Source organism: Acetobacter senegalensis (assembly GCF_001580995.1).
GTDB lineage: Bacteria > Pseudomonadota > Alphaproteobacteria > Acetobacterales > Acetobacteraceae > Acetobacter > Acetobacter senegalensis.
In genome coordinates this window covers 1-57,671 of the sequence record NZ_LHZU01000127.1, presented here as the reverse complement: position 1 = coordinate 57,671, position 57,671 = coordinate 1, and the positions used below count along the sequence as shown (strand labels likewise).

Sequence of the window (57,671 nt, the reverse complement as noted above, 5' to 3'; positions counted from 1 at the left end):
GGATACACGTGTGACCTGGATGGGTTCAATCCCTCATTCACGTGACAGTCAGGTCGATGCATGGAACGGCGGTGGTCATGATCAGTGGATTGACGCCAAAAAGTCGCATCACAAGGGATATGACAAATATCCACTGACGATGGGGTATTACACACGCGAAGACCTTCCCTTCTACTATGCTCTGGCTGACGCCTTTACTGTATGTGACCAGAATTATTGTGGCGCAATGACCAGCACCACACCCAATCGTCTGTTGTTCATGACCGGAACGGTAAGGGATAAGCAGGACCCTTCATCAAAGGTGTATATGCGCAATGGTGAAATCCTTGAAGGAGGGATGACATGGACCACCTTTCCCGAACGGTTGGAACAGGCAGGTATTTCCTGGAAATATTATCAGAATGAACTGACGCAAACTGGCGGTATGAGTGAGTCAGAGCGCGCGTGGCTTGGTAATTTTGGCACCAACGTTTTGGAATGTTTCGATCAGTATTGTGTTTCTGCCAATCCGGGTTTTGGAGACTGGCTTGAGGCCCGGATCAGTGAGTGTCAAAATCATATCGAGCGTCTGGATAGCCGGGAGATGCTCGTGTCCGAGGCTCATAATGAACAGTTGGTCGAAGCGCGTGCCTTGCTTGATGTCCTTCTACGGAGGCGGTCCGTTGTTGGCCACACAAAAGAGAAACTGACACCTTCAGAGCAGGCTCTGTTCGAAAAAGCGTTCGTTATTAACAGCGGAGATAAAGATTACCGTAAACTTGAGAAGTTGGCCTTTCATGATGGAGAAAAATCTCTGCATATAGAAGCGCCGAAGGGCGATATTCTTCATCAATTCCGTCAGGACGTGAAAGCAGGAGATTTGCCAACGGTTTCCTGGCTCTCTGCGCCGGGGCATTTTTCCGATCACCCGACCTCTCCGTGGTACGGAGCGTGGTATGTGTCAGAAGTGATGGACATTCTGACTGAAAATCCGGAAGTCTGGAAGAAAACCATTTTTATCATCACTTACGATGAAAATGACGGGTATTTCGACCATTGTTGTTCGTACGTTGCATCTGATCCCAAACGCCCCGAAACAGGTCGCTCCTCGGAAAGCATCGGGCCGGATGGGCTCGAATATACCACTGCCAAGGACGAAATAGATTTGGGTGTGCCGGCTCATCTGGCGCGTAGCGGTCCGATTGGCCTAGGTTTTCGCGTGCCAATGATTGTCGCCTCGCCCTGGAGCCGCGGCGGGTGGGTGAATTCACAGCTTTTCGAACACACCTCAACACTGCGCTTTCTGGAAGCATTTGTTGAGGAAAAGTTTGGCAAGACGGTTAAGGAGACCAATATTTCGCCATGGCGGCGCGCGATCAGCGGTGACCTTACATCGTGTTTCCGCCCTTATGATGGGTCGATCCCGACCTTACCGTATCTGAACCGCGATGCTCATTTGCATATGATTGAAGAAGCGCGCGATCGACCTATGCCGGGTGGATTCCGCGCCCTTGCTGCTCCTGAGGTCTCCGCGCTGCGTGCCGCTCCCGCAGACGTTCGCAAGACTGTCCAGCAGGAGCCTGGCACCCGCCCCGCCAGCGCTTTGCCCTATGAGCCCTACTGTGATGGCGGGCTCGAACAAAGCGGAGACGTAATTGCTCTGCGTCTGCGTGCGGGGAAGGGCCTTCATGGAAGCCGTGCAGCAGGCCTGCCGTTCAATGTGTACTGTCATGACGTTAAGACTGCTTCCGGCATGCAAGCGGCTACGTATGCCGTCGCGGCGGGTGATACGTTGAATACGGCTTTCGACGCGTCCTCTTTCAAGAATGGATTGTATGATGTTTCAGTTCATGCACCGAATGGCTTTTACAGGGCTTACAAAGGCCGATTGAAAGGTCTTCAGCTTCATACGGAAGCCCATTACCTGCGTGCCAGAAAGAAGGACCTTATCCTGCGCCTGACTAATCGGGGGAGTAAGACGGCGAATATTGTCAGCGTGATGAAAGGGCAGGAAGAACCGAAAGCCATCACGCTGTCACCGGGGCAAAGCACCGAAGTTGCGTTCGATCTGGCAAAGTCCTCAATGTGGTATGATATTGTGTTGACCAGCCCAGATGATAGCGATTTCCGGTGGCAGTTTGCCGGTCGGGTTGAGACAGGGCATCCGGGACAAACCGATCCAGCAATGGGAGTGGTATAATCCGGTTGTTGAGTCAGCCATGTGCTGATTTGCCCTGAGAACTTATGGTCTGGCCGCTTCGTGCGGTCCAGCCCAAATGTGCAAAGCCATGGGATTTCTCAGGCACTCACCTTCCTTGTGAACCAGTTACCAGAATGCCTCCTTTGCTGGTTAAGCGCCCCTGCTATGATTGCTAAATGGTGCGGTTTATGGCATCGCGTTGAGAAATAATCTCAACTCTGCATCTGACCGGTGGCGATTGAAGCCTCTGGAGGGGGCCTTGCGTTGGACCGGAAGCGCACATCGCTGGAACTCTATCAGACACATAGGGCCAGCCTTCTCTCTTACGCAGCCCGTCTTTCAGGAGATAAGACGGCTGCTGAGGATATCGTTCAGGATGTGTGGCTATTGTTCAGCCGCCAGCAGATTGAGACAATCTCAGCACCCCTGAATTATCTTCGGACCATGGTCCGCAATCTGGTGATTACCCGCGTGCGCAGGCAGGGGTTGGAGGGCGCAGCCGGCACGGACTTTGAAGCCGTGACGGCAGAAATGGCTGACGGGCAGGTAACGCCAGAAGAAAACGTGGCCTCTCGTGAAGCCATGAAGCGCATTCTGGACGCGATTGCCAGCATGCCCGATCCGCGTCAGCGGCAGGCAATCTGTCTGTACCATTTTGAGGGGCTGAAACTACGGGAAATTGCCGCTCATCTTGGGTTGTCCGTAACGCGTGTCCATAGCCTTATTGAGGACGGCATGGTGATTTGTGATCGCGTCCGCAAAGAAGGGCTGTAGCGTCGCGTGAGATTTCGAAATCGACGGAAAAAACGTCTCCGCTGCGTGTCTGTAAGAATAGATGGCTCTTCGGCTTCCGCTCCATGCGCGAGATCAGGTCGGCTATCCTTGTGCGCCATGGGAGGCATTGCTCGTTATGACTGAACGGAAAACGCCAGCCCATGCCGCCGCTGCCTGGTATCTTTTTCTCCGCGAGGACCCGAATGACGAAGATCTGAAACGCCGTTTCAGAGAGTGGTTGGCAAGTGATCCGGCGCACGCACAGGCATGGGCCGACATGAACGAGACGGCTTCTGTCATGGCAGCGGTCGGGTCTCCCTCTCGTGCGCTGGCTCGCCCCCCTACGCCTCGTAGCTTTGCGAGGCAGAAGCGCGCACGTTTTGCTGCTAAAAAGCTTCTACCGGGTTGTGCGTTGGCGCTGGCGGCGGCTTTTGCCGCGCTGACATTCATCACGCCCGACATGATTGTGAGGCTCAGAGCAGACAGCTATGCGCCTGTTTCCGAGACACGTGACATTCATCTGGATGATGGGAGTGAGGTTATACTCGCTCCTCGTGCTGCCGTTTCAATCACGATGAACGCTTCTGAACGGCGTATTCGCCTGCTTCAAGGGGAAGCGTTGTTCCAGGTTCACCATGACGCAGCTCGCCCTTTTCGTGTAACGGCTGGCGACGTCACGGTGACGGATATTGGCACGGTTTTCGATGTCCAGACGAAGAGCAACACGACTACCGTAGCCGTGCAGGAGGGGAGGGTGCATGTGGCCTCCCGCCGATCCGGGGTTGTCGATCGGGATCTTTCTGCTGGAGAGTGGGAGCGGATAAGCATTGGCGATGTGACGAGAGGCATGGTTCCCAGCGCGGTCGTGGGAGCTTGGCGAGGCGGGACGTTGATTGCACGCAACGACACCATCGCCGATCTGGTTGCAGCTCTTCGACCATGGACAGCAACCAAGATAATCTTGGCCGACCATACCTTGTCGCAGAAGCGGGTGACTGGAACATATGATCTGCACCAGCCCGAAGCATCATTGCGTCTGATTGTCGATGCGTATGGCGGGAAAGTGTCATCGTTGATGTCTTGGGTCGATATTGTTACCGGCCCGTGAAGAGTTATTTTTACCTTTTTCTGCGGTGCCTGTGGCAAGAGCCTTAAAAGACGTCATTGATGATAGGTAATTTCTGTTTGGACTTCCTGCGTGGACTGGAAACAATTTTGTTGCCCACCGCGTTACGGTGTTGTCCACATCGGGGATGCAGGACAATTTCAAGTAACGTGTAATCCCGGAAACTGTCCTGTGATCAGGCAGGGCAGAGACCGTCACATTCCCTGAGGTCGATCTATTTCTGATCCGTTTGCAGGTTTCTGGTGTGAAGGCATTGGAGACGACGGACATCTTTTGCCCATGCTGCCTTTACGCCTGATCTATGCAGTGGCTACAGCAATCAAGAGAAACAATAAATTCCATAAATATATCAAATGGTTATGAATAAATCGGCCAACTTCTTCCAAAAAAATATCTTGGAAAAGGGAAAAAACGCATCGTTGCCATATCTATCTAAGTGAAAGCCAATAATGCAAATGACTTGCATTATGAAGACTGGCACGACCGCACAGGATGGAAGACGCCGCGACGATGAGACCTCTTGTTAACCCTCAGACGCTTTTTCCCGTAACGCGGGCAGCGGTATCCCGCATTCCCGGAAAAAGTCTCTTGATAAAACGGTCTTGGGCCAAGCAGCGTCAATGTGATGAGACTGTTTTCCTCGCTGAACGTCTCTCTGCTGACACCTTTCCTGCAGGCAGCGTGTCAGGGCGTGGCGTGTCTGCGGCTCTGTTGTTTCTGGCCGCCTGCACTGCCCTGACACCATTGATAACACGTAAGGCCTGTGCGCAAACGCTGATTTCCAGTAAGCCGGGTAGCGCGACGCCTTCCGCTGTGCCAGCAACGACCTTCAATATTCCTGCAGGTTCTCTGTCAGATGCACTTGTGGCTTTCAGCACGCAGGCCCATGCTCCTCTGACCTCACAGGCCCCGATGCTTGCAGGCAGGACAACCGGTGGCCTTCATGGACGCTTCGCTCCATCTGAAGCGCTTGCACGTCTTTTGAACGGAACCGGGCTGACATATCTGCCCGATGGAGCACATGCTTACAAGATTGTTCCTGCTTCTACCGCTATTATGCTTGGTCCGGTGCGCGTTGCAGGAAATATGCAAAGTCGTGTTCCTGCTACAGCCATGATTGGCAATCTGCCATCAGCCCTGCCGGGTGGCGAGATTGCGCGGGGCGGCCAGCTCGGGATGCTGGGCAACCGGGATGTGATGGATACGCCGTTCAATCAGACAAGCTATACGGAAGAATTTATCGAAAAGCGTCAGATCAGAAGCATTCGTGATGCATTGAAGGATGATCCCTCAGTGAGAGCCGGGTTCGCAACCGGCAGCGCCGGGGTGGAGCGGTTGCAGATACGCGGCTTCAATATTGATAACGTGGATATATCCTATGGTGGCCTTTACGGAATGATGCCTTTTGGTGGCATTACAGCCGAACTGGCTGAACGGGTGGAAGTGCTTCGCGGTCCTGCTGCGTTACTCAATGGTATGTCGCCTGGTGGTGCGGTTGGGGGTGTTGTCAACATTGTCCCCAAGCGTGCAGGGGATAAGCCACTTTCAAAAATTGAGGCGGATTATACATCCAATGCGCAATTTGGTGGCCATGCCGATGTTGGCCGGCGTTTTGGTAAAGAGAAGCAGCTTGGTGTTCGTGTGAATGGTATGATCCGTTCCGGACCCACCGCAATTCCCTATAACGCCATGAAGACGGCCTTGGTTGGAGCGGGAGTGGATCTGCGGCTTCACCGTCTTCGGTTGTCAACAGATTTTGGCTATCAGTATCGAGACATTGAGGGCGTTCTCCCATTTTTTCAACTTGCATCCGGCATTCCCGTTCCGGATGCCGCTCGGGCGAAAAGAAATTTTAATTTACCCGGCACTTATCTGCACGGAGAAGACATATTTGGTGTTTTCCGTGGAGAGTTTGATCTTTTCCGAAATTTTACAGCATATGGTAGCGTCGGTGTTCATGACTACTCCCTCAAAGGCGCGTATTTCCAGCAGATAGTCGTCAATGATCTACAAGGGGATTCAAGGGGGGCTACGCCCATCGGGGTCGGTCAACGTGCTCGTTACCTGACTGCGGAAGTGGGTGTGCGCGGCAAAGTTGTTAGCGGTCCCGTCACGCAGGACCTGGCATTCTCGGCTAATCGCCTTGATCTTGATTTCGGGCGTCTGTTTGGCGTCAATACGGGACTCCCAGCATATAATCTTAATATTTATAATGGGGCAGGGACGTTTTCTTCAGGAAACCAGATATCTGTTCCCAATCATGTCGGGACAACAAGTGTTTCCACATTATCAAGCCTCGCCTTTGTGGATACGATTTCGGCACTGGACAAACGTATCCAGGTAACGGCAGGTCTGCGGGTCCAGCGCGTTCAAAGTGCGAATACCGGTTCGGACCATGTCGGAACAAAAACCGGCGTCTATGACAGAACAGCGGTCAGCCCTTCTGTGCTTGCGGTCTTCAAGCCTCTGAAGAATGTCTCGATTTACGGTAACTGGATTCAGGGGCTCCAGCAGGGAACTGTTGTTGCCTCAACTTATGCCAATTCAGGACAGATTTTTGCACCCTATAAATCGACCCAGTATGAAGTTGGCGTAAAAGCGGATTTGAAAAAATTTATTGTAACTTTTGATGTGTTCCAGATATCGCAGCCAAGCACGGTTACGGATGTCAATACCAACACAATGTCTGTCAATGGGCGGCAGCGTAATCGGGGGCTGGAACTGAATATAGCTGGGGAAATTGTGCATGGATTGCGTGCCACGGGTGGCGTGATGCTTCTGGATCCAATCCTTACACATACCCAAGGTGGTGCCACGGATGGTCAGCGGGCTGCCAATGCATCGCCCCTTAATTTCAATATGGGTCTGGATTACGATCTACCGTTCGTCAGGGGTCTTTCAGTCACGGCCGATGTTATGTACACGCATTCGGAATATATCGAAACAGGAGCCAATCGTAGAAGTATACCCGGATGGGTAAGATTGGACATGGGTGCGCGTTATGCGATGAAGAACCCCGCGTCCAAAGACGGAAAACTCTCGTTTCTTCTCAATGTCGATAACATAACTAACGAACGTTACTGGAATTCAGGAGGGTATAATTATCTGTCCTTAAGCGCCCCCAGAACAGTCCGTTTTGCGGTCATGGCTGATTTCTGATGTCCAGCTCCTGGCTGAAAGTCGTGGCCCGGATCCTTCTTGCCGTGGGCGGAGGCTATTTTGCTTCCTCCGCGGTTATGGAAATTTTCTGTTTTCTTCTTGTGGCTTTGGGTATGTCGCGCTCAGATGCTGTCACATTGGGGATCATGTTCGTTTTTGTCCTTTATCTCTGCCTCTTGCTCTGGGTCTTCGCTGAAACGACCTTGTGGCGGTCTGCCGCAGTGTTCTTGCTGCTTATTGTCTGTGGTTATGGGTTTAGTTCCTTCGTTGCGCACGGACGCTAAGTGATGAAACAGGATTTCCGTCGTTCCATGGGCTGGTTGCACACATGGGCAGGTGTGGTTCTGGGAAGCATTCTTTTTGCAATTTTCTGGATGGGTACGCTTTCGGTCTTCGATAGTGAGATTGACCTTTGGATGAAACCGGCGACACGTGTAGCACCTGCCCACACTCTATTGCCGCTTGAGCGTTTCCGTTCGTCACTTGATGAAGCAATCGCGGCGAAAGCGTCGTTCTGGAACGTCACGCTCCCGAGTGATCGGGATGCAGTGTTTCACACGCGCTACGGCACCAGAAAAAAAATGATCAGTCGTGATATTGATCCCGTAACGGGACACATGTTGCCGGATTCTGGGACATTGGGGGCGACTGAATTTATTTTTCCATTTCATTACACTCTTAACATTGAGCTTATGAATTCGGGTGAATGGATAGTAGGGCTGGCTTCCATGGCAATGCTTGCCCTGTGCATTACCGGCGTAATCATTCATCGCAAGATATTTGTGGATTTCTTCACATTCCGGCCACATGCGAACCCCCGGCGGATGTTATTGGACCTTCATAATATTTCCGGTGTTCTCGGCTTACCCTTTCACGTTATTCTAACATTTTCCGGACTGGTTATTTTGGGGGCTACCTATTTTCCTGCCGGTGTGAACGCAGTGTATCCAAACACGCGCGCTTACTTCTTTGAGTCAAATGGTCTTTCATTTCTATCCGTAAAACATGGAAAACCCGGGGCGCCGGTGGTTTCGCTGGATGAGGCAGCCATGCGGGCCCGTTCTGTGTGGGGCGGGGATAATCCCCATCTGGTTCTGGTGGCCAATCCCGGAATGACGACAAGCCGGATTGCTTTTTTTCGCGGAAGTGAGAGGCAGGTCGTTGTTGATAGAGATGTCATAGCGTTCGATGGCCCCACAGGACAACTTATCTCAAGAGCATCCCGCCTGACACCGATCATGCGGGCACAGCGTTTTCTGAGCGGATTACATTTGATCGAGTTTCGTCAATGGGTGTTACGCTGGCTCTATTTTCTGCTGGGGCTGGGTAGCTGCGTTTTGATCGCGACCGGTTTCCTGTTCTGGCTGGAATCACGGCGAAAGAGGCAAGGGACACAGATCGGTTTCCGCTTGGTGGAGGGGATAGCCGCGGGTTCCATTACGGGGATTATCCTTGCGACACTGGCATTCTTTATTGCCAACCGCTTGTTGCCGGACGGAGCGCGCTTTTGTGGTTTGGAGCGTGCGTCTCTGGAAGTCAGCGCTTTCTATTTGGTCTGGCTTGCGGCGTGCGTGCATGGCTGGCTCCGGCCCCGGCAGGTCTGGATCGCGCAATGTGTCGCAATAGGCCTTCTGGCAAGTGCAGCAGCGGTGCTGAATTGGATCACCACAGGGGACCATCCGCTAAGAACATTCTTTGTGCGCTATCTGTGGCCTGTAGGCGGCATGGATGCGCTGTTACTGGTTGGGGCTGCGTTGTCTTTTCTGACGGCGCTTTACCTGTCTCGCCGCGTGCGACATAGAGCGGTCGTCATCCGTTCGGCTAGAGGGGAGGCTATCTGATGGTGGATTGCCTGTTTTCCTTCGGCCTTGGTCTGATGCTGTTTGTCGGCTTTGCGCTGTTGGTGCTGACGCAATTTGTGCACCGTCGCGCGACGGGCACTGCAGAACTGCCACCTCGCCGCGCGACGCAAGTGCGGTTGGTGGCGATACTGCTGCTGGTTCTTGCTCTGGTTATTGCTGTCCAGAATGAAGGGGGCGGGTTCGGATTTCTATTGTGGGCCAGCCTGATGTCGCTTACTGCCTGCGGTGTAGCGTTAATTTTGGGATATTGGCCCTACCTGCTGGCACCGGTAGCGAGAACATTGGAGAAGGATTTAATCCGTCAAACGCGACTATAAATTCGTCATCTGTTTGATCCAGTTTACTCTGTTACAATTTAAAGCATATCAGATAACAGGCGTTAGTTAGCGGACTGATAATAAGAAGGAAGAAAAAAGCCTTCGATTAGTCCCATTGTTTTTCTACATATTAACAAGAGGGTGTCTGCCGCTTTGATCTGTCCGGTCATGTCCCGTGAGGATTTTCGACAATTGGCCAGAGCGGCCGGGTGAGTTTTCTATAATTTGTCCGGCGTGCGTCTGACGGATAGTGCGTCCCGGCATCGACGTACAAGATCGCTGCCGCAACGGGCTCGAAGGCTGCGTAGAAGTGATTTGTCGATTTCACGACCAGAATTTTCTTCGTCGTGATATCAATCCCTATACCAGAGAAGATATCGGGATCGAATGTCTGTGTCCGGTTGGTATTCAGAATAATGTCGATATGCGTACCTTCAATCCGTACCACAGCGGAAGGCCCAAGTGGTACACGGCTTTTTCCAAAACTCTCCCAGGCTTCGGAAACAGCTTTCAGCACCGTTACAGTCGCATCAATCGGATCGCCAGCTCCAGGTCCGCTTTTGCCGCCAAACCGAAGCTGAATACGCGCACCTTCACCGGCCGCGTGACAAAAAGTCACGGCAATTGGGTCCCAGATGGTCGCAACGGCAATGTCGTCCATGCCTGCATCCAGCAGTGCCTTCAGAATGAGCGTGCCATCACCGGCCACTCCACCCCCTGGGTTGTCCCATGTATCCGCCAGAACGATGGCTTGGGTTACGTCGCCTGCAAGCAGATCACGCGCTGCTATGAGTGCATCAATGATGCTGTGCTGCGTCATCCGCGTTCTGCCACGTAGCGCGAAAAGTTCCATGCCTTTTTTATGCGCAAGTCTCTCGCCGAACTCAGCCGCATTATCGGTCACAATAACAATTCTTGCGCCCATTTCCGGCACATCTCCGGCCAGAAAACCATGAATCAGTGACGCGCTCAATATCGGAGACTGATGTTCCAGAGCTTTAAGGCTATCGACAAAACCCCGCATAGGTTGCTGACTGGTCGGAAGCACGTCAATCATCCGGCAGTCGAATACAGAAATAACCGGCCTAATCTCACCCCGTGCGGCCCGCAGGACGAGGTCTACCACTTGCTCAGCTCGTTCAACGAAATCAGTATGAGGAAATTCAAGGAAAGCATTAAGAATGTCGAGATTCTCGACACGTTTTGGGGTCAAATGACTGTGGGGATCGAAAGTCGCACCAATCACTGCGTTCCGGCCAGCGATCTGACGGACGCGATGAGCCAGATCGCCTTCGCAGTCGTCATAGCCCTGCGCCACCATCGCGCCATGCAGCCCGAGCACCACCGCGTCAACAGGCAAGGCAGCGCGTAACTGATCCAGAATTTCGTCGCGCAGGGACTCATAAGTTTGGCGTTGCACCAGTCCTCCTGGCTCTGCCCAGGTAGCGGTTCCTTCGATCAGTTCAAAGTCTTCCGCTAAGGCTCGGTCACGGAGGACAGTAAAAGCAGCCGAACACAGTGTTGGTGTTACCGGATGATGACCAGGCGCCGCGTAAAACGCTGTCTGGAAACTCGCGCGATCCGTAGGAACGGGCGAGAACGTATTGGTCTCCGTGGCGAGAGACGCGACAAATACCTTCATGGCGCAGGTCTCTGCTTTCGTTCAGAGTGGCTTATATGCGATGGCATCAATTTCGACAGTAATATCAACCATCAGGCCGGATTCGACTGTCGTGCGGGCGGGAGGCTCGCTCGGAAAATACGATGCATAGACAGTGTTAAAGACGGCAAAGTCCTTCTTATCGGTCAGTATCACAAAAGTTTTGATGACATCGGACATCGTGCATCCGGTCTCTTCAAGAAGAGCTTTGATATTATCGAGAACCACTGCCGTTTGCACCGAGACATCGCCCTCGACGATTTTACCGTCCTTCACAGGAACCTGACCAGAGACATACACAAAATCGCCAGCGCGGACGGCTGGAGACAGAGGAACATGCGATGTGCCGAAAACTTTCTTTGTCATAACGCTAGCCTTTCAAAAAAAATTATTTTTTGTAAACTTATAATGCACCAAAACAGGGTTTTGGCTCTTTACCTTGAAACTTGTAGAGAGACATAATCTTTCTGATCTTGGTAGATCAGACAACGCGCCCTCTAGCTACGACCGGGAGCGCATCGATGACACGCTCTCCGGACACCAGATAAACCGTATCGAACATGTTGCTCACGACGCAGGCATGATTCGGGACGATCCGAACCTGTTCACCAATTTCCGGAAGTCCGTTTTCCGAACGAAGAATCCCGCGTCAATAATTGCACGGTCGGACAAGGGTTTGCTCACGACCGTTGCCAGGATTGTCAGGGCACAGTCATCTGGTGTCGCTGCGCCGACAGCAACCTGTGAGCGATCCATATAAATGTAAGTCCCTGGCCGGTATTCGGTTACACCGGGAACCGTATGCGCCTTCCACAGATCGGGTGTACCGCCGGCTGAAACAGTCTTTACGTCAATGCTGGCTTTTTCAAAACTGGCCAGAATTTCAGCCAGTCGTTCAGCCATTTCTTTTGTTCCGCCTGCTGCAGGATATGTCATCAGCCCGGCAAACCGTGCTCCACCTTTCAGTGCCGAGGCCAGCGCAATGGCTTCATCCGGTGTCTGAACGCCGCAACGGCCTCCACCTGTATCGCACTCGATGAGCACATCGAATGTCACACCTGCGTTCCGTCTTGTTGGCCAGACGCCGCGTGATACGTCACTTGCCGATTTCATCCTGCCGCTTATTGGTGGTCGTGCTTCCATGGGGTCTACCGATGTCGGTGATGTCAGCTGGACCGTTCCCACTGTTCAGGCTCTTGGCGCTACCTGCGCTATCGGCACACAGCTTCACTCCTGGCAGATGACCGCCCAGGGAAAGTCGAAGATTGCCCATAAAGGCATGGTGCATGTTGCCAAAATCATGGCGGCTACTGCCACGGATATTATTCGCGACAAAGCGCTACTTGATGCCGCCAAAGCTGATCACGCAGAGCGGCTTAAAATCCAGCCCTACATCTGTCCAATTCCTGACGATGTCGGGCCGGATCTTCAGCCTGTCCCTGTTGCTGTCTGATCCGGGTTGGTGGCTTTGCCCGGGAGTATCTTTCGGGGAAAGCCCCGAAAGATACAAAGAGTAGAGCCTTTTTTGAGGCTGATCGCTCAGTACACAAGAGGCAAGGGGAACCTATGCCTTTTGTTTCTTACAGGCAGCCATTATCCGTTACGGAATGTGTAGCTGTATCCATTGATCGCGGGAGCTCCGCCAAGATGGGCATAGAGAACTTTAGAGCCCTTTGGAAAGAACCCCTTTTTCACAAGATCGATCAGCCCTTGGATCGATTTTCCTTCATAGACAGGGTCCGTGATCATCGCCTCTGTACGCGCAGCGATCCGCATAGCTTCGACTGTTTCTTTTGAAGGCACGCCATAGGCAGGATAAGCGTAATCTTCAATCAGAACGACATCATCACCGGCTATGGCAGGACCATCCACCAGTGCTGAGGTTTTCTGCGCAATATCGAGCACCTGCGCTTTCACCTGCTTCGGTGTAAATGAGCCATCAATGCCGATAACCTGTCGGGCGCGTCCATCATCGGCAAAACCCACGATCATGCCGGCATGTGTCGAACCGGTAACTGTGCAGACAATGATAAAATCGAACTTCACACCCATTTCGGCTTCCTGAGCCCGGACTTCCTCCGCGAAGCCTACATATCCCAGCCCGCCATACTTATGTACCGATGCACCCGCCGGAATGGCATAAGGTTTTCCGCCTTTTGCTTTGATCTCTTCCATGGCATTCAGCCAACTGTCCCGAATACCGACATCGAACCCTTCGTCGACGAGCTGAGACTCTGCTCCCATCAGACGGGTCATCAGAATATTACCGACACGGTCATAGACAGCATCGTCATGCGGAACCCAGCTTTCCTGAATGACGTGACATTTCATGCCAATTTTTGCTGCAACGGCCGCAACCAGTCGGGTGTGGTTGGACTGTACGCCACCGATGGAAACAAGGGTGTCGGCTCCGGAGGCAATCGCATCCGGTACGATATATTCCAGTTTGCGCAGTTTATTGCCGCCCATAGCCAGACCGGAATTACAGTCCTCGCGCTTGGCATAAATTTTGACATCCCCACCGAGGAAGTCTGTCAGGCGGGGCAGATATTCGATCGGGGTGGGACCAAATGTGAGCGGATAACGTTCGTAGCGGGCCAGGTTGAGCATGATCGCCTTCTCCAGATGGAAAACACGAAAAATATGTCACATTCGATATGAAATGTGCTTTCATAGTTTGATATAAGAATGATGTATGTTTTATATTTTATCGGTAATAAGGAAGAAAAAGTGAATCTTTATAATAAATATGGAATATTCTTTCATGCTTGAGGAGCTGGATCGGATCGACCGGCGTCTCCTGCGGCTGCTCCAGAAAGACGGCCGCATGGCAAATGCCGAAATGGCGCAAAGGGTTAACATCAGTGCAGCCACATGCCACCGGCGAGTGCAGCGACTAATCGCTGACGGCTACATCCGCAATATTCGTGCTCAGCTTGAACCGGCGCATCTCGAGTTGGCGACTTTGGTTATTGTCGGTGTTGTGCTGGACCGTTCGACCACGGACAGTTTCGAAACTTTTGAGCAGGCCGTGCGTGATATGCCCGCCGTTCTGGATTGCTATCTTGTTGCCGGAGATTTTGATTATTTTTTGAAGATACGCGTCAAAGATATGGCCGATTTCAATCGGTTCCATGCATCCCGGTTGCTCGCCCTGCCTGGTGTCCGCCAGACCCGAACTTTCTTCGTTATGAAAGAAGTTGTCGATGGGAGTCCGCTCGATATCTGATCGTGATAAAGCTGAGCTATGTTGAAAATGACCGTGTCGGTTAAGGCTGACGACTGTGGCCTGCTGATTGAGTAGAGTTCACGGTTTCGTGTTTCGTCTAGAGTTCAAGCAGAATGATCTGATAGTCCATGCTACTTCCTGAAAGGATTGGCTGGCACAATGCACGAACCTGAATGCGATCGTGCTGAGCGGATGTAGATGCCCTGCAGAGAACGGGTAGGAAGATCAGTTGGTTTAAATGGAAGATACTCCGCAAGAACCCCCGCTCTTAAGAGTTCGATGCCTACCATTTTCATTCAGATGACACTCTCCTCATGTGTCATATTTGCTGTCATGACACATGGAAATGGTAGAAAACAGATAACTCTCCTTTTTCGGTCAGTTCCGAATCATGACTCATTGAGAATGTTACTGACAGAAAAGTTCGGATTGAGGGGCGGAAGGTTTGATTTAGGGCAACCTTAAGAAGTAGGCCGTCCTCAGGGGTTTGTCTGTTCCCTCTTATTTGTCGTAACGAGAAAACGGATTTGTAGTCTCGAAGCAGTTCGCCCATGTCGTATAACACACTTGCGAGACGAGAACGTCTCGTATATTTTCTGTGTTAACATGCATTGGGGAAAATTCATGCCGGACAGAGACAAAAAGAAGAAAGTTTCAGGGCGGCCTGATAGCCGGGTCTCCGAGGAGCTGGATCTTCTCATCCTGAAGACTGCTAGCCGACTGTTTGGAGAACAGGGCTATGCCGCCACCTCCGTCGAACAGATTGCAGCGGTGGCTCAGGTGGGAAAGCAGACCATCTATCGTCGGCATCCCTCCAAAGAGAGTCTCTTCAAGACAGTCATTTCGGAGCTGGGCAAAAGTTTCCTCGTGGCGGCAGCGCCGTTGGACTCCGTGGTTTCCAGCGATCCACTCCTGACATTGCGCAAGACGATGCGGATGCTTCTTGATCTGGTTCTAAGCCCCGAGACACTCTCTCTCAGTCGAACTTTTATCGCGGAAGGGTGGCGTTTTCCTGATCTGGTGAATCATGCCGGGGCGCATATTTTTGACCCACTTGAAGACCTGACCTGCAGGCTCCTGACGGCTGTCTCAGATGCCGGCCTTTTGAAGGAATCTTGTGATCTAAAGGAAACAAGTCGATTGTTTTCAGGGCTTTGTCTGGGCCTCCCTCATCAGCAGCTGCTGTTTGGACGTGATATTCTGACAACCGCCAAGGAACGGGATGACTATCTCGATCATGCCTGGGCGGCCTTCATGACGGGAATATTGCGCCCGCCCGTTTCCAAACCCACCAGAGTGAGGACGGCATGAACAAGCAAACCTTTCTATATAGGACAGGCCTTTGCACTTTTTTGCTCCTCACGCTGCCTGCGTGTCACAAGAAAGCGCCTCCACCTGAAATCAGGCCAGTCCGTTCTGTCGTGGTCCAACCGAGTGCGGATGGAAATGCCGAGTTCCTGACAGGACAGATTGCCCCGCACCGCATTGTCACTCTGTCTTTCCGTCTGCCGGGCAAGATTGTGGAGCGCGCGGTGGCGACGGGGGATCAGGTGCATGCAGGGCAGGTGCTGGCGCGTCTGGACGATACCGAGGCCCGCCAGACGCTGCGTGCTGCCGGTGCGGACGCGCAGGCCGCCAAAGCGTCCCTTGCGCAAGCGACACCGTTGCAAAAGCGCGCGACGGCTCTTCTGCCCGATCAGGCCATTTCACGTAATGATTACGATGAGGCGATCCTGCGATACCGTACGTCCCAGCAAGCTGTGCAATCGACGGAGGCACGCGAGCGGATTGCACGGGAGGAACTGGACCACACCCGTCTGGTTGCCAACGCCGATGGTGTCATTACGGACCGTCTGGCAGAGGTTGGCGAAGTGGTTGCTGCCGGCCAACCTGTCCTGCGTCTGGCTGAGGCAACTGGACGTGACGCCCAGTTTGATGTCTCCGGCGATCTTCTGCGCGCCGGTCTTGCAACAGGGGCGACGATCACCGTCTGCCTCGATGCGAACCGCCATATCTGCGCGGATGGGACGCTTTACGAACTGGCACCGGATGCGGATGCACTGACCCGCACCTATCGCGCGAAGGTCCTTCTTCAGGCACCGCCTGCCGCCATGACGTTAGGTGCCGTGGCGGTCGGACGGCTTGACGCCAGGAACGCTTCCGACATCCATCTTCCGCCATCGGCTCTGACCGCGCAGGATGGAAAGCCTGCTGTATGGGTTGTCGCGTCTGATACAATGACTGTCACATTGCGCCCGGTTGAAGTCTCCCGATATGCCGCAAATGACGTGACGGTTGCCTCGGGCCTGAAGGCCGGAGAGCGTGTTGTAACAGCCGGCGTGCAGGCGCTTTATCCCAACCAGAAGGTTTCATTGCTGGACGATGCCGATGTCCGCCCCTGAAGAATCCTTGCCCGAAAAAGCCGGACCCGATGAAAAAGAAGGGCGTAGTCTGAACCTTTCCAGCTGGTCCATTCGGCATCGTGCGCTGGTCCTGTTCTTCATGATCGTGATCGCCGTTGCCGGAATTCGATCCTATTTCAATCTTGGCCGAAATGAGGACCCTCCCTTTACGGTCAAGACGATGGTTGTTCAGGCCATGCTGCCGGGCGCAACTGTTGAGGAAACGACGCACCAACTCACTGACAGGATCGAAAAGAAACTTCAGGAAACGCCTTATTTTGATTACGTCAAAAGCTATACTGTTGCAGGAAAAACTACCATCCTGGTCAATCTTCTTGGCAGTACACCAAAGAATCAGGTCGCGGATATCTGGTATCAGGTTCGCAAGAAGGTCGGTGACATCAGGCCTTATCTTCCCGCTACAACAGTGGGGCCATTCTTCGATGACGAATTCGGGGATACCTACGGCATTATCTATGCGTTTACGGCAGATGGTTTTTCTCATCGTGACCTGAAAGATTACGTTGAAACCGTCCGTGACGAACTGTTGCACGTGCCAGATGTCGCCAAGATTGAAACGCTTGGTGCACAGGACGAAAAGATTTTTGTTGACGTGTCGAGCCGACATCTTGCGCGTCTGGGCATCAATGGCGCAATGATCGCAGCGGCACTTCAGGCACAGAATGCGCTTGTTCCTTCCGGTTCAATAGATACCGGAAAGGAGCAAATTCTCGTCCAGCCAACAGGAAAATTCAATTCTGTTGAAGACGTTGCCAACGTGACGCTTTATGCGGGCAACCGGAAGGTTCGTCTGGGCGACGTTGCCACCATCACACGCGGTTATGCCGATCCGCCCCAAACCCTGTTCCGCGTAAACGGGCAGGATGCTGTTGGCCTGGCGCTGTCCATGACCAAAGGCGGCAATGTTCTCGCACTGGAAAAGAATATTTCCGCGAAGATGGCCGAGCTTCACGCACGCATGCCCGTTGGGATTGAGGCACATCTCGTCGCCAATCAGCCCAAGGTGGTCAAGGAGGCGGTCGGTGACTTTACCGAGGCATTGTTTGAGGCCATCGCCATTGTGCTTGGCGTCAGCTTCCTCAGTCTGGGTGGTCGGGCAGGCACCGTGGTGGCGTTCTGCATCCCGTTTGTGCTGGCGGTTGTATTTACCAGCATGGAACTGCTGGGCATCGACCTGCAACGGGTTTCACTCGGCGCTCTGATTATCGCTCTTGGTCTTCTGGTCGATGACGCCATGATTACTGTCGAAAGTATGGTCAGCAAACTGGAGGAAGGCTGGAGCCTTCCCCGTGCGGCGACTTTTGCCTATACCTCCACGGCGTTTCCAATGCTGACCGGTACTCTGGTTACAGTGGCGGGTTTTGTGCCCGTTGGCTTTGCGCACAGTGTTGCAGGGGAATATACGTTTTCCCTGTTCGCGGTCGTTGGGCTCGCCCTTATCATATCGTGGTTTGTCGCCGTTCTGGTTGCGCCCCTGATTGGCGTGAGCATTTTGCGCGCCCGTCCAGAAATGGCGGGGAAAACACATGAGGAACCCAAAAAAGGACGGATCATGGTGGCGTTCGAGCGTTTTCTGCTCCTCACCATGCGTCATCCGCGCTTGACCGTCGGACTGAGCCTTGGCGTGCTTCTTGTGGCCCTGTTACTGTCGCCGCTCATTCCAAAGCAGTTTTTCCCGGCTTCGGACCGTCCGGAACTTCTGGTCAATCTTTCGTTGCGACAGGGTGCGTCCGTCAAGGCGACGAGTGATGTATCACGCGCGCTGGACGCTATGCTGCGAGACGATCCCGATATCGACCACTGGAGTTCCTATGTGGGCAGGGGAGCGATCCGTTTTTATCTCTCTCTTGACGAGCAGCTTCCGAACGATTTTTTCACTCAGACTGTTATTGTGGCCAAGGATGCAAAAGCCCGCGAGCGCGTGCGTCATCGCCTTGATGTGAAATTGAGTCGGGAATTGCCGGATATCGTACACGGCGTGTTCCCGCTGGAACTCGGCCCTCCCGTAGGCTGGCCTGTCCAGTATCGGGTTTCCGGTCGGGACCCGGACAAAGTCCGTCATTATGCCCAGGATGTCGCGCGCATGATGGCAGAAAGTGACAAGCTGCGGCTGATTAATTTTGACTGGGGTGATCCAGCACGCAAATTGCGGATTGATGTGCGTCAGGAAGAAGCGCGTCGGCTTGGTCTCTCTTCTGCAGCGATTGCACTGGCCATCAATTCGACGGTTACGGGCATGACTGCAACACAGGTGCGAGACAGTATCTATCTGGTCGATGTCGTCCTGCGTGCGAAAGCGGAAGAACGCCTTTCCATAGAAAGCCTGCGCAATCTCGATATCCGTTTGCCGAATGACCTTACGGTGCCGCTTTCTACGGTAGCGACTGTTTCCTATGTGGAAGATTATCCGCTCATCTGGCGTCGGGATCGCCTGCCAACCATGACGATCCAGGCACAGCTTCGCGATGGCGTTCAGGCCGATACGGTGGTTTCCACATTGGCTGGCAAGATTGCCGATTTCAACGCGCATCTGCCGCCCGACTATCATGTAACGGTCGGCGGGACAGTGGATGAGGCTGCAAAGGCACAGAATTCGGTCATTGCCGTTACGCCGGTCATGGCGCTGATTATGATGGCCGTGCTGATGATCCAGCTTCAGAGCTTCAAACGCCTTGCACTCGTGCTGAGTGTGGCCCCCTTTGGGCTGATTGGCGTTGTGATAGCGCTTCTGCTCACGGGTAATCCCATCGGGTTTATCGCGCTGATCGGGCTTGTCGCGCTAGTGGGTATGATTATCCGTAATTCGGTCATTCTTGTGCATCAGATCGAGATTGAGCAGCGTGATGGCAAGACGGAATGGGATGCTGTGGTCGCCGCAGCCATGATTCGTTTCCGTCCCATCATGCTGACGGCCGTTGCCGCCATTCTCGGTATGATACCCATTGCATCAAGTGTTTTCTGGGGGCCAATGGCGGACGTCATTATGGGAGGGTTGGCCGTTGCTACGGCGTTGACGCTGATTTTTCTTCCATCGCTTTATGTCCTGTGGTTTCGCGTGAAGGAGCCTTCACCTACGATAGAGGTGGCGTCATGAGAAAGTTCCTTTACTGTCTTCCTCTTTTTCTTGCGGGGTGCTCTTGGCTTGCTCCGGATTACACACGCCCAGCCGTAACGCTGCCGACGACATGGAAGGGTGTCCGCGCTGTCACACGGGATGATCATGCATGGTGGCAGCGCTATGGTGATCCGGTGCTTGACCAACTGGAGGAGGAAGCCGCGCACCATAATGATGATCTGGCGCTGGCTAAATCCAGTCTGTCGCAGGCGCAGGCCCAATACAGCTACGCGTTTGCAAATCAGCTTCCGTCTTTGTCTGTTGCGGGTACGGATGCGTATGGCAAATTTGCAGATGGCCATGTTCGTGCCCTGGGGCAGAGTTTCCGGTTCCCCAACAAGACAAGTAATTTTGGCTTTGTGGGGGGCATGCTGAATTACGAACTGGACCTGTGGGGCAAGAATGCCAGCCTGAGCAACGCGGCCAAAGCGGGGGTTCAGGGGGCTGTTTACGCGCAGGATGCGGCGCGTCTGTCGGTGGCGGCGGCTGTAGCAAAACTCTATTTCAGTCTGCGTGCCTTGGATCGTAATGTCGCCATTCTAAAGGATAGTGTCCGGACGCAGGACGAGATTCTTGCACTCGTTCAGCACCAGTATGACGTTGGGGCTGTGGATGCGCTTCTGGTGCAAGATGCCACGGAACGTCGTGATGCCATCCATGCAGCGCTACCGGACATGGAAGATCAACGCAACAATGCGGAAAGCGCACTGGCTGTTCTGGTTGGGCGTTCACCGCAGGATATCGTTCAGGCGGAAATGCCCAGAGGTCGTGACCTGCAGGAACTTAGCGTGCCTCAGCCAACACCCTCGGTTCTGCCATCGGAACTTCTGGAACGCCGTCCGGATATTGCAATGCACGAGCAGATGCTGATCGCGAGCAATTTCAACATCGGATATGCACGGGCAGCCTATTTCCCCAGTATCTCTCTGGCGTCTCTCGCCGGGGTAAACAATATCGATATCGACAATCTCTATCGGGCTACCAGCCGATCATGGACGTTAGGAGCGGCTATGGCAGCGCCCGTTCTCGATTTTGGACGCACGGCCAGCGGTGTCAGGCTGGCGAAAGCGAATAAAAACCAGCAGGTTGTCCTTTATCAACAGTCCATTCGCGCGGCTTTCAAGGAAGTCCGTGATGCACTTCTGGCTCAGAATACCGCATCGGAACGTGATGCCGATAACAGGGCACGTGATGGCGCAGCGCAGCAGAAGCTGCATCTGATGACACTCCGCCAGGAACAGGGATATGCAAGCCGGATTGATGTATTGGCAGCACAATCAACTGTCCAGCTAGCAGAACTGTCTCAAGTACAGGCCCGGTTGCAGCGCCTGGATGCATCGGTCGATCTCTACAGAGCGACTGGCGGTGGTTTTACGACGATGCCCACAAAGGAAAAAGATTTAAATATTTAGGAACCATGGGTATTCATGAAGACTGAACAGTTCTTCTTATGACAGACATGAAGGCGAGAACGGTCGTCAATCACAACATTTAAAGAGTAAAAGGATGAATGGATCCTTACAACCTTAAGATTTCCAGCCTCCGTCTGATCATCATGAAAGATATGAACAGGAAGGGAAAGACGGCGGCTACCGTGTTAGTTTCTTTTGGAAATGCCGATGGATGTCGCCCGTTCGATGGAAAGGGCTATCTAACAGACATGCTGTCCAGCATTTAAAAAGGTCAGTCGACCAGAATGAAGGGGGAGTGGCGTATCTCGTTTTTTTTCTAACGACCTTATCTTCATCTCAGCCATATTCCTGTAATGAATACTCTGAGGTTCCGGAACAAGAGAACCCCCCACTGCCAGATAACATGTGTCGCGTGATCTGGAACGATCTGATGTCTCCTCAGATATCCCGCCCGGCTTCGGTTTCATTAAGCCACATTGGCTTGCGCCTCCATCCATTTTTATGCACGGACGCATTGAAATCGCGGCGTGAATAAACTGCATAAATCTTGGTGTGTATCGGGCAATCATTCGGGTCTTGCAGGCAAGGATCATTATCGCTCATATCCTCAGAATTCTGAGAAAACTTACTCACATGTTTTTTTTTGCGTAAAATTGTAAACTTTGATTTGGTGTTTAGTTAACGAAAATCCGACCATTTCTGTTCTTTAATGCCAACAATCAAGAATGGTTTCGGATTCCTTACTTGTCGCGCGGGAACATGCAGATGCGTCATGTCTTTTTTATTGCCGGCTTGGGAACACTGCTATGCGCTGGCACCGTCAACGCCACGCCCCCTGTTGCGGATACGGTTTTTACCAATGGCTTCATTTATACTGTGGATGCCAAAAATTCCGTCGCACAGGCTGTGGCTATAAAAAACGGTAAAATCCTTTATGTGGGATCAAGCGCCGAGGCCAAGCGTTATATAAGCCCCCACACGCAAAAAATTGACCTGCACGGCAATATGCTTATGCCCGGACTGGTTGACGGGCATATGCACCCCCTTCGTGGTGGCGAACGTCTTGTGTTATGTTCGCTCCAATATCTGCCCCTGACAAAGCAGGAGTTTTCAGATCGCATTAAAGCCTGTCTGGTCGATCCGTCTGTTCCCAAAAGGAAAAACTGGCTTCTTGTGACCTCCTGGTTTCAGGAAGCCATGCGCCCTAAAGATACAATTCTAGACAAAACCATTCTTGATAAAATTGACAATAAAAACCCTATCGTCGTGTATTCTTCGTTTGGTCACTCTGCTTTGCTGAACACGCCAGCACTTGAAGCTGCCCATATTACAGCCAGCACGAAATCAGAACCGGGCGGTGTGATTATTCATGATGCCAAGGGCCAACCAACGGGCCTGCTGGAAGATACAGCCTTAAACCTGATTTTTGCCGCACAACCTGCCGCCAGTGATGAACAGAAAGTTGCTGCAGCCAGAGCCGTCTTAGCCGTATTACGTAAACAAGGCGTAACATCGTTCCTTGATGCACGAGCCGCAGAAGTCGATATCAAAGCTTTCAGCATTCTTCAGCAGAACGGTGAACTGACTGCCCGTGCCCATTTTGCGCCACTCATCACACCAGAAATGGGGCAAGATGCTAAAAAATCAGTTGATTATGTCAAAGGATTATCGACCAGATACGATCAGGGTAGTATCACACAACAACCAACCATTACCGTGCGCCATGCCAAGATGTATATGGACGGCGTCATTTCAGCCCCGGGGCTGACGGGTATTTTGACCCTCCCTTATCGTGTCAACAAAGGAACGGCAGAACATCCTGATTGGCAGCCGGGTTCTTCTACTGGGCCTGCCCCCTATTTCCCTGTGCCTGTGCTCTCGAAGCTCCTGCAAGGCTTGGTGCAGGCAGGTATTGATCCGCACATGCACGCTGACGGCGACGGTGCCGTGCGCATAGCGCTTGATGCGGTTGAGGTAACCCGCAAGGCCCTGCCAAAGTCAGACTTTCGCCCCGGTCTGGCGCATGATGAACTTGTTGCACAGGCAGATCTGCCTCGTTTTCGGCAACTGGGGGCCATCCCGGTCATGTCTTTTCAGTGGGGAAAACGGGCGCCTGACACCACAGGCCAGACAGCCGATGCTTTGGGTGAAGATCGCTCAAACGCGATGGAGCCAGCTTACCAGCTTGAAAAAGCCGGCGCGCGTATTGCTTACGGGTCTGACTGGCCGGTTGACCCGCTGAATGAGTGGTTTGCGCTACAGGTTGGCATCACACGCCAGAATGCACCTGACGTTGAACCCCAATATCGCGCCAGACTGGGCGATATGCCCGGCCTTTCCCGGGCCTCTGTATTGCGTGCCATCACCATGAATTCAGCTTATGAATTGCGGCAGGACAGCGTAACCGGATCAGTCGAACAGGGGAAAATAGCCGACCTCATTATTTTGGATAGAAACATCACCACCATTCCGGTTAATGAAATTGGAAAAACAACAGTACTCATGACAATGGTTGGAGGAAAGGTTGTTTACAGTAGCGGGGAATTTGTGCCGAAGACACCATAGATATTTAGAATAAGGTGCAGGGTTCGAAAACCCTCTGGTTTTAAGTGCTGTCCTATCATTCTATCTTTCATGACTTGCGAGATAGAGTGACAGAATGAAGCAGTCTGGTTTCTTTGACGTTGATGAGCGTTGGCTCGCCTGAGTGGGCTTAGCGACCAGATCGAAGTTTTTCCCCGGACCATGGATTTTTAACGGTTTCGTCCTGACCTGATCGAAAAACCGTTACATGATGTCTTTTGCGTTTGGTTAGAGGCTAAGCGTGTGATGATTAATGGTTTTTGTGGATAATTCTCGCTGTGCTTTGCTTAAAAAGCCTGAGGAACATATGCGTCAAAACCGTTCATCAGTGCGTGTCTGACTTGAAAACAGCTTTTCATAATTTCAAATAACGGTTCTTCGGTCTCTCCTTTTGTCAACCAGAACATTCCCGATGGTCATCAGTGCTATGATCAAGATGTAAAGCCCCAGAAGCAGGGGTTTCTGGATACCAATCAGTCCGAGGCAAAGCCCAGTTGTGAGCAAAGCATAGGCGGGAACAACGGGATAGCCTGGCGCATGCCACGACCGCGGCATGTCTGGGGCGATCTGACGCAACTTGAAGAGGCTGGCCATGGTCATGATATACATTGTCAGCGCGCCAAAAACGGAAAGCGTGACGATGGATGCAGTCAGGCTTTCTCCACTGAATGATACGATATCATCACTGAAAATAGCCAGAATGCCCACGCCTCCACAGACCAGAACACTTGTATAGGGTGTCTGAAAGCGCGGCGATACCAACCCCATCCAGCGTGGCAGGCCGCCCCCCTGTGCAAGGGCGCAGATCTGGCGCGCGCAGCCCATGATGATGGCATGCAGAGAGGCAACAAGCCCAAATAGCCCGAGCCAGACGAGCATGTGAAGGTAAGGACTGTGTGAACCAACAACTGTTTTCATGGCAAACGGAAGTGGGTCGTTGAGATTGGCCAGATTGCGCCAGTCTCCAACACCACCAGCAAGAATCATGACACCGAATGACAGGAGCACCAGCGTCACGATGGCGGCGATATAGGCGATGGGCAAGGTCCGTCTGGGTGAACGGGCTTCTTCGGCAGTTAAAGCTACGCCTTCGATGGCAAGGAAGAACCAGATTGCAAAGGGAACAGAGGCCGCAATGCCCCCCAGCACTGACCAGGAGAAATGATCGGTTCCGGCCCAACCGTGTGTCACGAAACGGTGCCATGAAAAGCCGGGCCAGACCACGCCCATGAAAATGAAAAGTTCAATGATGGCGGCTACGGTTACAATCAGTTCGAAGCTTGCCGCTACCTGAACGCCCGCGATATTGACGCCCATGAAAAGCAGGTAGGCGATTACGGCACCAGCCTTGGGCGGAAGTGCGGGAAACTGCACATGCAGATAGGAACCAATAGCCAGAGCGATGGCCGGGGGTGCAAAAATGAACTCTGCCGTCGAAGCATAGCCTGCCACAAGACCGGCGCGATGCCCGAAAGCGGCGCTGACGTAGACGAATGGACCGCCTGCCCTAGGCATGGCGGTGGTAAGTTCAGTGTAGGAAAAAATCAGAGCAAGATACATAAGCGCCACGAAGATGGTCGCAATCAGGAAGCCCAGCGTGCCAGCGCTGGCCCAGCCGTAGCTCCAGCCGAAATACTCACCGGAAATGACAAGACCCACGGCAATCGCCCATAACTGAACGGGGCCGAGGCTCTTGGCCAACTGCGGTTTGGAACGGTCCGTCATGGGGTGTTGTTTTCCGGCAGAGGTGTCATGTCCGTGCTTTCGTCCTTGAGGGCCACGCCCGTATATCCCAGTTTGCGGGCACTATTCAGAAGCCAGCAAAGCTTGTGGCAGCTTTCTCCGATCGAGAGGCCATGGGCATGGATGTTGGAGATGCAGTTGCGTTCCGAATCTTGCCGCCCGACATGCGGGTTCCATGTCATGTAGAGGCTGAGGCTGTCTGACACGCTCAGTCCTGGACGCTCACCGATCATCATGACGACACAACGCACGCCGAGTAGAGCGCCAATCTCGTCTCCCAGAGCGACACGGGCATTATGGGCGACCACGAGCGGGGCAATGCGCCATGTGTGACCAAGGGCGGCACGGACGGCTTTCTGAAGGGGAGGAGCTTGTCGTTCGACGGCAACGGCTGACAGTCCATCCGCAGCGACGAGGACAACATCCCATGGACCCGCCAGCGCAATCTGTTTCAGGAGTGAGAGGGAAGGCCCATCAAGTCTGCGTCCCAGATCAGGCCGCCGCACGAATTCAGAGCGATCCTTTGCTTGGCTTCGTACCTCAACAAAAGAATCTCCGATGGTCAGTTTCGCTGGATCAAGACAGGCATGGACAGCACGGCGTGCGCATGCATGGGCGGCCTGCAGGGCGCGGATTTCGGACCCTGCAATGCTATCGCCTGTTCGTGGTAGCCCTATGCGCGCGCGCGTGTAACGCCGTAACGGTCCCCAAGGATCTTGGGTGGGCTGCCTCATGGACTGGCCCTGAAATTCGGTAAGGCATAAGGCTGGTTCATGCGCAGGCGCATGCCATCCACAAGCGCCATCTTTTCAAGCCACGCTTCAAATTCAGGCGCAGGACGTACGCCAAACACCGAGCGCAGTGTCAGGATGTCATGATAGGAGAGGCTTTGGTAGCTGAGCATGACATCATCGCCTCCGGGCACGGCAATCAGGAAATTCACGCCCGCGGCCGTAAGAAGCATCATCAGGGTGTCCATGTCGTCCTGATCTGTTTCTGCGTGGTTGGTGTAACAGACATCACAGCCCATCGGCAGCCCCAGAAGCTTGCCACAGAAATGGTCCTCAAGCCCCGCTCGGATGATCTGCTTGCCATCGTAAAGATATTCTGGACCAATGAAGCCCACGACCGTATTGACGAGAAGTGGCGAATAGACACGTGCCACGGCATAGGCCCGCACCTCCATGGTCTGCTGATCCACGCCATGATGAGTACCAGACGAAAGTGCAGATCCTTGCCCTGTCTCGAAATACATGACGTTTGTGCCAACAGTTCCGCGGTTCAGTTCCCGAGCAGCCTGCCAGGCCTCGGAAAGGATACCCAGCGAAATACCGAAGCCAGCATTGGCTTGTTCTGATCCTGCGATGGACTGGAAAACCAGATCTACCGGCGCACCTTTTTCAATCATGGTAATGGTGTTAGTCACATGCGTCAGAAGGCAGCTTTGCACAGGCATATCAAAACGCTGGCGGATATCATCAAAACGCCACAAGATATCCATTCCTCGTCCGATATGGTCGGACGCCGGGTTGATCCCCAGAACAGCATCTCCAGCACCAAGAAGCAATCCATCAAGGAGGGCTGCGGAAATGCCATCTGGATCGTCAGTCGGGTGATTGGGTTGCAGACGGGAGCCGAGACGAGCGGGAAGGCCCTGTGTGTTGCGAAATGCGCTGACAACACGCATTTTCCGTCCGACTGAAACCAGATCCTGATTGCGCATCAGTTTGCTGACCGCAGCCACCATTTCAGGGGTCAGCCCTGGCGCAAGTTTTTCTAGACTTGAGGTATCAGCCGCATAACTTAGCAGCCAGTCCCGAAACTGGCCGACCGTCATGTGTGAGATAGGGGCGAAAGCAGCTTCATCATGGCTGTCCATGATAAGGCGGGTAACTTCATCGGTTTCGTACGGGACAATGGCTTCCGTCAGGAAATGACGCAGCGGCAGGTCTGCCAGCACTTCGCGGGCGGCAACCCGCTCAACAGAGTCTCGGGCGGCAATACCGGCCAGTTCATCTCCCGAACGGAGCGGCGAGGCACTGGCCAGGACATGTTTCAGGTCCTGAAAGACAAATGTTTCGCCTACGAGGGAAATGCGATGAACCAAAACGTCGATGTCCTGCCACAATCCGGATATGTTCTTTGCATAATTCTAACATGGACAGCAGGGCGCTGACCGCCAGGACGACACAATTGGTTGACATCCTGCATCATCACAGTTCCTTGCGGAATGCCTGGGGCGAAACGCCATACCATTTGCGGAAGGCACGGCTGAAAGCACTGACTTCAGAATAGCCCAGAAGATAAGCGATTTCTCCAATAGACACGCCTTTTTGGCGCAGATAGGTCTGAGCGAGGCTACGGCGTGTTTCGTCCACAAGATTGGTATAAGTAACACCGATGGATTCTAGACGCCGTTGTAGTGTCCATCGTGGAACGCCAAGTTTCTCAGCCAGAACAGGGAGCTTCACGATCCCCTGTGGCAACATGGTGCGAACTTCACGCCGAGCCTGAAGCAGGAGATCGTCACGCCCGTCAGTTGTCAGATGCTGGGAGTGATCAAGACGCGTAAGGCTTTCGCGGAGGACCGAAAGCAATCCTGCATTGGCGGCTGGCATGGGGACGTCCAGACCGACGTCAGAAAACAGGAGGGCTGTCGTGCCACGCTGGAAGAAAATAGGTGCATCGAAAGCTGCCGCATAGTCTGCGGCGGTGGACTGACAGGTGTGTTCGAACCAGACAGCATCAGGATGCCAGCTCTTGCCAAGCGCCCGACGGAAGACATTGCAGAACATTCCCATCGTCAGCTCGGCGTCCTGCGCGCGACGAGAAATGAGGGGATCAGTGATGCGGTACTCAATGCGAAACCCACCAGGCATCCGGACCAGACGTGTCTGGGTAGCTCTCTGATGATAAGGGAAAAGTTCTGCAAGATTAACGAGGGCATCTCCGAGGGTTGCGGAGGTCAGGGCGATATAGCCGATGAGACCGAGCTGGTCGGGCTGGAACTGCTGACCATAGGCAAGGCCAGTATCATAGCGGCCAGACTGGCGTGCCACTTCCTCGAATAAATTGCAGTAGTCTTCCAGACGAAGCGCAAGAGTGGGGGGGAGATCGTCGGCAATCTGAAGACCCACTGAACGAGCAATGATGTCAGGGTCACATCCTTGCTGACGGATGAAGGAACTGGCACCCGTCATGGCAGCGGCCAAGACGCTGCCGGTCTGCCTGTCTGTCTGGGGAAAGGAAGACAGGCAATCATCAGTTAGGACCTGTGCAGAGAACAAGGTCATCTCTCCTCACAACCAGGACGGTGTCCATCAGTCATTTCCGCATCGCAATAGCTTGTTGCGATCTAAATATAAATCCTTCCTCGGAATGAATTTTGTCAAGTATTCTGCTATGGGCAGCGATCAGTTCTCTCCCAGCAGGCGGGACGTGCGGCTTCCGAAAGCTATGGTTTCCTCTGAAGGGCACCATTCACCAGTATTATCATCTCGCCCCTGAAGGATGAATCGAGGTGTAGACGATGTCATCTCATTGGCTGCCCGCTGGCTGAGGGCACCTTCCGTGCCGTCTGCCAGGCGATTGATGATCAGGGACAGGTGCGTATCGGGAAAGGCGGTTTGCATGGCGGTATCCCCGCTACTGTCGCCACAGACAAGAATGGGTCCATGCCCGCGTTCCTGGACAAGCCGGCGGCGTATGGCATCGACTTTCCCTGCGCCATAGGTCAAAGGCCAGTCTGCAGCAGGTTGAACCCCTAATTTTCCGGAGGGCCAGCACATCTGGATGCCCAGAATGTGGTCCGCAGGCAAGCCGTAGCCGAAACCGGGGTCCGTGGCGAAAACCCTAACAACAGTCTCCAGAGATGCGGAGCAGATGAAAATGTCGACATCTGCTTGTCTCAGGGCTGCTTGAAGGTCAGCGATTTCCGGTGTCAGGCGTAACCCGTGAAAGACGTCACATCGAAGCGTACCTGATCTGCCGGATCGTTCAGGAGGAACGATATGTTCAACATATCTGATATCACGACCGAGGGCCCAACGATTAGCCATGGCAGCAAGAGTCGCAATATCCGTCTCCGTCATGCCGCAGAGCAGACGAATGATCCAGTATAAGGCGACTTTTGGTCCAGCTATGGCATCAATGGCCCTGTAGCTGAAAAGCAGACGGGTCCGGAGTGCGACGAGGGCCGTGATGTGAGACGGAACGGGCGCTCGCACGGCCGACCATGGACCATACCGAGACCAGAGTTCGGTATAATCGCGGGTCATGTCCTCGACGAGATGGGAGAAACGTATCTGCTTTCCGTCCTGATTCAGGAAGTGAGGACCGAGTTCACCTTCTGGCACGTCCTGCTTGATTACATGCTCAAAACACGTGGGCGTCAGGGCGAAACTGAATGTTTCGAGCATGAACTGCAGAAGGGTTTCCTGGCAATCGCCAAAAATGCAGGTATTATCCCAATCGAATACGGCATAGGGCCGTCCGGATGTCGGCCTACTGACGATCAGCTGTGATAGGAGGTGCCGGTTGCGGGGCGCCCATTTCAAGGGAGACAATGGGGCGTTGTTGGTCGGCATCCCAAAAGCAGGCCTGCTTCCCATGAGAGCGGCCGTGCATGCGAGAAAGCTTCTGCGATCAAGCGTAGTCATACGCTGTATCGGCCCATCAGCGGATCCGTTCGGCTCGGACGTCCGGTCTGGATGTGGCCGGCGAAATGCAGCATGGCTTTGTTGGTCGGGCTAAGTCGCGTGGAGGTTTCGGTCACGACGAGATCGTACCAATTATCACTGATGGAAATGTCCCACGTAATCTGTGCTTCCTGTTGTGAGAAAAGAGTGACCTTGCGTATATCGGAGGTGGTGTAAGCGCTAGAAATGGTGAAATTACGAGCTATAGGAGAAGAATTTCGGATTTTCAGGGTGATCTGATCGCAGGATGTGCCCGTTTCAAGAACAGCCTCCAGAAGATCAGAGCCCGAAAAAGCACGGTAAAATCCGTCCGGACCGTGAAGGGTTATTGAATAAGTCTCGTGCGGGGTCAGAAGAATGTCATGCATGTGACCCGGGCCTAAAGTATAGTGCCGCATAGGGCGACCTTGCTCCAGAAGCTGGAAGACTGCGCCTTGCGTTCCGATATTGGCAAGATGGAGGCTGTGCCGGTTGGCCCTGTCGCTTACAAGATCTGCGGTCAGGGCGTAGGGTAATGCACGGGCGGGGCGCTGGGTGATTTCCTGACGTGGCATTGTTTGCAGCTGCGGGATACTGGGCGCAGGAAGGCGGCAGGATGCCCGTGTTTCAGCCAAATAATGTTCAGTTTCGGGAAGATTGGTATTCCAGTGCGGGTCGGCGTTCGTGAAATCGAAAATACTTGTCAGGTCGCCACAGACTGTCCTGCGCCATGGGGTAATGTTGGGCGCAGGTACACCGAATCTGGCTTCGAGGAACCTGAGAACGGATGTATGGTCAAAGAGCTGAGAATTAACCCATCCCCCTTTTGTCCAAGGAGAGATGACAATCGCGGGAACACGTGGGCCGAGCCCGACCGCAACGCTCCCTAAGGCCTCCCCGTCCAACGGGACAGAACTGTAGCCCTGTAACGGATCATCGGCACGGAGAGGCGGGACAGGTGCTGGCATATGGTCAAAAAAACCGTCATTCTCATCATAATTGAGGATAAACACGGTTTTTGCCCAGACCTCCGGATGACGCACAAACACATCCATCAGCCTTGAGATCAGGCTTTCGCCATACCCCGGCGGAGCATCCGGATGCTCGGACATGGCTTGGGAAGGTACGATCCATGAGACCTGTGGTAATTTTCCGGATGCTACGTCTTTCTCGAACTCTTCTACCAGAAACCGCCCTTCAGAGGTGGCGCTGTTATCTGCATGCGATCCCGGAACGATCTGGCGTGCCCGTTTGTGTTGCCAGCTTTCTGCAGGAACATTCCTGAATGTGGCAAAAGACTGGAGGGGATTGTCAGTAAAATTGTCATATTCCTGATAGACGCGCCATGAAACTCCAGCTTCCTGCAAGCACTCTGGATAGGTTTTCCAGTCAAAGGGCCTGAAAGAGGGATTATCAAGCGCGCTATCGGCCGAGGGATTACCGTCATCGATATTGACCGTGACCTGAGGTCCCTGGTTCCCAACAGCCAGGCCACTCGTACCGGTAAAAAAATAGAGGCGGTTTGGATTGGTAGGGCCGAAAATGGACGCATGGTAGGCATCACAGATCGTGAAAGATTCTGCTAAAGCATAGTAATAAGGAATGTCTTCGCGCGTAAAATGTCCCATGGTCATTGCAGTCTTATGCGGAATCCAGACATCCCACTCATTCCAGACGGCTTGAGAGGCCTTCCAACTATGATCAAGGCTAGCAAGACAGGCCGAAGATGTATGAACAGCGTTCAGGCGGAAAGGCAGGATATGCTGCCCCTGTCCGTCTGGCTGGGCGAAGACAGGGTTTCCGTCTGGTAGGTGGAGAGCACGGGGATCCCCATAACCCCGTACACCACCGAGAGCTCCGAAATAGTGATCAAAAGATCGGTTTTCCTGCATGAGCAGCACAACATGTTCGACATCCTGGATCGTGCCAGTTGGACGTCTGGCGGGAATGGCAAGAGCCTTGCGGATGTTTGCGGGCAGGAGCGTCATGCTAGCGGCAGTGGCTCCGGCTTTCATGAAAAACCGTCTGCCCACATTAAACTGCGACATGTGTGATCTCCTTACCCGTCGGAAGGGTGGCGAGCCTCAGAACGCTGCTGCGATGGAGCCGAAATACTGCCGCGGGGCCCCGATAAGGAAGGACTGGTTGTCTCCGGACATGGAGTTTCCGTTCTCGCCGGCGGTGGCAATATAGGTTGTATTGGTCAGGTTATAGACATTGAAACTGAAGGTAAGGTTCTGCAGGAAGCCGAGGTGCCGATTATACTGTCCCAGATTGCGCAGATGATACTGTGCGCCAGCACTGGTCAGCCAGTAGGATGGAATGCTCAGATCACCAGTATAGGTATAATTGCGCTTACCCATATAGATCGTGTCGATATGAGCGCTGAGGTCACGCCACGTGTAGGACAGGCTCGCCTTATACATGAAGCGCGGATAGTTGACGATCTGCTGTCCAGCGATGGCATAAGTTGTGCCGCCACTGGTTACGTTCTGGTCGTAGGTTGCATGATTCCAGCTGATGGAGTTGGATAGAGACAGTCCTGTTACAGGAGTGATAACCAGAGCTGCATCCACGCCGTTCATTGTGACACCGCCCACATTCATAACAGCGGAATAAGGGTTTGTGATCGGGCCGCTGGTTATCTGCTGCAGGCGGTTGCGGAAATTCGTATGGTAAGCGTAGAGGCTGGCGTTCAGCAGATGGTCCACGTAGCGGTAGCCGACTGCAAAATTCCAGTTGGTTTCAGGCTTCATCTTTCCAGCCCCCATGGTCTGATCGTAAGCGCTCTGGGTCATTGCGAACGGCGAGGCGCCGCCTTTGTAGCCTGCGATCGGGTATGATTTTACGTTCTCGGCGATATCGAAGAATAATTCGTGGTTCTTGAGGAAATGCCAGTCTCCACTGATATGCGGGAGGAACGCGCGGGCAGTTGTTACCGTGCCGCTGGCGAGGGCATCTGTGCCAGTATAGGCTGGAATGTTGGCGGTCTGATTACCGGTTACGGATTGCCAGAGGGATTTGAAGCCAAAATGCAGGCTTACATTCGGCAGGACGCGATAGGTGTCCTGAACGAAAGCCGTGAAGCTGTTGGACGAGAAGCTGTCGCCCCACAAATGGGCCGTTGGGTCAGGCAATGATCCCATCGAGTTGATCGGGTTGCCTTCGCCAAGAACTGGTTCCTCGTAGGCGTTGCGGCCTACATTCACATGATAATGTTCGTACCAGATACCAGCGCTCAGATCATTATTGGCGATCTGGTAATGCAGGGCTGAGGTGAAGCCTCCGCGCTGGGCATGTTCGAGGGTGATCTGGTCGAAAAGCGGAGATCCATTCGGCATTAAGCCATCCGAATACCATGGATAGGGGCTGGCCCATGTGCCGCGTCCATATTGCCCCTGCGCATAAATGGTCGATTTCCAGCGTAGGCGTGATGTCAGGGCGAAGTCCATGTTCAGGCCGCCAAGATAGTCACGTTCGACCGTCCCGCCGTCATAATATGAGGCATCATACGGGTCCGAGAGCTTGCTGTAGCCAGCAGGAAGGGCTCCTCCTGGCTTGTTGTTAGCGGCAAGTGCCAGCTTATAGGCTTTCTCATAGGCTTTGGGAGTGCCGATGAAATTGTCCAGACTGGAGCCATAATTGTTCAGCATGTCAAACGACAGATCCTGATATTGATACTGATCAAGGTCGCCCCAGTCGAAGATAGCGGAGATATGGCTGTCTTCTCCGATGGGCTGCACGATCTTGGCATTGACCTGCTGCATGAACTGATTGCCGCCGCCTTTCCATTTGTTAAGGTTGTTACGCATGTAGGAGGCATACATCCGCGTACCGGTCTTGTTCAGGTCTCCGGTATCGAAACGAATGAAGGTGTGCATGTTCATACTGGACCCGAAGGTTTGGGCGATTTGGCCGCCAGCTTTATGCTTCGGGTCGCTGGAGAAATATTCGATCGATCCACCAAGGTTGGAGGTGCTGGCAATAGCTTCTGCGCCAGCGCCTTGGGAAATCACCATATGTCCGATATTCTCGGAAGCGATGGCATTAATGATATTGAGGCCGTTGAAGGAATGGTACTGCTGATCTCCAAGTGGAATGCCATCAAGGGTCATGCCGACCTGGTTCTGCAGGAAACCATGCATGAAAAACATCTGCGACCAGATGTCTACACCCTGTGCATCCGCAGATTGAAGCATGATGCCTGGCAGCTTTCCCAGAACTTTGAGAACGCTAGTTCCAGGTGTTTCGGCACGAATAGCTGCCGAACCTACAACCTCTTGTACGCCATGTGAACGATGAGCGCCCGTGACAGAAATGGCTTCGCTTGAAGACTTGATAATGGCAGTTTTCCGACCAGATGTAGTCGGGATGCGCCTTGATTTATCCGTTGCAGGCAGGCGTTTTGTGGGGTGATGCGGCATTGCTGCTGCGTTTACACTGAAGCTTAAAATTGAAATGGCGATGACAAGAGGGGGGCGGTACCCGAATAGCATAATATGGTCGTCTCCTCATAAGAGCGGGAAGATGTGCCCCCTCATGTCGATACGAATGTGTTACATTTTTTCTCTACCAAATCTCGTGATGCGCAGTCTTGACGGGACGACACACTTTCTTGACAGACCGTAATGATGGCGTGCGTCTCCCGACCTCCCTTTAAGGAGAAGGAATAGTGCTTCTATCGACAGAAAATTCAGGCTGATCCACAAACGGAAGACTGCTGATGCTAGATTTAGGGCCTGTTATGTCTTGATCCAGTCTGCTGCGGCAGCGATGTGGATGACGGCGAGGAACGACGTTGCTGTTTTTTCATATCTGGTTGCGACAGCGCGCCACTCCTTGAGGCGAGCCCAGAGGTTCTCAACGAGATGCCGACACCGATAGGCCCATTTTGGGCAGGCGACCGCCCCATCGCGTCGTTTCGCGGGAATGGCTGGCCGGGCTCCCATGTCCATGTCCCATATCCGTTCACGAAAGGCGTTCGAAGCGTAGCCCTTGTCCGCCACGACCCACAGGGGAATGGCGGGAAGGCTGTCGAGCATGGCTGGTGCCAGGGGCAGTTCATGAGCCTGTCCGGGGGCCAGCGCAAAACCGAAGGCTTTTCCATGCCCATCAGCGATCACGCAGACTTTCGTGCCATAGCCGCCGCGAGAACGGCCAAGTGCTTCACGATGGTCTCGTTCTTCGAAAGAGGCCCCTTTTTTTGGGCTCCCGCCGCTTTGTGGTGAGCCCTGATGTTTGTACCATCCAGAAAAGTCATTCCGAACGCCACTCCGTGTTGGTCCTGAACCAGTTCGAGCAGGCGTTCCCACACGCCCAGTTTCGCCCAGCGGATGAAAAGTTGTGCTGCCCGCCACCAAGGACCCAGTTCAGCGGGGATACTCCGCCATTTCGCGCCATTCTCATGGCGCCAGAAAATCGCTGCTATCGTGCGCCGCAGATCATGGGGTGGCGTCTTGCCTCGTGGGCGAACCGCTTCAATCAGAGGTTCCCAGATCACCCATGTCTCGTCCCTAAAAGTACCGGTTCCGTCTCCTTCTCCCATCCCGATAATATGGGAAGAATTTCAAGATCTAACAGGTCCTAGTCTTTTCAGGGAGACCAAAATTTCAAAGAATGTGGATAAAGCCCAAATGGGAATAACAAAGATAAAAAACCATATCATCCGCTTCTGAATACTTTTTTGACTAAACAGCTTCCAAACTGAATACCCAATAGCAGTGAGTAAAATACCCAGAATGGAGCAAAAGCCACCCACCAGAAAAAATGGTAGAAGAGTATTCACATACTTTCTCCACCAGTCTGAATAAACAAGAGATCACTGGACGATCTGTCAAAAACTGCACGCTAATTCCATTTCTGCCTCGCCCGCAGTTATACCCTGTCGGATACGACATTGGTGGCCAGGAACGCCGCATAGCCCTGTTCATCCATCTGACCTGCTGCCAGCGCAAGGACGGCATTCGTCGCATCTTCCAGGACTACCGTGAAACGATAGCCGTTCAGTTCCAGAAACAGCACACAGAGCACAAAGCCCTTACGCTTGTTCCCATCAATGAAGGGATGGTTTTTTACGATACCAAAAAAGGGTGAAAAGAACGTAAAAATTATAATTAGCATATTTCCGTTATATTTGTTTTTGTGTCTATTCTGACATTATTCTTATTTGTAACGATAATACAGATTTACAAAATAATTTGGTGAAAATCATGTCAGATTCGAATATTCATAACCCTTATTTCCACAAAAATTCAAATGAAGCAGGTTCCTTAGGTGGAAACCATGTCTAAGCACACAGTTATATCCCAAATTCAACAACAGATATTTTCACCAATTTTCCTAACTCCTCTGACAAAACCTCCCTTCTTTCTACCACTAACGGTCTTTCGGTATCAGGCACAAATAACGATTACTGGGTTAACAGCCCAACTGTTGAAAAACTTGTCTAGAAAGTCGAAATCACCCCTTACGCTGAAGAAACGTCATCAGTCGAGCCAATTGAAGTCGTCGGCCACGGAGGCGGCAGTGGTGGTTATTCAGGAGGAATGGGAGGTGGCATAGGTGGTGGAACAGGAAACCCAGGCATGGGCGGGGGAGCGGACGGTGGAGGAGGGGGCGAAGCGCCAGGGGTCACAACTGTTTACGGAGTTCATGCCAAACTTAACTCCGATGGGGTGTTGGCAATTGTTGACAACCAGAATGAGTTTGTTCTGCGAGATCGTTACCACGCCGATGTCAACGGGCATGGATATACTGTGACTGTCGCCTCAACAGTTAACGACGCGGAAAAAGCCTATTCGGATATAGAAGACAAACCCGCAACGGATCAGCAGGTTACCGACTATCTTCAGGCGGTCGTTGCAGGCAAGTCCTATACAGAGATTCGTTCTGACATCATAAACTCACCAGATATGAAAGGGATTATGGATGGCTACGAACAGCAGCTCTACGGGGAGAATGCAGATCAGAACACTCAGGCCTGGTTGAAAGATAACCTCAAAAATGAACGCAGCCTGTCAGATATGCGCTGGGAATATGCACATTCCCAGCGGATGACCGACGCCATTTTCACAATGATCAATGGGGTGCAGGACAGGACCGATGCATCCGAAGCCTATGATGCCAACTATAAAAACAGCACAATGGACGCTCTCGGCCGCAAAGAAACGTCCTTTATTCAAAACCGGAACGACCTGATCGATATTGATGCCGAAAAAACCATCATCAACGACAAAATTTACGAAAACATACATGATCATACCGCCACAGACGGTGATATCTCCTTCGTCCATGATCAAATGCATGGCGGGTTGAGCATCCAAAATGTAATTTGGAATGAGGCTCATAATCAGGAATTAAACGATGGTTTGAGCCAACAGATATCGGCTTTGACGGAGCGTGATATATCACAGATAGGTGGAAGCTCAGTTGCTTCTATCGAAGATATAATTGGTAATCAACAGATTACTTATAGAGAAACAAAAAGTTTCTTAACTGATGGTGTTCAGATAGCTTCTGCTAGTTCACAAGATTCCATCGCTTATAAGGTAATCGATACCTCTCCATCTGATGCTATGACTTATACTGATGGTCAAGGAAACCAGTTGTTATTATCTAATAAATTTTCTTTGTCAGATGGGGTTTCTGCCGGGAAAGCAGTTAGGCAACAATATGAAGCAGATCAAGCAAGTGTTGGCATAGAACAGGCTTTGGTAAATGCAAAAAATAATTTTGCACATTACATTGGTCAAGGAGAAGTTTTTGATATTCAAAGAGATTCACAAAGCCACATTTTTTATAAACCAATGACACCTGGGGCAAATTATCTTGTGGGAGTTTTTGCAGCTGCAGCAGGTTTAAATAAGGCAGAAACTTATGTTCTCGGGTTAGGATGTGGTTTTAAAAAATCAGAGAATTACTCTAATTTATTTAGCGGTGATAGTAAATACTGGACGACAGAAATAGATGATGTAAATTCAGGAAAAGTAAAATGATATACAAAATAATAAAAACAACAGTAATTATAAACGTTTACTATATGTTGATATATTGTAATGAACTATATAATTATTTTTCAACATCAAAAAAACAGAAACTATTTTTTATAGGATTGTGGAGACATCATTAGGATTTTTGTTCATTGCGACCTTTCCTATCATTTTACAATGTGTTTTTTGTTTTATATCGACAAAAATTAGAAATAGATACATACGTATTGTATTTGAATTCACTATCCCGACAGTGATGTTTTTTTGGATGTGCTATCAAATAAAATATGGACAAGGTCCACAAGGTGAAGCGGACGTTAATGAATTTTCACCTTTTGTCGAACGTCTGTTTACTTCAATATACGTGAATGGTCCGCTTCTTTTGGGAGTAATGATTATCCGAAAAATTTTTATAGAAAAACGGTTAGGCTTCTTAAAGCCTTACGGCGTGTCGTCAGTTAAGCAGGATGATGATTGAGGCGAACTGCACGGCTGCGAGGAAGGTCGATCTCAGTTTATCGTAGCGGGTTGCGATGGCACGGAACTGTTTGAGTTTATTGAAGAACTGCTCGACAAGATTACGTTCCCTGTAAAGAGCGAAGTCGGTTTCCCGCTACATCGTTCTATTGCGTTTTGGCGGTATGACCGGGGTAATCCCGCACTGTATCAGCCGATTGATCAACCTGTCCGCGTCATACGCCTTGTCAGCAAGGATAGTATCCGGGTCGATGTTTTCCAAAAGCGGTTCCGCCTGGGTGATATCGGCATCCTGTCCCGGTGTGATGCCGAGTTCCGCCGGATTACCCAGCGCGTCGCAGATGGCATGGATCTTTAGTCGTCAACCCGCCTCGTGATCGTCCGATGGCCTGATCCGTACCCTTTTTTGAGCGCTCCGGCACTATGCTGATGCGCCCGGACAATAGTGCTGTCGATCATCATGTATTCGTTGTCGTGATAAGCGGCCAGATAACGAAATATCCGTTCGATGACGCCGCTTTCACACCACCGGCGCAGACGCCGGTGCACGTTTTTCCAGCCCCCGAAACGGGCAGGAAGGTCGCGCCATGGAATGCCCGCGCAATAGCGATACAGCACCGCCTCCACGAACAGACGGTTGTCCGCCACAGTGCCGCCGACATAGCCTTCACGACCGGGAAGAAGATCCTTTATCCGCTCCCACTGGTCATCGCGTAAACTATAGCGCCGCATCTGTCTGTCTCCCCCAAAAAACGGGAAAACAGTCAGCACATGCAGACACAAAGTACAACCCTGACGTGCCACACTCAGGGACTAACTGACGACACGCCGTAGCGTAATTCTGGAGGCGCTCCTGGCACACTATGCTGCCAACCAGAACCGTGATGCCGCCCACAAGGAGAGTCTGCGTAATGCGTCCCGTGAAGCCAAACAGAAGTTGCAAAGGCTGTATGCGGCCATTGAGAAAGGCGTTGTCGATGCCACCGATCCCACGCTCAGGGAACGGTTTGATGCACTGAAGGCCCGACGGGATGAAACCAGGCGCCTTTGCGCGATGGCGGAAGCTCCGGCGATGGTCGTGCCGGTCATTACCGATGAAATGATCGGACGCTTCTCTCACGATCTGCGGGCAAAGCTGGCCGATGGTCCCGTCGCCATGCGCAAGGAGTATCTCCGCGCGATCGTCGATCGCATAGAGGTCGATGACGGGGAAATCCGTATTTTTGGAAGGAAAGACAGGCTGATGAACCAGCTCGTCTCAGACCGTCCTAAACTGAACTCGAAAGTTCCCAGTTTTGGACGGGAGTGGCGTCCCGAGGGTAACGAAATTGAGAACTGGAACCTATTGATATCGTTGGAATAAAATCAAATGGCTATCTTGTGATGGATTGAGTGTTCGAAACATAGACCTGTAGGCTGAACGTCTGCTTCGGGGGAGAGTGGATGATCGGCTTATCGTCAGGGCAAGACAAGAGACGAACATTGACCATCACATCCTGCGCTTTTTACCTTACCGCTAAGGAAGACCGATAATTGACCACGATTTCAATGCCGTCCCGCTTTCCCTGGATCGGAACAAATTATCATATTTCCCAGATACTTATCGTTGGAGAAAGCCATTATGGTTCACCGGAGCAGAGCGAAGACCTCAATCTGACCCGAAATGTAATTCAGAACATGATTGACGGAACAGCACATCATGCTGCTCTTCAATCTATTGAGCGGTCCTTCACTGGAAATTCAATTTGCTTTCCAGAGAAGTTCTGGGAGACCGTAGCTTTTATTAATTTTTGTCCCGGTATTGTTGATGATTCCCTCGCTGGACGTCACTCAGCCACGCGATCCATGATCAAGGCTGGTGTTCAACTGTTTCCCGATACTTTGCTGAACTTGAACCCGTCTCCCAAAAAGATAGTATTTTTCTCAAAAACCACTTGGGAAGCCACAGAAACATGCATTGGACTGCCTTATGAGCCCCTGCTTCCCGTTGTTGTCGATGGCATCAGTGTCGATTGTGGTCTGTTTAGATCAGATAAAGGGATTTCCTTTGAGGCTATAAATGTTGGTCATCCAGGCGGCCCCTTCCTTGGAGGAGCTAGTCTGAAACACCGTTTCAGACTAGCGTTTCTTAATAGGCTTTAATTATTAGTTGAGATGACACGTGAGTGTCTCTCATGGAGGGATAGTGTTGAAAAACTCATGGTGAAGAGTGAAGGTGTTGCCCAACCACTTCGATATGCGTGCAGCTTTCTTGCCTCAGGTGGGTAAGGCAGGCGCTCCGGTAGGTATCAGTTTCGCCATTTTGCGGAGATTTTGGGCAGCTGCGGCGAGATGGAACTCATCACGGGCGCCGTTTGGTCCTCTGAGCCTCAACCGATCGATCTTCAAAATGCGCTTGAGGTGAGCAAACAGCATTTCGACCTTCTTTCGTTCTCGTCTGGAGATAATATAGGCGTCGGTTAAAGCAATGTCGCGGGCCATATCACGAGCGCCTTCATGAATAGAGCGCAGAACCTTACGATTGGGCTGATTGGGGCAGCATTTTGGTTTGAGAGTGCATACGTCGCACGCCAGTTTCGACGAACGGTATCGAAGTAGGTTGTCGGGAGGGGTGTTTGGTCGATCCGAGTTGATCTTGCGCCACTGCTGCTTCAGTTCCCGTCCGCCAGGACAGACATAAAGATCGTGCACGTGGTCATATGTGAAATCTCGGCGTTCGAAAGTCCCATCCTGCCGGGCAGATTTGTCGAAAACCGGAATGTGAGGTTCTATGCCACGCTCATGAACCAGCGATGCAAAATTTTCAGAGGATCCATAAGCTGTATCCGCAGCAAGCCTTTCGGGCCATATTCCAAACGTTTCCTGCGTACGCTCTATCATTCTGCGTTGCGCCGTAACCTCGGCCTGCCGGATAGCTGTCGTGGTTTCTACATCCATAATGACAGCCGATTTAAGGTCGATGCCGTGCCCCGGTTGCGGGGCTGCTCAGCGAACTGGATGCCGTTGTCTGTCAGGATGGTATGAAGCTGATAAGGGACGACGCCCAGAAGATATTCGAGAAATTCCCAGGCAGTTCGTCTGTTGGCTTTGTCCACAAGCTGCGTCACCGCAAATTTGCTCGTGCGGTCTATGGAGACGAAAAGATAAAGCTTTCCTTCGGCAGTCTGAACTTCGGTAAGATCGAGGTGAAAAAAACCGATCGGATAGCGCTTGAAGTGCTGCCGTTTCGGCTTGCTAGACTGTGTAGAATTTTGTGCGGTGCCATTTTTTCAGGCTATTGGGAAACGATCATCGAACATGATTGCGAGCTGGCATCCGACAGCGTACCATTAGCGCACTGAGCGCTTCCGCTCTGCTGAGGTAGCATTGAGCGCCAGGTAAATCAATTTTGCTGCGGCCTCTTCACTGGGGAAATGGCTGCGGGTGCGCACGGCACGATGGATCTTTGAGTTCAGGGCCTCAATGGCATTTGTTGTGTAAATCAACCTGCGTACTTCCGGAGGATAATCAAGGAACGGAATGACCTCATTCCAGGCCCTGCGCCAACTGGGCGCGATGGCTGGGTATTGTCTGGCCTGATCGCTTTCCTCGAACCCGCCGAGGGCTGCCTCGGCCTCTGTGGCGTCCACTGCTGTGTAGATTGCCTTGAGAGCTGTGGCGACGGCCTTGCGGTTCTTGTAGCTGGCAAAACTCATGGAATGACGGAGCAGATGAACGATACACGTCTGAATGCGGGTTCTGGGGAAGGCCACCTCGATGGCCTGCGGAAAGCCCTTCAGCCCGTCGACTACGGCGATCAGGATATCCTGGACACCCCGATTGCGCAGGTCTCTGAGGACCTTGGCCCAGAATTTGGCTCCTTCATTCGCCTAGAACCACAGCCCAAGAACGTCCCGCGTGCCGTCAGGCAGGATCGCCAACGCCACGAAGGCAGCCTTGTTTGCGACAGTCCCGTCACTGCGGATATTGACCCGGATCGCGTCCATGAAAACGATCGGATAGCAGGGCTCGAGTGGGCGGTTCTGCCAGGCGACGCCTCCTCCATCACGGCGTCGGTCATCGCGGAAATGAGGCTTGGGGAGGCCTCAACGCCATAGATTTCCTCAATATGCCCCTGGATTTCGCGGGTCGTCAGACCCCGGGCATACATGTTGATGATCTTGCGGTCGAACTCGGGAAAGCAACGCTGATACTTTGCAATCAACATCGGATCAAACGTACCGTTCCGATCCCGGGGAATATCCAGAACAACCTTGCCGCTCTCTGTCGTCACGGTCTTCTGGCTCCTGCCGTTTCTGCGATTGAGCGGCAGATTATCGTCAGCAGAGGCGCCATCGGCGCGCTCCTCATCAAGGTGAAGTGTCATCTCCGAGTTAAGCGCTCGCTCCGCCAGAGCCTTCGTCAATTCCGAGAGTATGCCGCTTTTGCCAAACAAGTCGCCAGGTGAACGACCTTCCATCAGGCGGTTCAGAAGATCTTTATCAATGCTCATGCGGGGGCTCCTCTTCGAGCAGATTATCACCGCACCGCACAAAATTCAGGATAGTCCCCGGCTTGTCTCCTTCGATGTCAGGCAGACGTGAAATCCCATGACGCTGAAGACAGCGATGCAGCGCTGAGCGTGTCAGATGCGGAATGGTGGCCTGCAACGCATAAAGGCAATCGTCCAACGGCAGTAAGGTATGCCGACGGAAGGCCACGATCATCGCTTCATCCGCCTCGGACAGGACCGTTGATCGGGGCTCTTTTGGTCCCGTCTTCTGGTCTTCGACAGTCTGACGCTTCCGCCATTTTGCAACTGTTTTCGGGTTGATCCCAAACGCCTTGCTCAGCGCCGCGAGCGAAGCCTGCGATCGCTGTATCGCTGCTCGCACGGCGTGCGTGGTCGTGGCGCTGCCATGACGTATCTGTCCCATAATGCTTCCTTCCACTCACGTGAAAATATCACACCATCAAATCCCAGGACTAAACACCTAGAATGGCGGCATAACAACAACCGGGTATAGCTTATTCAAACCCAAAAACTGTCCGAACGGACGGGGCCACCTCTTTTTGCTCACTGTCATCTCTTGCTGTTCATAGTTTGTTAGAATTGCTTCAGCTTCAAAAAACACGACAACACAAAAATTTCATCATCAGCAACAGGATGGTTGACATTATGTTTCGGTAAAGGAATATTTTAGAACGATTCGGTTTAGCAATGGTTTTGTCGGGGATTACGTTAAGCAATGACTTGCTTAACGTAATTTGGCGACCAAGAGGATCAGTTCAGTATGATCATTTCGTTTACTACTGTTAGCCACTGCTCTTCATCGCTGACTTACACGGTAAGAAAAAAAATACGTCGCACGTTAGGGCTTCTCGTAATTTTGTCTGCGGGGATAGTGTCTCCATCTACGTCCTTCTCTCAATCTCTTGATGCATCTCAAGCAGATAGGGATCCAGCCGATTGGCTTGAGACAGAAGTGGGAATTCCTGTAACCGATCCTCTGACCAAAGAAAAATGTGGTGCTTGCCATACCGCAGATAGCAAAGAAAATCTGTCTCGTATTTCATGGACTAGAGCTACACCAGAAGGCTGGGCGCAAACTCTTAAGCGCATGGTGAAGCTAAACGGCTTATCCCTCACGCCAGATGAGGCGCGTGCAATTGTGAGGTACCTTTCAACATCACATGGCCTTGCTCCTGATGAAGCAAAGCCTGTTATGTATTTTGCCGAACACCGCATTTTGGATGAAACAATCATTCCGAATGATACGTTGCATCAAACTTGTGCAAGTTGCCATGCTTTCGCTCAGGTCATGTCATCACGTCGCAGTTATCGAGAATGGGCTCTTTTGCAAAATATGCACAAAGGGCTCTACCCAACTGCGCAGCATGCTTATGATACACTGGTCGACGCACAGCCTGCTCACGCAGGAGAGGAAAGTGAGCCAAAGAAGCAGGTGCCAGAGTCTCAGGTTGCTCTTGAGTGGCTGAAAAAGAATGCGCAGTTGCATACTCCCGAATGGGCTGCCTGGAGCCCATCTATCCAGATACCAGCCCTATCCGGTAAGTGGTTTGTTAAAGCTAATTTTGTTGGTCATGGGCCACTTATTGGGGAGATGACAGTCACACCAACTGCGTTAGGGAGTGCGACATTTAACACAGAGACCACGTTACGTTCACTTAATGGTCACCAAACCTTTAGCCGTCAGGGTAAGGGGCTTGTTTATGCAGGGTATTCATGGCGTGGCTCTTCTCGTAGTGGTGTTCAGCCGACAAGTCCTGATGATATGGCTGCCCCAATGCGGGAGACTATGTGGTTTGCACCAGACCAGACCAAGGGAACGGGCCGTTGGTATTGGGGAGAATATCATGAGTTCGGTCTGGATGTCATGCTTACCCGTGAAACCGGCACACCAATTCTTGCGCTGGTTTCACCAGCAGCTCTGCAGTCGTCAGCCCAACAAATACAGATCCATCTTTATGGTGATGCGCTACCAACGTCGTTCTCTCTTCAGGATATTGATATGGGTGGTGGGGTTACGATACGAAAAATTGTTTCCGCTACACCACATGAAATCGTGCTTGCCGTTGATGTCGCAGCAAATGCAACTCCTGGGGCGCGCAATGTTGCCATACGGGGCACGGTGTTGCCTAAGGGTTTGACTATTTATTCTCACATTGACTATCTGAAAGTTACGCCACAGACTTCTTTGGCGCATCTGGGCGGTATAAAATACGGTAAGGGCTATCAGCAGTTTTTAGCGGAAGGATGGTCAAATGGGCCGGATGGCAAACCAGGGACGTCTGACGATTTACTGATCAAACCTGTGCCTGTGACGTGGTCACTGGCAGAGTTTTCAACAGTTACTTACGACGATGACGTACAGTTTGTCGGCGCGATTAATCCTGTCACGGGTCTGTTTACACCCAACGTCGAAGGTCCCAACACCAAGCGGCGTTTTATGCGCAATAATTACGGTGAAGTATGGGTGGTTGGCACTGCAAAAACGGATAAAGATGCCAATGGTGTCCCGCTTGTCGGGCGCAGTTATCTTGTCACAACGGTACCGGCATACAAACGCTGGGATCAGCCTGAGGTATCACAATGAACGTTTTACATCATCGAGACACCTCCCTCGCAGTCAGGCCGTATTATCACTGCAGTGAACTTCATGAGTTCAGTGCTGATGGCCATGAATTCATTTATGTTGTAGCAGCAGGTGCAATTTTTGCACTTGATGATGCCGCCAGCGGGGTTCTGGAACAGCTTAAAAATAAACCAACGGAGCATTCGGAACTTATTGCGGCTCTTGTGCAGCAAGGTCACTCCGCGGAAGATGCAGAAGATCTGATTCGTGAACTATTGTTGGTGAGAGTCATTGTAACAGAGCATTTTGCACCTGAAAAACCCGAAGAACCTCCATCAGATTTTCCTTTGCAGGCTTTGGTCTTAAACATTACCAACCAGTGTAACCTAGCATGCACATACTGCTATGAATTTGGATCTGATAAAATTGCAACGCCGCAAGGCAAGAAAAAATTTATGACACTGGAGACAGCAAAGCAGTCTGTTGAATTTTTGCTTGAGAAATCCGCCCAACGTAAAGCTGTTCACATCACTTTTTTTGGTGGTGAAACACTTATGAATTTCCGTTTATTACATGATGTTGTTCTGTTTTCTGAAGAACGTGCTGCGCGAAGCGGGAAGGAAATTACGTTTAGCCTGACAACAAACGCAACGCTCTTGTCTGATGAGATTATAGAGTTTCTATCAGAACACCAAGTGGGGGTTACCGTTAGTATAGATGGACCATCAGATTTACAGAATAAAAACCGTGTTTTTAAAAACGGAAAAGGTTCATATGATGTTATTGAACCCCGTCTACGCAAGTTGATAGAGAAGCATACAAGTCGGGCCATTACCGCTCGCGTTACTCTGACCGATGGCGTAACCGATGTCACTCGTATTTATCGTCATCTTAAAGATGAGATCGGATTTCACGAAATTGGGTTCGCTCCAGTAACAAGCTCAGAAAAGCAATCCTATAGTATCAATGATACTGATATGGGTGATGTTTTGAAGGAGTTTCGTAATTTAGCTGAAGAGTGGTTAAATTTTGCCCTAAATAATCAAATGCACGGTTTTTCCAATGTCTCGGAAACCATAGGCGAGCTCACAAAAGGCGTCAATAAGTCACATCCTTGTGGTGCGGGTCTTGGTCTGCTAGGCGTCAGCCCATCAGGTGATCTTTCTCCCTGTCATCGTTTTACAGATGCCGATAGCCATACTCTGGGAAATATTAATACCGGTATCGATCCAGAAAAACGTACAGATTTTCTTTCTCGTGGTCATATTGGAACTAAATATGACTGCCATACGTGCTGGGCTCGTCCGCTCTGTGCTGGTGGCTGTCACCATGAAGCTTTTGTACGCTATGGCGATACAGGACATGCCAATTTGCATTATTGCGACTGGATCCGTGAGTGGACAGATGCTTGTCTTAAAATATATGGGGTGCTGGCACTAAAAAACCCTGCATTTCTTGAAAAATTTTCTGAGCGGAAAGCTTTATCATGAAACATCTGAAAGCTCTCAACAGCAAAGCTAGACGAATTGAAGATGTGGCAGATCAGTCAGATCAGGATTTTGTGGCACTTCAACAAACAACGCCTCCTCCTCGGCCCCATGTGCCGATGGGCTGTACTCTTTCCTTCTCTCCTGGCTGGGAGGTCGATGCGGGTGGGGGTACGGCTGGTCTCTGCCAGCCAGTAGAGCGCGATATTTACGATTGTTACGTGACCTGCTTCTGGCCTGTACAGGTCCCTGATCATGTCAATTATTCTCCAGATTGGGCCAGTAACTGTGCTTCTGCTACAAAAGACTGGCGTAATCTGGATATTGTCTTCCCGTAAAACGCATAGTCATCCATCTCTGAGTTTAAAGCCTTATTGCTGAATTCCTCCCCAAGGAAGATCTCACGTCATGAAAATTAATGGTCTTAGGACAGCTTTTTGCATGCTAGCTACAACGGTAGCTGTTCAAGCAAATGCAGCAACTATTGTTCTGGGGGGGTATCCAGACCAGCTACAATTTGTTGACGACACAAATGGTCATGTTACTCAAAAAGTAACTATGGAAACTGGACTTCCTTCAAATATTCAGCTTTCGACTGACGGCAAGAAAATTTATGTTATGACGTTGACAGCTGCTGGGCTAGAGGTTGTCGATGCCTATACTCGCAAGGTATTGACGAAATTTTCTTTGAATACTCCTATAGACAAATATCGGTTTCTCGGCGGCGTACCTGATGCTTCAGGTCGCTACTTCTATGCTATCGGTTGGCATATGAATAAACTCCTAGACCGTTACCGTATAGGTAAACCACAATATCTTGTTATAGACATTCAAGAAAAGAAAGTGGTTCGTTCGGCCGATATTGATGATGATGACAAGGTCAGTAACGGTCGTCCTTCTTTTGCGATCTCACCTAATGGTAAAACCTTCTACGTTTTTAGTAAAAAAGTTCTCATTGTCGATACCCATGACCTGAAAGTGACGCGTCGCATTGATTTAGCAATGCCTGACTCTTCATTGAATCGGGACGTGAATATGGGCGGTATCATTCATGCTCAGAGAGACTCTAATCATTATATTTCGCTGTTTCAGTCACAAGACCCCTATATCCATAACAAAACATTTGGTGTGGCTCGTTTTGACCTGACATCCGGCACATTCAATTATACCCCTATTGGCGCTGCTCCTCACACTGTGGAGGGACTTGAAATAAGTCCAGATGGGAAAGACGGTTATGCTATTGAACAAAATGGCGAATATGGAAGTCAGCGTTGTGAAATGTGGCATTTCGATATTAAGAATAATATCGCGGTAAATCACGCAGAATTCCCCTGCCGCCGTAGGTTTTACTTCAGTATGTCATACGATGGAAAAAAACTTTATATCTATGGTGCAGGCTACGATATCGCTGTCTATAATGCCAAAACGCTAAAACAGGAAACAGATTGGGAACTGCGTAACGACATTACTATGGCTGGCATTATTAACTTACCTTAATAACATAGAAAGATATCACTTTTGAGCAGGCAGCCAGATTTGATCGCGATATTAGGAGACGGGATTTCTGCTCGTTGCTGCACACGGCTGCTGGAGCGAAGTGGTATCAAGGTGGGTGTCGATACGCGCCAACGTTCTGGCAACCCAGCTGTTATGCTCAGCGGGGCCACTCTTAATCTTTTGAACGATTGTCTGGGTGAGCGGCTGCCTACAGGCCAATACCACCCAATCACGCGTAGAATTGTGGCCTGGGGTGATAATGATGCAGTGAGTGTGAAACATTCCGGTATTGCATTTGGTGCGCATCAACTTAGTAACCTTCTGCCCCAGCCAGTTTCAGACATAAGGGCGGGCACTGCCGCTGATTTTCTGGTTTTTGCAGCAGCGCCCTTTCCGGAAAGCAGTCACCAGTCTTTTGGTAAACGAATTGGATCAGCGGCAGAGGCTGTGCTTCTATGTAAGGAAGAAAGCAATGCCTGCTGGATTGAATCACTTGATAGTGGATGGATTTTTTTAATTCCAACAGGCTACGGGCAAGGGTGGCTTTTAGGAGTTGGAGATGAACTTGACACTCTTCTCTCCCGCAGCAGGTATCTTCAACGTCGTGTCGTTGTTGCGGAGCCAGCTCGCGCCATATTTGAAACAGCACCCCGCATGTTAAGTCGGCTTTCAGGTCCAAATTGGCTTGCTTGTGGCACAGACGCCATTGCGTTTGATCCTATTTGCGGTGATGGAACAGGCCAAGCGGCACGTGAGGCTGTTCTTGCTGCTGCTGTTATTCAAGCACTGACAGACAGAGACTGTTCAGAAACCTCCCGTGATAAGATTCTTGAGCATTATCATTCTCTCCTGTTGGCTGCTATGCGCCGCCATCTAAGGCTTTGTGTGCAGTTTTATACATCAGGCGGATGTACTCCATGGTGGCGACAGCAGGTTTTAGATCTTATTAAGGGTTTTGAATGGTGTAGTGCACAACTTGAAAAACTACCCGAACCAAAATATGGGCTTCATAATTTTCGTTTAATTCGTAGGTCAACTGCGGCATGAGCACCTTCTCTTCTCCCGCACCGTGGCGTAGCTACAGTTTATTGCGGCCATTTATGAAGCCTTACCTGCGCCCATTAGTTTTTGTTATCTTGATTAGCCTTATGGCAACAGGTCTTGGCCTGTCACAGCCTTGGTTATCACGGCAGATGATAGATGTTGCGCTTATACCACGTAACATAACGGCGCTGATCGAAATTGCTGTAGCGATGGTTATTATCGCAATTGGGGGATACGCTCTGAATATCCTTTCAAGCTATCTGTATATTTCTGCTTCGTCATCTATGCTGTTTGACATGCGAGAGGCTCTTTTGCGGCATTTGCAAACACTCTCGCCGCGTTTTTATGCGCGCTTTCGTCTTGGTGACCTGATGTCGCGTATTAATAGTGATATTAGTGACATTCAACGCGCTACGGCTGATACTTTCCTTTCAGTAGTTAGCAATGTGCTGACTCTTGGTGGGTGCATAGCGCTTATGCTCTGGCTTGACTGGCGAATGGCTCTTTTCAGCGTTGTTCTTATTCCAGTCTGCATGTTTATTTTTATGCATTATCAGAAAAAACTGACGGATCTTACACGTCAGATGCGTGAACGTGGAGCTGATCTGGGGAGTATGCTTGTCGAAACTATCATGGCTATGCGTGTCATTACTGCTTTAAATGCCAAGGAAAACGAAATCGCCAGGTTTAAGGCTGGCAATAACGCGTTTGTTTCTGCCATGATGCGCATGCAATTTACCTCTTTTCTGGCGGGCGCCGTCCCGGGTACAGTGTTAACTCTCACTTCTTCCTGCATTGTGTTATATGGTGGCATACAAGTCATACATGGTCATATGACGATTGGCACTCTTGTTGCTTTCATGAGTTATCAGGCACGTCTTTTTGGACCGGTGCAGGTGCTTATGGGATTAGCGTCTGGATTAAGTTCAGCCCGTGTTTCATTGGCTCGAATTATTGAATTGTTTGAAGCACAACCAGAAGTGCGCGAACGCCCAGATGCCCGTACACTTACGGGTCTCCCTATGACTATTCGTTTTGAGAATGTGTCTCTGTGCCATGGCTCGCGTGATGTGCTACGTGATGTGAGTTTTGAAATTCCACATGGATATTTATGCACAGTGCTTGGTCACAGTGGTGTCGGAAAATCAAGTCTTGCTGACTTAATTGTTCGGAATATAGATCCCGATAAGGGCTCTGTAACCGTTGGTGATTTTGACCTAAAAAAAATCCAGTTAGGTGATCTAAGAAAAAAAATTCTTTTAATTGATCAATCACCGTATCTATTTAATGATACGATCGCTGCCAACATAAGATTTGGTATGCCAGAAGCTACACCCAAAGATATTGCACGAGCAGTACGACTTGCTGGGTTAGAAGGTCTTATTGCTAGTCTACCTGATGGGTTAGAAACACAAACGGGCGAGAGGGGGCAATCCCTTTCAGCGGGGGAACGCCAACGTATCGCCTTTGCACGTGCATTGTTACGCAATCCAGATATCTTGATATTGGATGAACCCGCCGCGGCTCTTGATTCTACGACAGAGCAAATCATTACTTCTGGTTTAAGAGAAGCATTTCCGGCGGCAACACTTATTATCATTACACATCGTCCTGAACTGTCAAAACTGGCAGATCAGATTATTACCCTTAAAGAAGACGGAATACATGTCAGCACTTCGTGGAAGAACATGTATGCCTGAGCTCTCACAACCTCCTTTGCCGCGGCCGCTTGACCATCCATCTTGTCTCTCTGGCTACACGGGAGATGGCGTGCGGATTGCCGTCATAGATAGCGGAGTTAATCCACGCCACCCCCACATTGATGCAAGCCGTCTATTACCGGGAATTGCCATTTATCCGGGTCAAAGAAAAGAATATGGTGAAGACGTAACCACGGACCGTTTAGGGCATGGTACAGCTGTTATGGCCGCGATTCAGGAAAAGGCCCCAGAAGCCCTTTATGTGCCCATTCAGGTTTTTAATGACAGCCTTAAAACAAGTAAAAATGCACTTGTTACAGCTATCGAATGGGCAATTACACAACGAGTTCACCTGATTAACCTTAGTCTGGGTTCAACAAATCCAGCCCATGCTGAAGCACTGATCACAGCTATCGGTAGTGCCAGACAGGCTGGCGCAACACTTATTGCAGCACATGATGTAGACGGGACTGTCTGCTATCCCGGTATCTTGCCTGATGTTGTGGGTGTGACACTGGACTGGGATATACCATGCACAAGCTACCAAGTAATGTCAGAAAACGAAAAGCTGACACTTTCTGCTCCAGGTTACCCGCGAGCAATCCCTGGGCTGCCGCAACGCCGGAACCTTTATGGTGTTAGTTTTTCTGTCGCCCAAATAACAGGTTCATCTGCGTGCTTTCTGCAAGAAATTAGAGAGAGAGGGCTTTCATCCACTCTGGAAGATGTTTTGCGACAGAAAGCTGATGCCTCTTCAGTGCATATTAGCCGATCTCTCACCTGACAGGAGGCCCTAATGTCGCCAGTTTTTGTTCATCATGCCAACAATACCTTAGGTGCGGTGTCTCGCCGTCATTTTTTGGCTGGAGGCGGATTGCTACTGGCATTTGTACAAGCACCCCGCGTACATGCTGAGGCATCGCGCTTTGCTTTATCTGATTCTCCGAAACCGGACATTGCGACAACGCTAGGTGGGCTAGTCAGGATTGGGACAGATAATCAGTTTTCACTTATTGTTCCCAATATAGAAATGGGGCAAGGTATTTATACCACCGAAGCCATGATGATAGCAGAAGAGCTTGAGGTTGCGCTTGAGGCTATAACGGTTTTTACTGCGTTACCACAAGAAGTCAGTGATATTTCACCTATATTTCTGAAATCTCTTTCTACTGGCGGGTCTAAATCTGTGAGAAAAGGGTGGATCCCGCTCAGGCAAGCTGGAGCATCAGCAAGGCTTATGCTGCTAGCTGCGGCTGCTGAGAAATGGAACCTTCCCCAACAAAACCTTCACGCAGAAAACGGAATCATATCTGATGTATCAGGGCGCTATCATGCGCCTTATGGCGATTTCGCCCTTGATGCGGCCCGACAGCATGTGCCTGACCACATTCCTCTCAAGCCTCCTGCAGAATGGAAGCTTATAGGCCATACTTTTCCACGAGTTGATATTCCTGAAAAAGTAACAGGGAAGGCCATTTTTGGTATCGACATACGTGTGCCAGGCATGGTTTTTGCCGCAGTTATGGGGCCTCCTGTCTTGGGTGCAAGTGTAGATAGTATTGATGCAGATAAAACAAAAGCCATACCGGGTGTTTTAGATGTGCTTCACGATGAAGGCACAATTGCTGTTATTGCCAAAAACTACTGGACTGCTCGCAAGGGGCTTGACGCTCTTAAAATAAAATGGAACCAAGGGCCAAACGCTACTTTGTCCTCCGAGGATATAAGAAATATTATTCGGGATGCAACGCACTCCATTCCTGCGGTTGTTGCACGGGATGATACGGGAACAGATGCTGCTTTAAAATCTGGGAAAAATATAGAACAAGCATACCAGTTACCCTTCCTGGCACACGCGCCGATGGAGCCGTTAAATACAACACTGCATGTGCGCGCTGATGGGTGCGATGTCTGGATGGGAACACAGGTGCCTACACGGGCACGCAAGGCAGTGGCGCAAATAACCGGCCTGCCAGAAGAGAAAATAGCCATACATAATTACATGATTGGCGGTAGTTTTGGACGAAGGCTGGCAACAGACTTTCTTGAACAAGCGACAAAATTTTCTTGTAAAATTTCTGCTCCGGTCAAATTTATCTGGAGCCGTGAAGAAGATATAAGGCAGGACCTGTTTCGTCCTGCTTATTTTGATAGAGTGCGTGCGTCACTAGGGGCTGATGGCTTACCGCTTGCCTGGTGCCATCATGTGAGCGGTCCATCAGTTGTAGACCGCTTTGCGTCCGGCGGCCTGCCGGCGGGTAAACTGGATTCCGATGCGGTTGAAGGCGCTGTTCAGACACCTTATGAACTACCGCTTATGCGCGTGACATGGACGCGTGTCCAAACACCAGTGCCTGTAAGCTGGTGGCGTGGAGTTGGACCTGCGCACAATGTGTACGTTGTTGAAAGCTTTATGGATGAACTTGCCGCAGAAGCTCAAATTGATCCCATTGAATATAGGCTCCGTCTTTTACAGAAAAACCCTCGTTCTGTAGCTGTTTTGAAACGTGTTATGCAAGAAAGCCAATGGGGGACAGCATTGCCTGCTAGAACAGGGCGTGGTGTGGCACTACATAATGCGTTTGGTACACATTGCGCGGTGGTGACAGAGGTTGCTGTACCGCAGGGCGGTCCGATCATGATAAAGAAGGTCACAGCCGTGGTTGATTGTGGTATTGCCATTAATCAAGATGCTCTTATTGCACAAATGGAAGGTGGGTTACTTTTTGGATTCACTGCGGCTTTATATGGAGAAATTACTATAAAAAATGGCCAAGTAGAACAAACTAATTTTCATAACTATAGATTGATGAGAATAAATGAAACCCCTTTAATTGACGTGCATATTATCAATAGTGGAGAAGAGCCTGGGGGTATAGGGGAGGTAGGCACTACCTCAGCCTTTCCTGCTCTTGGCAATGCTTTATTCAATGCAACAGGTAAAAGATATAGATCTTATCCATTTCACCAGATGGATTTATGATAAAATCCTCATCTTATTTTATTCCGCATTTACAGTCGACCTCACACAAAATTCCTCTTTGTGCTTATTAAGCAACATCTAGTATTTTACGGAGTCTTTCGTGATATAATCAACTTGACTCTCTTGAGTTTCTAACTGAACGTTCCGGAACCGAACCAAAACGGGGAGCTAAAGAGTAGAATAGTGAATTCCGTAAAAAAATTCATGAACCAAACTAGGTGCTTTGCTAGCACTCTTTTTCCAGGAAGGAAGCATATGAAAGAGTTCCGTTTTTCCTCTCTTTTTTTTCTGAAAATTCTTTTGGTCGGAACGACTGTCCTTTCCTCTGCGGACGCCAAAACCCTCTCTGGAGACAGAAAAAATAAGAGTAAAGTCACGAGTAAGGCTCACGAAATAAGTCCTTCTCATAAAAAAACTGTAACTGGTTATGCGGTTAAACGTCGGTTAGGACCAGCAAAAGGTGGAGAAGAAAGTATTCTAGTGCAAAGAGCGCGTGTGCGTAGTCACGGTGCACAGGTTGCTGTTACACGCGCAGTAATGGATCAGTTTGTTTCTGGCACTAACCCCATGCAAATTCTAGCTCAGACAACACCTGGCGTGAATTTTACTTCATCTGATGCATTCGGTTTGGATACATGGGCAAATAATTTTTATATGCGTGGTTTTACACAAGACCAAATTGGGGCGATGTTGGATGGCATGCCTCTCGGGGGGCAGGGTTACCTCAATTCAAATGGTGTTGCCATTACGCAGGCCATCATCCAAGATGATATTGGCGGCATGAGCATGTCTCAGGGGGCTGGGGCTCTCGATACATTTTCCGCTCAAAATCTTGGGGGTGCTATTTCGTATATAAGTAGCACCCCAAAAGACAAGGCTGGTGGGAAGATCAGTCAAACTTTTGGTAGTTACCAGGCATTCCGTACATATGCGCGTGTTGATAGTGGCATTCTGAACAATACAGGTACAAAATTTTATGCCTCTTTTGCCAGAACAAACAGCAACCTCTGGAAGGGGGTGGGATATCAGAACGAATTACAGGCCGATGCAAAACTGGTCCAACCTGTTGGTGATCGTGGTAAAATAACTGCTTTTTTTGGTTACGGTAATTTTACACAGGCTAACTATATGCCTATGAATCTTAACACTTGGCGCAAAATGGGCCGTAACGCAACTTTTCTCAAACCCGATTATGAAAAAGCAAAACTATGGGCATATTATGCACAGTATACCAATAACGTACCTCCTGGTTATGAAGGTATACTGTCAAATGATGATATTGGTAACTACGTCTGGGATGGTTCCCAGATTCAGAGAACCTATCTTTCCTATATTAATGGACATTTTGATTTATTTAAAAATGTCCGCTCAGACACAACAGCTTATGCGGGGTTAACAAGCGGAACATCTGGTTATACTAATAACTTTGTAACTTCACCAAGTTATGGTGCAGTAAGCCTGAATGCAGATGGAACTGTTTCTGGTGTTCCTATGGCCCTTGGCATGCCGCATCTTTACGGTCAACGTTTGGGTTTTACTCAAAAATTCTCGATAGATGCTCCGAAAAACAACCATATCGATACTGGCATATGGTACGAAAACAACTACTGGAGCGATGACTATAGGCTTTATGAAGATAATCTGAATTCTGGGCACAATTCGAATTCGGACTTCAAAAAAAGCCAGGCCCATACATGGTATGATGATTCATTCAACACGAATACATTCCAGTTTTTCCTTCAGGATCGTTGGACGATTATTCCAGGCATGACTCTGTTGGCTGGCTTTAAATCGCTTACTCAAACGACGCACGGCGGGACAAAAGCCGATTATACTGCGCAGCTAGAGGCTGAAGGATGGAACCCTTATTACCGTCACGCCGTAAATGGCACCATGACAGCATCCGCAGCTTTTTTACCACATTTTAATTTTGACTATAATTTTCTCGATAATCATGAATTTTACTGGGATATTGCTGAAAATTTAAGAGCATATGACTTTAAAACCCAAACCAGTGGCGGCCCATGGGGTGGTTTGGGTAAAAACTCACCTGGTCAGATGGCACAAGATGTATTTGACGCCAATAAAGATAAGCTCCGTCCTGAACGGACGTGGAACTATGTCGTTGGCTATCGTTACAATTCACGTATTTTCTCTGGTTCTGTTGATTTTTATCACACGGATTACTACAATAGACTCGCAACAATTACAGAGGGCGTGAGTAATAATACTTATACAGCTTATATGAATGTCGGTAGGGAAACTGTAAATGGCGCTGATATTCAGGGTGTTATAAGACCTATCAAAGGTCTTTCCATTACCAACAGTTTTGGCTGGGCCGACGCACGCTATCAGTCCAGATCGGTCAATTATGGTGGACAAAATTATGATATTAAAGGTAAAAGACAGGTCTATTATCCAAAATTTATGTATAAAGCAGATCTGACTTATAACTGGCATAGAGCCACGTTTAACTTTAATGTGAATTATCTTAGTTCGCGACCTATTACGTTCATGAATGATCAAAAGGTTCCAGCTTACTGGCTAGGAACACTTGGGCTAGCGTATAATTTTGGAAAAATTGGTTTTGCTCAGAATATTAAAACAAATTTTGGTGTAACAAACTTGTTCAATAAAAATTATATCGGCGGTATTACTGGTAGTGCCGGTATTAGCGGGGATGATAATTACAACCTCTTTGTGGCAGCACCACGTGAGTTTTATGGAACAGTCTCTGCAGAGTTTTAACAGACCTTGACAAAGAGGGAGTTTATCCGTCGAGCAGTCGGCTAACATGGTCTGCTGTCAGTTTCGTAGACAGGAGGATAGTACCAAGTTATTGTGGATGTGACTCCTGCATTACGTATTCTTCTGTTCTGGTTGACCTGATTATAAGGCACTGTTGTGCAGCCTATTTGTAGGTTGCCAACTCTATGGCAACAATTCATGAATGCGGTTGGCTCCGTGTTCGTTGATGTGGGCGAGATAGTTTTGCGACTTGGAGGGATCGAAGAACCGTTAATTGGTTCTTTTTTTGCGTGTTGCTTGCTGGTTTGTTGACCTGATTTTCACTCTGCGTTTTGAGCAGAGTGAAAGTCTCATACTCTGGACTGCTACGCGGCGGCGTTAATCCGCTCCAGTAGGAGAAAGCGGCGCATATT

The 57,671-nt window shown here is 50.8% G+C and carries 38 protein-coding genes and 6 pseudogenes (1 of these 44 running past the window's edge); 25 read left to right on the top strand and 19 right to left on the bottom strand.

The genetic code is table 11. The features are described 5' to 3' along the window. The 6 genes from AD948_RS08295 to AD948_RS08265 form a co-directional block, all read left to right on the top strand. Positions 1-2,179 carry the 3' portion of a phosphocholine-specific phospholipase C gene (locus AD948_RS08295; protein WP_061471466.1) on the top strand. 311 nt of this gene lie to the left of the window's left edge, so only the last 2,179 of its 2,490 coding nucleotides appear in the window; the start codon falls outside the window, past its left edge; the stop codon is at positions 2,177-2,179. A 231-nt stretch (positions 2,180-2,410) separates the two neighbouring features. Then, positions 2,411-2,953 (top strand): RNA polymerase sigma factor, encoded by a 543-nt coding sequence (locus AD948_RS17735; protein WP_211264458.1) that lies wholly within the window; start codon positions 2,411-2,413, stop codon positions 2,951-2,953. 136 nt (positions 2,954-3,089) lie between these two features. Further along, positions 3,090-4,061 (top strand): FecR family protein, encoded by a 972-nt coding sequence (locus tag AD948_RS08285; protein ID WP_061471473.1) that lies wholly within the window; start codon positions 3,090-3,092, stop codon positions 4,059-4,061. Between the two features lie 606 nt (positions 4,062-4,667). Next, positions 4,668-7,238, top strand: coding sequence for a TonB-dependent receptor (locus AD948_RS08280; RefSeq protein ID WP_248845965.1), 2,571 nt, complete (start codon positions 4,668-4,670; stop codon positions 7,236-7,238). 287 nt (positions 7,239-7,525) lie between these two features. After that, the gene (locus AD948_RS08270) at positions 7,526-9,079 is read left to right on the top strand and encodes a PepSY-associated TM helix domain-containing protein (RefSeq protein WP_061471463.1); all 1,554 of its coding nucleotides are present in this window, start codon (positions 7,526-7,528) and stop codon (positions 9,077-9,079) included. After that, complete coding sequence (locus tag AD948_RS08265) at positions 9,079-9,417, top strand: DUF3325 family protein (protein WP_061471462.1); 339 nt, start codon at positions 9,079-9,081, stop codon at positions 9,415-9,417. The genes AD948_RS08270 and AD948_RS08265 overlap by 1 nt, the downstream gene beginning before the upstream one ends. Positions 9,418-9,583: 166 nt before the next feature. On the opposite strand, the gene AD948_RS08260 is transcribed toward AD948_RS08265, so the two are convergent. The 4 genes from AD948_RS08260 to AD948_RS08250 form a co-directional block, all read right to left on the bottom strand. After that, positions 9,584-11,059, bottom strand: a complete 1,476-nt coding sequence (locus AD948_RS08260; RefSeq protein ID WP_061471461.1) for a M81 family metallopeptidase — start codon at positions 11,057-11,059, stop codon at positions 9,584-9,586. Positions 11,060-11,080: 21 nt separating this feature from the next. Beyond that, positions 11,081-11,443 (bottom strand): RidA family protein, encoded by a 363-nt coding sequence (locus AD948_RS08255; protein ID WP_061471460.1) that lies wholly within the window; start codon positions 11,441-11,443, stop codon positions 11,081-11,083. 115 nt (positions 11,444-11,558) lie between these two features. After that, positions 11,559-11,672, bottom strand: coding sequence for a hypothetical protein (locus AD948_RS18970; RefSeq protein WP_408736061.1), 114 nt, complete (start codon positions 11,670-11,672; stop codon positions 11,559-11,561). After that, positions 11,645-12,133 (bottom strand): alanine racemase, encoded by a 489-nt coding sequence (locus AD948_RS08250; RefSeq protein ID WP_061471459.1) that lies wholly within the window; start codon positions 12,131-12,133, stop codon positions 11,645-11,647. Before AD948_RS08250 ends, AD948_RS18970 begins: the two co-directional genes overlap by 28 nt. Between AD948_RS08250 and AD948_RS08245 the strand changes: the two genes are divergently transcribed. Beyond that, a complete protein-coding gene (locus tag AD948_RS08245; RefSeq protein WP_408736060.1) occupies positions 12,114-12,530 on the top strand; it encodes a zinc-binding metallopeptidase family protein in 417 nt (138 codons plus the stop codon). The two genes, AD948_RS08250 and AD948_RS08245, sit on opposite strands and share 20 nt — an antisense overlap. Before the next feature lie 140 nt (positions 12,531-12,670). On the opposite strand, the gene AD948_RS08240 is transcribed toward AD948_RS08245, so the two are convergent. Further along, positions 12,671-13,687, bottom strand: a complete 1,017-nt coding sequence (locus AD948_RS08240) for a 1-aminocyclopropane-1-carboxylate deaminase (RefSeq protein WP_061471457.1) — start codon at positions 13,685-13,687, stop codon at positions 12,671-12,673. 154 nt (positions 13,688-13,841) lie between these two features. Between AD948_RS08240 and AD948_RS08235 the strand changes: the two genes are divergently transcribed. From AD948_RS08235 to AD948_RS08210, 6 genes are all read left to right on the top strand, one after another. Beyond that, on the top strand, positions 13,842-14,306 hold the full coding sequence (locus tag AD948_RS08235) for an Lrp/AsnC family transcriptional regulator (RefSeq protein ID WP_061471472.1): 465 nt from the start codon (positions 13,842-13,844) through the stop codon (positions 14,304-14,306). A gap of 624 nt (positions 14,307-14,930) precedes the next feature. After that, positions 14,931-15,617, top strand: coding sequence for a TetR/AcrR family transcriptional regulator (locus AD948_RS08230; RefSeq protein ID WP_061471456.1), 687 nt, complete (start codon positions 14,931-14,933; stop codon positions 15,615-15,617). 110 nt (positions 15,618-15,727) lie between these two features. Beyond that, positions 15,728-16,708, top strand: coding sequence for an efflux RND transporter periplasmic adaptor subunit (locus AD948_RS08225; RefSeq protein ID WP_237933588.1), 981 nt, complete (start codon positions 15,728-15,730; stop codon positions 16,706-16,708). Then, complete coding sequence (locus AD948_RS08220) at positions 16,689-19,823, top strand: efflux RND transporter permease subunit (protein ID WP_408736059.1); 3,135 nt, start codon at positions 16,689-16,691, stop codon at positions 19,821-19,823. Before AD948_RS08225 ends, AD948_RS08220 begins: the two co-directional genes overlap by 20 nt. Beyond that, entirely contained in the window at positions 19,820-21,256 is a 1,437-nt protein-coding gene (locus AD948_RS08215) for an efflux transporter outer membrane subunit (RefSeq protein ID WP_061471455.1), read from the top strand. The genes AD948_RS08220 and AD948_RS08215 overlap by 4 nt, the downstream gene beginning before the upstream one ends. 765 nt (positions 21,257-22,021) lie before the next feature. After that, entirely contained in the window at positions 22,022-23,821 is a 1,800-nt protein-coding gene (locus AD948_RS08210; RefSeq protein ID WP_211264457.1) for an amidohydrolase, read from the top strand. A 381-nt stretch (positions 23,822-24,202) separates the two neighbouring features. On the opposite strand, the gene eat is transcribed toward AD948_RS08210, so the two are convergent. The 9 genes and pseudogenes from eat to AD948_RS08160 all read right to left on the bottom strand — a co-directional run. Next, positions 24,203-25,564, bottom strand: coding sequence for an ethanolamine permease (eat, locus tag AD948_RS08205; protein ID WP_061471453.1), 1,362 nt, complete (start codon positions 25,562-25,564; stop codon positions 24,203-24,205). Continuing rightward, complete coding sequence (gene eutC / locus AD948_RS08200; protein WP_061471452.1) at positions 25,561-26,316, bottom strand: ethanolamine ammonia-lyase subunit EutC; 756 nt, start codon at positions 26,314-26,316, stop codon at positions 25,561-25,563. The genes eat and eutC overlap by 4 nt, the downstream gene beginning before the upstream one ends. Further along, positions 26,313-27,689 (bottom strand): ethanolamine ammonia-lyase subunit EutB, encoded by a 1,377-nt coding sequence (locus tag AD948_RS08195; protein ID WP_061471451.1) that lies wholly within the window; start codon positions 27,687-27,689, stop codon positions 26,313-26,315. The genes eutC and AD948_RS08195 overlap by 4 nt, the downstream gene beginning before the upstream one ends. A gap of 106 nt (positions 27,690-27,795) precedes the next feature. Next, a complete protein-coding gene (gene qhpR, locus AD948_RS08190; RefSeq protein WP_061471450.1) occupies positions 27,796-28,875 on the bottom strand; it encodes an AraC-like transcriptional regulator QhpR in 1,080 nt (359 codons plus the stop codon). Positions 28,876-28,995: 120 nt separating this feature from the next. Beyond that, a complete protein-coding gene (locus AD948_RS08185; protein WP_169797400.1) occupies positions 28,996-30,000 on the bottom strand; it encodes a haloacid dehalogenase-like hydrolase in 1,005 nt (334 codons plus the stop codon). A gap of 236 nt (positions 30,001-30,236) precedes the next feature. Continuing rightward, positions 30,237-32,306, bottom strand: a complete 2,070-nt coding sequence (locus tag AD948_RS08180) for a phosphocholine-specific phospholipase C (RefSeq protein ID WP_061471448.1) — start codon at positions 32,304-32,306, stop codon at positions 30,237-30,239. A 36-nt stretch (positions 32,307-32,342) separates the two neighbouring features. Further along, positions 32,343-34,754: a TonB-dependent receptor gene (locus AD948_RS08175; protein WP_082782368.1), complete on the bottom strand. Its 2,412-nt coding sequence runs from the start codon at positions 34,752-34,754 to the stop codon at positions 32,343-32,345. Between the two features lie 246 nt (positions 34,755-35,000). Continuing rightward, positions 35,001-35,803 (bottom strand): IS5 family transposase gene (locus AD948_RS17730; RefSeq protein ID WP_211264456.1). Its coding sequence is split into 2 segments (ribosomal slippage): positions 35,001-35,464 and positions 35,464-35,803, totalling 804 coding nucleotides; the frame shifts between segments, so codons are not numbered across the junction. A 329-nt stretch (positions 35,804-36,132) separates the two neighbouring features. Beyond that, positions 36,133-36,339, bottom strand: a pseudogene (locus AD948_RS08160) (type II toxin-antitoxin system death-on-curing family toxin); the annotation flags it as partial. Positions 36,340-36,803: 464 nt separating this feature from the next. Here AD948_RS08160 and AD948_RS08150 point away from each other — a divergent pair. Continuing rightward, positions 36,804-38,252 (top strand): hypothetical protein, encoded by a 1,449-nt coding sequence (locus AD948_RS08150; protein ID WP_061471444.1) that lies wholly within the window; start codon positions 36,804-36,806, stop codon positions 38,250-38,252. A 448-nt stretch (positions 38,253-38,700) separates the two neighbouring features. Here the strand turns inward: AD948_RS08150 and AD948_RS17725 are convergent. Beyond that, positions 38,701-39,455 (bottom strand): annotated as a pseudogene (locus tag AD948_RS17725) (IS5 family transposase). A gap of 205 nt (positions 39,456-39,660) precedes the next feature. Here AD948_RS17725 and AD948_RS08140 point away from each other — a divergent pair. Both AD948_RS08140 and AD948_RS08135 read left to right on the top strand, forming a co-directional pair. Further along, a complete protein-coding gene (locus AD948_RS08140; protein WP_061471443.1) occupies positions 39,661-40,086 on the top strand; it encodes a hypothetical protein in 426 nt (141 codons plus the stop codon). Between the two features lie 170 nt (positions 40,087-40,256). Then, entirely contained in the window at positions 40,257-40,865 is a 609-nt protein-coding gene (locus AD948_RS08135) for a hypothetical protein (protein WP_156478990.1), read from the top strand. Between the two features lie 114 nt (positions 40,866-40,979). Here the strand turns inward: AD948_RS08135 and AD948_RS08130 are convergent. The 4 pseudogenes from AD948_RS08130 to AD948_RS08115 all read right to left on the bottom strand — a co-directional run. Further along, positions 40,980-41,684 (bottom strand): annotated as a pseudogene (locus tag AD948_RS08130) (transposase); the annotation flags it as partial. Between the two features lie 8 nt (positions 41,685-41,692). Further along, positions 41,693-41,956 (bottom strand): annotated as a pseudogene (locus AD948_RS18685) (DDE-type integrase/transposase/recombinase); the annotation flags it as partial. 96 nt (positions 41,957-42,052) lie between these two features. Further along, positions 42,053-43,215, bottom strand: a pseudogene (locus tag AD948_RS08120) (IS256 family transposase). 58 nt (positions 43,216-43,273) lie between these two features. After that, a pseudogene (locus AD948_RS08115) lies at positions 43,274-43,639 on the bottom strand (IS481 family transposase); the annotation flags it as partial. Between the two features lie 357 nt (positions 43,640-43,996). Between AD948_RS08115 and peaA the strand changes: the two are divergent. The 9 genes from peaA to AD948_RS08070 all read left to right on the top strand — a co-directional run bounded on the left by peaA (position 43,997) and on the right by AD948_RS08070 (position 57,258). Then, positions 43,997-45,820 carry a quinohemoprotein amine dehydrogenase subunit alpha gene (peaA, locus tag AD948_RS08110; RefSeq protein ID WP_082782366.1) on the top strand — a complete coding sequence of 608 codons (1,824 nt, stop codon included), beginning with the start codon at positions 43,997-43,999 and terminating at the stop codon, positions 45,818-45,820. Continuing rightward, positions 45,817-47,289, top strand: a complete 1,473-nt coding sequence (peaB, locus tag AD948_RS08105) for a quinohemoprotein amine dehydrogenase maturation protein (protein WP_061471440.1) — start codon at positions 45,817-45,819, stop codon at positions 47,287-47,289. The genes peaA and peaB overlap by 4 nt, the downstream gene beginning before the upstream one ends. After that, complete coding sequence (qhpC, locus tag AD948_RS08100) at positions 47,286-47,624, top strand: quinohemoprotein amine dehydrogenase subunit gamma (protein WP_061471439.1); 339 nt, start codon at positions 47,286-47,288, stop codon at positions 47,622-47,624. Before peaB ends, qhpC begins: the two co-directional genes overlap by 4 nt. Positions 47,625-47,694: 70 nt before the next feature. Beyond that, on the top strand, positions 47,695-48,783 hold the full coding sequence (locus tag AD948_RS08095) for a YncE family protein (RefSeq protein WP_211264455.1): 1,089 nt from the start codon (positions 47,695-47,697) through the stop codon (positions 48,781-48,783). Between the two features lie 21 nt (positions 48,784-48,804). Next, the gene (locus AD948_RS08090; protein ID WP_156478989.1) at positions 48,805-49,830 is read left to right on the top strand and encodes a hypothetical protein; all 1,026 of its coding nucleotides are present in this window, start codon (positions 48,805-48,807) and stop codon (positions 49,828-49,830) included. Next, positions 49,827-51,527, top strand: coding sequence for an ABC transporter ATP-binding protein (locus AD948_RS08085; RefSeq protein WP_061471436.1), 1,701 nt, complete (start codon positions 49,827-49,829; stop codon positions 51,525-51,527). Before AD948_RS08090 ends, AD948_RS08085 begins: the two co-directional genes overlap by 4 nt. 70 nt (positions 51,528-51,597) lie before the next feature. Further along, a complete protein-coding gene (gene qhpE / locus AD948_RS08080; RefSeq protein WP_211264454.1) occupies positions 51,598-52,311 on the top strand; it encodes a subtilisin-like serine protease QhpE in 714 nt (237 codons plus the stop codon). A 12-nt stretch (positions 52,312-52,323) separates the two neighbouring features. Further along, entirely contained in the window at positions 52,324-54,510 is a 2,187-nt protein-coding gene (locus tag AD948_RS08075; protein ID WP_061471435.1) for a xanthine dehydrogenase family protein molybdopterin-binding subunit, read from the top strand. A 255-nt stretch (positions 54,511-54,765) separates the two neighbouring features. Then, positions 54,766-57,258, top strand: a complete 2,493-nt coding sequence (locus tag AD948_RS08070; protein ID WP_082782364.1) for a TonB-dependent receptor domain-containing protein — start codon at positions 54,766-54,768, stop codon at positions 57,256-57,258. The last annotated feature ends 413 nt before the right edge of the window (positions 57,259-57,671 follow it).

Coding starts and splice junctions, on each gene's coding strand:
- AD948_RS08070 (WP_082782364.1), top strand. CDS start 54,766: ATGAAAGAGTTCCGTTTTTCCTCTCTTTTTTTTCTGAAAATTCTTTTG.
- AD948_RS08240 (WP_061471457.1), bottom strand. CDS start 13,687: ATGCTCAACCTGGCCCGCTACGAACGTTATCCGCTCACATTTGGTCCC.
- AD948_RS08270 (WP_061471463.1), top strand. CDS start 7,526: ATGAAACAGGATTTCCGTCGTTCCATGGGCTGGTTGCACACATGGGCA.
- eat (WP_061471453.1), bottom strand. CDS start 25,564: ATGACGGACCGTTCCAAACCGCAGTTGGCCAAGAGCCTCGGCCCCGTT.
- AD948_RS08230 (WP_061471456.1), top strand. CDS start 14,931: ATGCCGGACAGAGACAAAAAGAAGAAAGTTTCAGGGCGGCCTGATAGC.
- AD948_RS08180 (WP_061471448.1), bottom strand. CDS start 32,306: ATGTCGCAGTTTAATGTGGGCAGACGGTTTTTCATGAAAGCCGGAGCC.
- qhpC (WP_061471439.1), top strand. CDS start 47,286: ATGAAACATCTGAAAGCTCTCAACAGCAAAGCTAGACGAATTGAAGAT.
- AD948_RS08150 (WP_061471444.1), top strand. CDS start 36,804: ATGGGAGGTGGCATAGGTGGTGGAACAGGAAACCCAGGCATGGGCGGG.
- AD948_RS08185 (WP_169797400.1), bottom strand. CDS start 30,000: ATGCTCGAAACATTCAGTTTCGCCCTGACGCCCACGTGTTTTGAGCAT.
- AD948_RS08245 (WP_408736060.1), top strand. CDS start 12,114: ATGAGCACATCGAATGTCACACCTGCGTTCCGTCTTGTTGGCCAGACG.
- AD948_RS08210 (WP_211264457.1), top strand. CDS start 22,022: ATGCGTCATGTCTTTTTTATTGCCGGCTTGGGAACACTGCTATGCGCT.
- AD948_RS08235 (WP_061471472.1), top strand. CDS start 13,842: ATGCTTGAGGAGCTGGATCGGATCGACCGGCGTCTCCTGCGGCTGCTC.
- peaA (WP_082782366.1), top strand. CDS start 43,997: ATGATCATTTCGTTTACTACTGTTAGCCACTGCTCTTCATCGCTGACT.
- AD948_RS08255 (WP_061471460.1), bottom strand. CDS start 11,443: ATGACAAAGAAAGTTTTCGGCACATCGCATGTTCCTCTGTCTCCAGCC.
- AD948_RS08285 (WP_061471473.1), top strand. CDS start 3,090: ATGACTGAACGGAAAACGCCAGCCCATGCCGCCGCTGCCTGGTATCTT.
- AD948_RS08220 (WP_408736059.1), top strand. CDS start 16,689: ATGCCGATGTCCGCCCCTGAAGAATCCTTGCCCGAAAAAGCCGGACCC.
- AD948_RS08175 (WP_082782368.1), bottom strand. CDS start 34,754: ATGCTATTCGGGTACCGCCCCCCTCTTGTCATCGCCATTTCAATTTTA.
- AD948_RS08265 (WP_061471462.1), top strand. CDS start 9,079: ATGGTGGATTGCCTGTTTTCCTTCGGCCTTGGTCTGATGCTGTTTGTC.
- qhpR (WP_061471450.1), bottom strand. CDS start 28,875: ATGACCTTGTTCTCTGCACAGGTCCTAACTGATGATTGCCTGTCTTCC.
- AD948_RS08260 (WP_061471461.1), bottom strand. CDS start 11,059: ATGAAGGTATTTGTCGCGTCTCTCGCCACGGAGACCAATACGTTCTCG.
- peaB (WP_061471440.1), top strand. CDS start 45,817: ATGAACGTTTTACATCATCGAGACACCTCCCTCGCAGTCAGGCCGTAT.
- AD948_RS08085 (WP_061471436.1), top strand. CDS start 49,827: ATGAGCACCTTCTCTTCTCCCGCACCGTGGCGTAGCTACAGTTTATTG.
- AD948_RS08075 (WP_061471435.1), top strand. CDS start 52,324: ATGTCGCCAGTTTTTGTTCATCATGCCAACAATACCTTAGGTGCGGTG.
- eutC (WP_061471452.1), bottom strand. CDS start 26,316: ATGAGGCAGCCCACCCAAGATCCTTGGGGACCGTTACGGCGTTACACG.
- AD948_RS08095 (WP_211264455.1), top strand. CDS start 47,695: ATGAAAATTAATGGTCTTAGGACAGCTTTTTGCATGCTAGCTACAACG.
- AD948_RS08215 (WP_061471455.1), top strand. CDS start 19,820: ATGAGAAAGTTCCTTTACTGTCTTCCTCTTTTTCTTGCGGGGTGCTCT.